This is a genomic window from Acinetobacter sp. SH024, from assembly GCF_000163635.1.
Lineage (GTDB): Bacteria > Pseudomonadota > Gammaproteobacteria > Pseudomonadales > Moraxellaceae > Acinetobacter > Acinetobacter pittii.
In genome coordinates, this window is the sequence record NZ_GG753601.1 from 356,752 (window position 1) to 411,555 (window position 54,804).

Sequence of the window (54,804 nt, forward strand, 5' to 3'; positions counted from 1 at the left end):
GGGATTTTTTTATTAGCAATAACCATCTAATCTGGTCAGTGGTAATTTTTTACCAATTGCTTTTTCAATTTCAGGTAAATAAAAGGCATCATCTTCAGATAAGAAACTAATACTTACCCCCTGTGAGCCAGCACGACCTGTACGACCAATACGGTGTACATAGTCATCAGATTGTTCAGGCAATGTAAAGTTGATGACATGCGACACGCCATCCACATGAATACCACGACCAGCAACATCTGTCGCAATCATAATATTATGTTTACCTTGCTTAAATTGCTCTAACATTTTTAAACGTTTATCTTGAGCAATTTCACCTGAAAGCATACCTACTCTGTATCCATCTTTCTTTAAATGGTCATAAAGACGGCGCACCTGATCACGTCGATTAGCAAAAATCATAACCTTATCGATTGGCTCTTCACGCAAGATATCTTGCAGTAAACGATATTTGTCTTGTTTAGCAACAACATAAACACGTTGCTCTACATCGTTATTGGTCTTTTGTTCTGGCTCAATTTCAACAGTTACAGGTTCAAATAACCATTGTCTTGCCAAATTAAGAACATCATAACTAAACGTCGCTGAGAACATGAGGGTCTGACGTTGTTCCTTACGGGGTGAATAACGAACAATACGTTTTACCGAAGGAATAAAGCCCATGTCTAATAAACGGTCAGCTTCATCAATAACTAGAAATTCAATTTGATCGAGCCAGACTTCTTTTTGTTCTACAAAATCGATTAATCGCCCAGGTGTGGCTACCATGATATCGACAAAATTAGCATCAAGTTGCTTCTTCTGCTTATCGAAATCAACACCACCCAATAGGGTCACTAAATGTAAATTAGAGAATTTTGTGAGAAATTTCGCATCACTTTCAATTTGCAATGCCAACTCACGAGTAGGCGCCAAGATTAAAGCACGAGGCTCGCCACGGAAGCGTTGCTCTTGAATCGGATTATTGAGTAAATCATTAATTACACTAATCAGAAAGGCAGCTGTCTTACCTGTTCCTGTTTGTGCTCGCCCAATTGCATCATGCCCGGCTAATGTATATTTTAAAACCTTTTGCTGAATTGGGGTCATTTGAGTAAACCCTAAAGCATCAATCGCCTTTTTAAGTTGCGGATGTAAATTCAAGGTTTCAAAACCAGATGTCATAAATACGCGCTCTAACAAACAATCTCTCGAATGAGAAGATCATTATAAACAAAAACGCCCCAATTCAAAAATTGGAGCGTCCATCATTCATCAAAAAGATGAATTAGTCTTAGTCTAAAGGCTGAACGTTTTCAGCTTGAAAACCTTTTTGACCTTGTACAACGCTAAACTCTACGCGTTGACCATCACGTAGAGAACGGTGACCGTCACCTACGATTGCACGGAAGTGAACGAATACATCGTCGCCACCGTTACGTTGAATAAAACCAAAGCCTTTAGTGTCATTAAACCACTTTACTACGCCTTGTTCACGAGCTGTCATAAGTCAATCCTCAGATGTTGAAAAAAGGACCTTCCGGTGTTGCAAACAGCAGAGCAAACAAGGTTTTAAAATATTTATAATCTTAAAGCTTGTAATCATTCTGTAAAACTATCAACAATTTCCGGTTACATCCATTTGTTATAGGGTTATTAAATCAATTTGATTGTGTGGTAAATCCTAAAACGGTTCGAGCTTAACACGGGTTTATGACAATTAATAGAATTTTTTTCAAATATTTCCCCTATTTTTAGTTCTTTTTTTAAACAGCTTATTACAATATTTTTTATAGAAATTCCGGCATCTCCTTTCATAAAATATGCTGTATTTATTAAAAATTTGTTAGAATATTTTTTTCAGTTGTTTTGATGATGAATGAGCAATACTTCTTCTAATACAGCACCCATTGAAATTAATGCCCTTGGGCAGCCCTGCCCAATGCCATTGTTAATGTTAAAGCGTGAACTTAAAAAAGCGTCAGGCAAACAACAATTTTTATTAAAATCTTCAGATCCTCATAGTGAAATTGATGTAACTCGTTACTGTGGTTTACATCATTTTACGTGTCAAACTACACACATATCAGAAAGAGAATTTCACTATTTAATTGAAACTCAATAATTCTTTGCTAAACTAAAAGATTAGAAATTGCATAAAATTTTACATTTCTCTACCCAATTTTCCTTAATTATGAAGCTGATTCAAATTAAGATGAATTTATTGGTTATCCCATTCGATCCTATAAGGAGAACTCATGAGTGACAGCAGCAATCAATTGATGCCCCTGTCATTGTCTGCGCCCGGTGTAAACCTTGGTGCATATATCAGTACTGTCAATCAGATTCCTATTTTAACGGCCGAGCAAGAAAAAGAACTTGCTGAACGTTATTATTATGACCAAGATCTTGATGCCGCAAAAATGCTGGTAATGTCGCATTTACGTTTTGTCGTTCATATTGCGCGCAGCTATGCAGGTTATGGCCTACCACAAGGCGACCTTATTCAAGAAGGTAATTTAGGCTTAATGAAAGCCGTGAAACGTTTCGACCCAAATATGGGCGTGCGTCTAGTATCTTTTGCCGTCCATTGGATTAAGGCAGAAATCCATGAATACGTTATTCGCAACTGGCGTATCGTCAAGATTGCAACGACAAAAGCTCAGCGTAAATTATTTTTCAATTTACGTAGTTTAAAAAAATCGAGTAAAAAATTAACGCTCGAAGAAGCTCAATCGATTGCTAATGACTTAAATGTAACTCCAGAACAAGTTCTGGAAATGGAAGGTCGTTTAACTGCTTATGATGCTGCTTTTGAAGCACAAGGTGATGATGACGATGATACTCCACACACAGCGCCTGCGTTGTATCTTGAAGATAACCGCTACGACCCTGCCCGTTTAGTCGAGAACGAAGACTGGGAAGAGCAAAGTACTTCAGCCTTGCATGATGCAATGGACCAGTTAGATGACCGTTCGCGTAATATTTTACAACGCCGCTGGTTAGATGATGACAAATCTACTCTTCACGAGTTAGCAGCTGAATATAATGTTTCGGCAGAACGTATTCGTCAGCTTGAAAAAAATGCGATGGAAAAAATCAAAACTGCCATGTCAGCAAGCTAAAATAAATGAAAAAAATAAAAGGGCGAATCGCCCTTTTGTTTTATCTGGCTATGTTTAGCCAACCCAATCTATGTTAACGTTGCCTTTCATTATTCAGTTGCGTTTTTTGTTATGTGGATCGCCATTTCAGCCCTTAATCTTGCTTTTGCAGTCATGTTGGGTGCTTTTGGAGCACATGGTCTTAAAGCTCACGCGGGTCCTGAGCAACTTGCTTGGTGGCAGACTGCAACCGACTACTTTTTTTATCATGCGCTTGGCCTATTAGCTCTTGGTATTTTAAGTAAGGTTCTTCCTCATTTCCCAATCAAGTTATCTTTCTTGCTTATCCAAATTGGTATTCTATTTTTTTGTGGTTCGCTTTACATCATGGCGCTAGGTTTACCACGAATATTAGGTGCAATTACGCCAATCGGTGGAGCCTTAATGATTGCGGGATGGCTAGTCTTGGCTTGGAATGCTTTCAAATACGCAAAATAATCGGAATGTGATCATGCAAATTTATTTAAATGGCGAATTAACGGACACGCCTAGCCAAAACCTGTTGCAACTCATTCAGGAGTTGGCACTTGAAGGAAAACGTTTTGCTGTTGAGCACAATCAGCAAATCGTTTCTAAAAGCAAATTAGAGCAAATTTCTATTGCTCAACATGACCGTATCGAAATTATTCACGCTGTTGGCGGCGGCTAAGTCGGAGTTATCCATGCAAGACACCCCTCTCATTATTGGTTCACGTTCTTTTCAATCTCGCTTATTGGTCGGAACTGGCAAATATAAAGACTTAAATGAAACGGATTTAGCTATTCAAGCCAGTGGTGCAGAAATCGTAACTGTCGCAATCCGCCGTGTGAATATTGGACAAAATCCAGATCAACCGAATTTACTGTCTGTCATTCCACCAGAAAAATATACAATTTTGCCAAATACCGCAGGTTGTTTTGATGCTGATAGCGCAGTACGTACCTGCATGTTAGCGCGTGAGTTACTTGATGGTCATAACCTAGTAAAACTTGAAGTATTGGGTGATGAAAAAACCTTATATCCAAATGTAACCGAGACTTTAAAAGCCGCGCGCACTTTGATTGATGACGGTTTTGAGATTATGGTCTATACCTCTGATGATCCGATCATTGCACAAGAACTTGAAAGTATGGGCTGTGTTGCGATTATGCCTTTAGGTAGTCTAATTGGTTCAGGTTTAGGTATTTTAAATCCACATACCATTTCAATTATTAAAGAAAATGCGAAAGTTCCAGTTTTAGTCGATGCAGGCGTTGGTACAGCAAGTGATGCTGCTATTGCGATGGAACTTGGTTGTGATGGTGTATTGATGAATACAGCGATTGCAGCTGCTCAAAACCCTATTTTGATGGCTTCCGCAATGAAAAAAGCTGTTGAAGCAGGACGTGAAGCATTTTTAGCAGGTCGTATGCCACGTAAACGTATGGCAAATGCAAGCTCACCTGAAACAGGTTATTTCTTTAAATAATTTATTTCTAAGGAATCACTGCTTTTTCAGTGGTTCCTCTCTCCTACCATATAACCATTTTACCTTTTAAAAATATATCGCTTTATTCTAATGGTAGATCTAAATTCTTATACCTAACTTAGGCTATTCCAATATTTGTCTTAAATTATCCTTGGCGTTTAACTCAAAATTCTTTTGGAAATATACAGTTTGATAAAGTGGCTCAGACTGATAAAAATGCATTAAAACTTCTTTTCGCTTAATCGCATATACTTCAGGATCAACCCAAGAATACTCCTGCTGAATTTGCTGTTCATACTGGATAAAACGTTCAGGTGTTGCTGCCAAAATAGCTAAATCAATATCCAACAAAAATTGCAAATCTGTTTCATCAGTTAATGCATGCTTTTGAGTCGCAAGAATCCAACGCTTTATTTTCTCTAGAGTATCGGATGATAAATCTTGCGCCATCAATTGTTCAAATAACTCAGCACTTTTAAGCTCATTATCTGGTGCTTGAGGATCATAGATAACATCATGAAACCAGAGAGCCAATGCAACAGCATACGGATCATTTAATTCGTATTGAACCGCCTCCATTAAACTCAAACATTCACATAAATGTTGGACGGTATGGTAGGCTCGCTGTTTTTCACTATAAGCCGCAATAAGTTCATCATAGATTTTCTGCGGTTCAGAAAAATCATAATGCTGATGCAGCTCAAACCAAACATGCTTTAGTTTTGATAAATAAAGCTGCATCATCATCTATTAACCACGCTTAAAATTATTGCTCATCACGTTTAAATACCAACTCTTTTGCCGATGAGTTATCAGCATCAAAGTAATAACCCTCGGTATTAAACGCTTTGATGTCTTCAGCTTTATTTAATTGGTTTTCAACAATAAAACGAGCCATTAAACCGCGTGCTTTTTTCGCATAGAAACTAATGACTTTATATTTGCCATTTTTCTGGTCAAGAAAAACAGGCTTCACAATTTCAGCCTTAATTTTCTTTTCATTGACAGACTTGTAATATTCATCTGAAGCTAGATTTACCAGCAATTCAGATTTAATTGCGGCCAAGTCTTCATTAATTTGGTTAGTGATGATATCACCCCAGAATTCATACAAATTATGACCTCTAGTATTTTTTAATTTAGTACCCATCTCTAAACGATAAGGCATCATTAAATCTAAAGGACGCAATAAACCATATAGACCAGAGAGCATACGCAAGTGCTGCTGTGCAAAGTCAATATCTTTATCTTTTAAATGGTACGCATCTAAACCGGTATACACATCCCCTTTAAATGCATAAATTGCTTGGCGAGCATTTGAGAAATTAAATTCGGGATTCCAGTCTCTAAATCGATCTGCATTTAGTGTGGCAATTTTTTCACTTACACTCATTAAACTCGCAATTTCCGAAGCAGAAAGTTTGCGGCAAACATCAATTAATTGTGCTGAGTTTTCTAACAAGCGAGGCTGAGTAAACTCATCTGTAGGTAACGCTGTTTCATAATCTAAAGTTTTTGCAGGAGAAATTAAAGCAAGCATAGACAACCTGAAAAAATTATTCTTAATACCAACTATAACAGTAGATATTTTTTAATGCTAACTCGTGTTTTCAATGACGACTATCGGTAAAATAGCACTACGTATTGTTATTTAGCGGTTCTTATATGTCTGAGCAAACTTTCATCCAGGGTCCAGTAGGTAAAATTGAACTTTTCGTTGACCGCCCTGAAGGTGAAATCAAAGGCTTTGCGGTTGTTTGCCATCCGCACCCATTGCAAGGTGGAACCCCTCAGCATAAAGTCCCTGCCCTTTTAACCCAAATTTTTAATGAATATGGTTGTATTGTTTACCGTCCTAGTTTCCGTGGTTTAGGCGGCAGTGAAGGCATTCATGATGAAGGCCATGGTGAAACTGAAGATATCTTAGCTGTAATTGAGCACGTTCGTAAGCTTCATGAAGGCCTACCCTTTTATGCAGGCGGTTTTAGCTTTGGCTCACATGTTTTAGCAAAATGCTTTGCACAGCTTGAACCTGAATTACGACCTGTACAGTTAATTTTATGTGGTTTACCAACAGCTACTGTAGTAGGTTTACGCCACTATAAAACTCCTGAAATTCAAGGTGATATTCTACTCATTCATGGTGAGCAAGATGATATTACTTTACTTTCAGATGCAATTGAGTGGGCAAAACCACAAAAACATCCAATCACAATTTTACCGGGTGCTAACCACTTCTTTACAGGCTATTTAAAGCAGCTTCGCCAAATCATTACACGTTTTATTATCATGAAATAAACGGTAACTTGATGGGCATAACTCGAGAGTATGCCCATCATTTTATAAGCCGTGTCATTATTGAAAATTATTCCAACTTAACCCAAAACGTGCCAAATATTTTTTCACTCGGTCACTATCGTTCGTTGTATTACGCTGTTGACGAGATACTGAAAAGAGTTGTCTTCCCGCCTCTGCCATGGATTTTGAATTTTCGCAGATTTTGAGCACACCTCGTAATTGAATCTGATCAAATTCATCTATTTGTTCTAGCTGCTCAGGACTTAAATAGTTCAACAAAATATCTGTATTTTTATCATTGTAAGATTCATCCTGAATAAGCCAAAGCTGCTTTAGACGTTGAATTTCTTTTTCTACAGCTTCACGGCGAATTAACTCACCTTGCGATAAAGTTGCCAAACGAGTTACGCTCGCTGCTAAATCTCTAAAATTTCCTTGCCATGATGCATCTACTGATTTAGCAAACTTTAAATATGTTTCTAAAGCATCACGTTGAAAACGTAATTGTCTTTGATGAATTGCAGCAAAACGCTGTAGCTCAAAATCAATATTGGGTGCAATATCTTCTACACGGTCTTTTAAATTTGGTAAGAAGAACGTCCACGTATTCAAACGAGCCCATAAATCTTCACGAAAACGACCAGCTTGAACCTCATTGCGTAAATCACGGTTAGTACCTGCGATTAGCTGAAAATCGGCCTGAATTTCCTTATCACTTCCAACAGGAAAAAAACTTTTGTCTTCTAGCGCTTTTAGCAGCATAGCTTGTTCATCAAGTCCTAATTCACCAATTTCATCTAAAAATAAAATGCCTTGGTCAGCACTTTTTAATAAACCAGCACGAGAAGCTGCTGCTCCTGTAAATGCACCTTTTATATGACCAAATAAAGTTGACATGGCACTATCACCACGCAAGGTTGCACAGTTAACATCAATAAAACGACCGCTTAATTGAAATTTATCTTTCTTTAACTGAAAAATTTGTTTTGCTAAATGAGACTTACCAACCCCTGTTGCCCCCATAATCAAAATAGGTGCACTAGAGCGGGTTGCAACTAATTCAACTTCCTCAATAAGCTGATTAAACGCTTTATTATGAGTAGAAATATTTGCTTTAAGTTGTTGCCAATTTTGTTTTTGTTCATCATCGAAGCGCTGTTTTAAAACATCGTATCGAGATAAGTCCAGATCAATAATTCTATATTCACCTTCTGAGGTCTTTTGCTGATTAGGTGAACTTTGGATAAGTTGAGCTGGTAAATAATGTGCATCTACCAATAAATACCAACAAATTTGAGCAACATGCGTTCCGGTTGTGATATGCAATAAATAGTTATTTTTTTCAACATCAAACGGATAGGTTTTTACAAAATCATAAAGTGCACCATAAACTTCAGCAAAATCCCAAGGATCTTTAATACTTACCTTATGTCCAGAAACCTGTGTTTGGGGAGAGATCTCTTTAGCATCTGCTGCTATAGATTTAACTAAATTATGATGTTGTCGATCATGTAACAGTACCAATTCATCTACAAGCAAATTTTCATGCATTAACAAGCTAATCGTAGGACGCCAACGTTGCCATCGATCTGGCTTTCTCCCCTGATCAAGTGTAGAACCGACAAAGCCAATAACGACTGTTTTCTTTGCATCCGCCATAATTTCTATAAAATTTTATAACTGTCTATAATATACAATACGCATTTGACCAAAAAATTCCAAGAATATGCTTCATTTTACTTTTTTAGGCACATCTTCGGGTGTACCTACCCTGACACGTAATGTTTCAGGATTAGCAGTTCGTAACACCAAAAATAAGGACTGGATTTTAATTGATGCCGGCGAAGGGACACAGCATCGCATTCAACAAGCCAAACTTTCACTACAAAACCTAGTTGCCATTTGTATTACACATGTTCACGGCGACCATTGTTATGGTCTAGTTGGTTTATTGGCAAGTGCAGGCATGAATGCCCGTAGCAAACCCTTAATCGTGATTGCACCGAAAGAAATTCAGCAATGGTTTGAAATCACTGCCCAGCTTACAGATTTATATTTGCCCTATTCCCTTCAATTTATTGATGTAAATGAAGCAACGCAGCCACAACAGATCACTGACGAATTCATTGTTCAAGCACATCAACTAAGCCATCGTGTTCCAAGTTTTGCTTTTAGCATTTATATCAAATCTATTCAGAAGAAGTTAGATACCAAAGCTCTAACTCAGCTTGGCGTACCTCAAGGAGACATGTGGGGCCATTTGAAACAAGGTTACAATATCGAATTTGACGGACAAACTTTAAAAGCTCAAGACTTTATCAAAATACAAAATCAACAAGTTCATGCAATTATAGGTGGCGATAATGACCAACCTGAACTGTTAGCAAACGCTTGCAAAGATGCGCAACTCCTTATTCACGAATCAACATACTTGCAAACGGTTTTAGATAAAGTTGGCAAAGGTCCAATGCATAGCTCAGCAAAAATGGTGGCTGAATTTGCAGAACATCAATCTTTAAGTAATTTAATTCTGACGCACTTTAGCCCCCGACATCAAGATAAAGCTGGGCAGCAAGCTATAATCGAAGAAGTTCGCCAGTTTTATAAAGGTCATTTTTATTTAGCAAATGATTTTGATGAGTTTACTTTAAATGAAGTTGGACAGCTTTTAAAAGTCGATAAAATCGTAAAATTTATTAATTAAATATATCCAAAAAGATATTTAAATATATTTTTAGATATATTTTTAATATTAAAAACCGCCAATAAAATTCACACTATATAAAATAAAATTATTTTTATTTATTATTTTCAATAATTTACAATTAAATTAAATGCTTTTTAAAAAAGTTGGCACACTCAGTGCAATAGTACAAAGCACACAACATCATTGGGATCTTGTGAATAACACCTGCCTGCAAACGCTTGGCAGGCAGGCTTTGAAAGGAAAAGAAAATGTCTGTCATTGAAGAAATTAACCAACAAGCTCAGTTTGAACAAAAACAGCAACAACGTTCTTATGAAGTTCTGCAAAATGAAAAAAGTATGCCAGTCAAAATGTGGACTAAAGGCGTGCTTGTTGATGACAACTCAAAACAACAATTATTGCAAACAGCTCAAATGCCTTTTATTTATAAATGGATGGCTGTTATGCCAGATGTACACTTCGGTTTAGGAGCAACTATTGGTAGCGTGATTCCAACTAAAGGGGCAATTATTCCTGCTGCTGTGGGTGTAGATATTGGTTGTGGAATGATGGCAACCCGTACAAGCTTAACTGCTTCAGATTTACCAGATAACTTACATGCTCTACGTACTGAACTTGAACGTTTAATCCCACACGGAATGACTAAACGCGGACGTGATCGTGGGTCATGGGAAACTCCACCAGAAATGGTAGATCAAGCTTGGACCGATCTGGTTGCAGATTTTGAATATATTTGCGCAAAACACCCACGTTTAAAAAACACCAACAACCGCAAACATTTGGGAACTTTAGGTACTGGAAACCACTTTGTCGAAATCTGTTTAGATGAGCATGATCATGTTTGGATTATGTTGCACTCAGGTTCTCGTGGTGTAGGAAATGCTATAGGCAATCATTTTATTGAACTTGCCCGTAAAGACATGCAGAAGCATTTTATTAATTTACCAAATAAAGATTTAGCATACTTAGTCGAGGGAACTGAACATTTTGATGATTACTGGTTTGCGGTAGGCTGGGCTCAACGCTTTGCGATGAAGAACCGAGAAATCATGATGCAATCTGCGATTAAAGCCTTGGCTACGATTGTACCAAAGCCTTTTCAGGCACGTTTGGAAGCGGTGAACTGTCACCATAACTATGTGGAAAAGGAAGAACACTACGGTGAAGAAGTAATGGTCACCCGTAAAGGTGCTGTCCGTGCGCGCTTAGGTGAATATGGAATTATTCCAGGCTCAATGGGCGCGAAGTCCTTTATTGTCCGTGGACTTGGAAATCAGGAATCTTTCTGTTCATGTTCGCATGGTGCAGGCCGTGTTATGAGCCGTACTGAAGCAAAACGACGCTTTACTGTTGAAGATCAAATTGCACAAACTGAAGGTGTGGAATGCCGTAAAGATGCTGCGGTTATTGATGAAATTCCATCGGCATATAAACCAATTGAAGATGTAATGAAAGCTCAGAGCGATTTGGTTGAAGTGGTTTATACATTAAGACAAGTGGTGTGTGTTAAGGGTTAGATAATTTACCATACCCAGAAGGTGAGCATATGTTTGTCCAATTAGATCATTTGAATACCAAAGAGTTACAATCTGATCTTGATGCCATACAAGCCGTATTTGAAGTATTTTTGTTTAATGTCGTACATAAGACAGAATCTTCGAATACGCTAGCTATTCACCAACAGATGTTATTGAATTGTGAAAGTTTAGCAATAGAAAAAACGTTAGACTTAAATACTTTAACCACTAAAAAATTAGATCGCAGCCTTGTAAGTTTTAATCGTTTGGACAAACCTAATTTATTTTCTAGACATAATTGGTTTTGGGGCTTGTTAGAGGCAATCATTGATCCACCATATGGCACAACCCTTACCCATTTTAATCAGGTAACATTCTTTCAAGCTTTCTTGCGGCTATGCCTTTTCACGGAGAAAGACTGTGAAATATATGATTGGGTTGGCTATCCAGGTAGTGGTCGGGAAGAAAGTTCTGAATGGAATGATTATTTTGAACCGGGCCGAGAATGGTGGGGTAATTGGTGCTTAACCATCTATTCACCAGAGCAAAATAAAGGTTGCTTACTACTTGCCAGCTCAACAGATTAAAGTTGCCAGCTCAACAGATTAAAGAATAAATTTTTAGGAAAATAAAATATGAAACTCGCAGAAGCACTTTTACTTCGAAGCGATCAACAAAAAAAGCTCGCTTCGTTAAAACAACGAATCAATGCGAATGTATTGGTACAAGACGGTGATGAACCTAGTGAAGATCCAAATGAACTCATCAAACAAGTATTTGCTTTAACTCAGGAAAGCAATCAATTGATTTATCGTATCCATTTGACCAATGCACAAGCAAAACTGGAAGATGGCAAAGTATTATTGTCTCTATTAAGCTTGCGCGATAGTTATGCTGAACAGCATAAGATTTTAATCGATGCGATTGCCAATACGCATCGAGAACCTGATCGTTATAGCTCACGTGAAATTAAGTGGAAGAAGGTCATTCCGGTTTCTAGCTTACAAAAACAGGCGGATGATATCAGTGCAAAACTCCGTGACTTAAACGTTAAAATTCAGGCTACTAATTGGCAAATTGATCTAATCGATTAAACAATAGATTTTGTGAAATCCTTTTCACAATCAAAGTTTGGACATACTGGGCGAGTACAAGATCCTGCATTACTCCGATCTGAGGGATTGAAAAATAATTCAGGCGGCTATGGCAGCATGTGAGCCGTGCATCGATATTCACTTATCAGGCTCAGCACTATGCACCTAGTAAACCTTTGTCGAAAACAAAGTCACACATTACTTCGCATTACCATGTACTGACAGTATGTTCATTAAATTAGAAAATAAGGAAAATAGAAGTGAATACAGTTTTGGTAAATATACCAAAAGTCATTCAAATTGATGGCTCACAAGGTGAAGGTGGTGGACAGATTTTAAGAACTGCCCTTGCCCTCTCAATGATTACAGGCCAGCCGTTTGAATTAATTAATATACGTGCTGGGCGTAAAAAACCAGGTTTAATGCGTCAACATTTGGTTTGTGTACAAGCATCTCAACAAATTAGCCAAGCTTATGTAGAGGGTGCTGAATTACATAGCCAACGTTTATATTTCGCACCTCAGCATGTTCAAAGTGGTAAATATCAATTTCAAATCGGTTCTGCGGGTAGTACAACACTGGTTTTACAAACGCTTCTACCTGTTTTGTTATTACAAAATGAAGCTACCGAACTCACCATTTCAGGGGGTACACATAACCCACTTGCACCAACAGCAGATTTTATTGAACACTGCTTTTTACCTGCTCTAGCTCAAATTGGAATTAACGTAGATTTTAAATTAAGTAAAGCTGGCTTCTTTCCAATTGGTGCAGGTGAAATTCAGGTTACCGTTCAACCATGGCAACATCGAAACAAGCTAAATTTATTAGATCGCGGTGCTTTGCAAAGTAATGAGGCCTTTGCAGCTGTATTAAATCTTTCAGAAGAAGCACAGATAGCACAACGTGAATTAACCACATTAAGTAAAAAACTAAACTTAAGCTCTCAGCAGCAATTTCATTTAAATGGAATTAGCCAAGGCAATACAGTCTATGTGAAAGTTACTCATCAATATCACACTCAACTGTTTACGGCTTTAGGTGAGATGCGCAAAAGTGCAGAGCAAATAGCTGATCATTTAGCAAAAGATGTAAATCTATATTTATCTTCGCAGGCTGTTGTAGATGAGTATTTGGCAGATCAGTTACTTCTACCTTTAGCTCTAGGTCAAGGTGGTGAATTCACCGCACAATGTATTAGCGAACACACTCGTACTCAAGCAGCCATGATTGAAAAATTTATTGATTGTGAAATCGAGTTTATCAAGTTAAATCCACATCATTTTCATGTAAAGGTTAAAGTTTAAGAAGCTCATGATTGAGCTTCTTATTTATAAAAAACTACTCTACAGATGCCAAAGCTGTCACCAACAGCTTCCAGCATTTCTCTACAGTATCAACTTTGACTCGTTCACCCGGTGCATGCGCACCTTGAATATCCGGTCCAAAAGAAACCATTTGTAAATGTGGATAATGCTCGGCAATAATCCCACACTCTAAGCCTGCATGAATTACTTTTAGATTTGGCTCAATATTAAATGCATTTTGATAGGCCTGCTGTAAGCACTTTAGAGCAGCCGAATCTGGATTTGGTGTCCAACCCGACACTAACGGCGTAAGTGTAGAGCCGATATTAAATTGACTGAAATGTTTTTGAATTTTTTCTGCAAAATCTTGAGCCTCTTGATTCACCATTGAGCGAACCATTAAAACAGCTTTTCCACCTTCTCTATTTAGTCTCACCACTCCAATATTATTTGAAGTCTCAACTACATCTGATAGAACCTGACTCATACTTGCAACGCCATAAGGACTTGTTGCTAAAGCTTGCAACCATTCATTTTGCTGTTGTTGAGCAATCACTTCGGTCACTTCAGCACTATTAGGCTGAATAGTTAATTGCAGATTGTCATCAATACCTTGTAGCTGTTCTTTCGATATCGTTTGATATTCAGCGAGTAATTTTTCTAATTCAGGCAATTGGTTAGATGAAATGGCAATGGTTGCTACAGCTTCGCGAGGTAAAGCATTACGAGCTGTACCACCTATAAACTCAACAAGTCGTCCACCAAGCTTCGCTAAATGCTGATTTAAAAAACGGGCCAGAATAACGTTGGCATTACCACGTCCTAAATGGATATCTACGCCAGAGTGGCCACCTTTAAGACCAGCCACCTGAATATTAACAATATTCAAATTTTCAGGAATTGGTTCATAATTAAGCGGTTGCTCAACTTCAACATCAATACTACCAGCACATCCGAGATACAACTCGCCCCACTCTTCTGTATCAATATTAAATAACCACTTCCCTTTTAGTACACCTGCCTGTAAAAGTCGCGCACCACTCATCCCTGCTTCTTCATCAACTGTTAAAAGAACTTCAATTGGCCCATGAGCAATATCATTTGAGTCTAAAACTGCCAAAGCTAATGCTACCCCAATGCCATTATCAGCACCTAAAGTAGTATCTTTAGCAATTAACCAGCCATCTTCGAGGACTGGCTGGATCGGGTCTTTAAAGAAGTCGTGTACTGTGCCAGTATTGGCTTGAGTGACCATATCTAAATGGCCTTGCAGAATAACGCCAGACACATGCTCTTTACCCAGAGTCGCATTCTTACGAATAATCAAATTCCCCACTTCATCTACGTAAGTTTCTAAATTTCGACTTTCGGCCCAGTTTCTTAAAAACTCACGAAGTTGCTGTTCATGCTTCGATGGGCGAGGAATAGTGCAAAGTGTTTGAAAATGCTGCCAAACCACTTGAGGAGATAAGTTCGAAAAATCAAATGGCACCATATATTTATACTCTCACAAATATTCTTAATAAACGTAGGTTTATTGAAAGATAAGAATTTATCAGCGCAGTTTTAGCTTTTTATTAAAATCGACGCTGATAAATTAAAAAATGACTTTAAATGTAGAATATATTAGGTATAAAAATCAAAGCTAAATTTCGCGAACCAAACGGAATCCCCACATAATTGAACGAGCTTGTGAAGTTACATACGCATTACGATAAGCAGTTCGCACGTTATAAGTGTTATATATCCATGCCCCTCCACGTAAAACTGGGAAATTACACTGTCCATTATTTTCTTCACCCCAGCGACGATTCACACTAGGAGCATTTTCATAATTTGAATGCCAGCAGTCATCCACCCATTCTCGTGCGTTGGCACTCATATCATATAAACCAAAATTGTTTGGTAAAAACTTCCCGACTGGTGATGTAAATGCATAACCATCCGTGCATTTAAATAGACTCCAACCACTGGTTTGGGGTAATGCTGCCGCTGTAGATGGATCTAATACATTTGCGTATTTACAAGCTTGGTCAAGATTAAGGTCATCTCCCCAATAATACGCTGTTGTCGTTCCGGCACGCGCCGCATATTCCCACTCAACTTCTGTTGGTAAACGGTAGGTCTGACCTGTTTTTTTAGATAACCATTTCGCAAATTCTCTTCCATCTTCACGACGTACACATACAACAGGATCCTGAGGTGTTTGATTCATACCAGAATTATTCGGATTTAAATCATCTCGATACCACATATTGAAGACACCATTGCGTGTTTCCCAATTACGACACCCCTCGACTTCCCATCCAGTTTCCTTTTGGAAAGCCTGGAACTCAGCAATTGTTGTTTCATAAGTTGACATTGCAAATGGTTTTTCGACTTGTACTAAGTGCTGAGGTAATTCGTATGGTCGAGATTGAGCTGGTACATTTTGTTGTTCTTGCTCATTTATATTTCCGCCCATTAAAAAGCTGCCAGCTGGAATAACCGTCATTTCTGGACAAAAACTATCTGAACAATCTTTGAATTTAGACTTTGCTAGTGTTGATTGATTAATATTGGTGTCGGTTAATGAGGCTAATTTAATTTCAGGATTCATATTTGGCGGGTTATTGATTTGATGAATTAATAAATTAATTGTTCCTTGCCATTCACTTAACATTTCTCTTAGCATGGCAGGTCGTTCAATACTTACGCCTGTTCCATCATAGTCTGGAGCATTACACCTCGCCCTTAATACAGTTGACTCATCGGTAAGCTGAGCTAGTTTCGGGATAATTTGATTATCAAGAAAAACTCCCAAATTATTTGAACTAGCGATATTAGCTCTTAGTTCTGCCGCTGATTTTTGAGCAATTGCTGCCTCACTGATAACTTTAGAATAGACACTATCACACTGATTTTCTTGCCATACTAGATTTTGCTTAAGACTCTCTAAGGAAGTAATTGTTCCTTCTAACAACTTCTGGTTCGTTGAATTTATGGTTGTATCTTTATCATCACTATTACACGCTGATAATAAGGAGATAATCAATATACCAAAGCCTTTTAAATAATTACTGGAAATTATGTTCATGTTAATTCTCTGTAAAATAATATAAATAAGAAGAGGAAATTGAGTTGTTCTTTGTTAAAAAGTATTTTTAAATTAATAGAAAATTAGTTCAAAATTCAAACAATATTATTTTTTCGTTTGTTAACTTTTATTAAATAATGTCGCTACAAAAATAAATAACTCTTATCAATATTAATAAATCAAAAGAGTGAACAAATATGTTCACTCTTACTTAATAAAATATAATTAATTGATTAAGACTTCCAAACAAATTGAGAAAAGCTATGATCAGCTTTCAAACTATTTTCAACGGCCTGCGCAAGCTGACGAATAATGCTTTGTGTTTCGATTTTCTCAAACCAATCTTGTTCTTCATCAGGATTGGCAGAGATTTCACACATCAAATGCCCTTCATGGTCTGTTTTCTGGCAAGTAATAGACAAAGGTAAAAGATGATTATCAATACTCACTTCTACCTTTTCATGCTCATGCACAATATGCTGTGCATCAAAGCCATAATGCCCCAATTGTTTAAACAGTAAAGCCGCTACATATTCTTGAGTGATATGGCATTCATTTGGTGGATGATCAAGCACTCCATGTTGTGGGCAACTGGCAATAAATTGTAATTTTTTCATCCTTTGTCCTAACACTTTTATCATTATCTGCGCTTAGCATAAGCAATAAACAAACAGCAGCCAAGCCTTTAGCCTGCTGCTGCCGTTGCTATTGTGTTAGCAATTATAAAATGTGTTAGGTCAAAAGTTATTGGCTAACTTCGATTGTTAAGCCTGCACGATTCGCCAACTCCGTGAAAGTCGGGAAGCTTGTCGCCACAGTTTCAGTACCATGAATGGTAATCGGACCAGAATTACGAAGACCTGCCATACTAAAACTCATAGCGATACGGTGATCATGATGTGACTCGATTTCACCGCCAGCAAAGATTGGTGACCAATCGCCAGATTTGCCTTTACCTTCGATAATGATGCCATCATCAGTTGGCGTACAGTCAATACCCATGATTTTTAAGCCATCAGCCATGACCTGAATGCGGTCAGACTCTTTCACACGAAGTTCTGCAGCACCAGTTAATACTGTTTGGCCTTCGGCACAAGCTGCTGCAATAAATAAAGCAGGGAATTCATCAATTGCTAAAGGAACTTGGTCTTCCGGCATATGAATGCCTTTAAGAGTACGTGAACCTTTAATATGAATATCAGCAATAGGCTCGCCACCGGCAATACGTTCATTTTCAACAGTCAAGTCAGCACCCATCTGTTTTAAAATTTCAATTACGCCAGTACGTGTTGGGTTAATACCTACAGCTTCCAGAATAACATCAGAACCCTCAGTAATTGCAGCACCCACCATAAAGAAAGCAGCAGATGAAATATCAGATGGAACCTGAATATCAGTACCTACTAATTTTCCGCCACCAACAAGAGAGATCTTATTGCCTTCAGTTTTAACATCATAACCAAATGCACGAAGCATGCGCTCTGTGTGGTCACGAGTTGGTTCTGGCTCAGTTACCGAAGTTTCACCTTCAGCCCATAGACCCGCAAGTAAAATACCCGACTTCACCTGAGCAGATGCCATTGGCAAGTCGTATTGAATGCCTTTTAATTGCTGGCTACCCGTAATGCTTACAGGTGGTGTACCTTTCTCACCTGTTGTCTGGATTTGCGCACCCATTAAACGTAATGGCTTAGCAATACGCTCCATTGGACGTTTAGAAAGTGATGCATCACCTGTCATCACTGAATCAAATTTTTGTGCTGATAACATGCCTGAAAGCAAACGCATGCTGGTTCCAGAGTTACCCATATACAAGGCACTCGCTGGTGCTTTTAAACCATGCATGCCCACGCCATGAATGGTCACTTCCCCATTCTTAGGGCCTTCAATGCTTACACCCATATCACGGAAAGCTTGCAAAGTTGCCAAAGCATCTTCACCTTCAAGGAAACCAGTGACATGAGTCGTGCCTTCGGCAATAGCACCAAACATAATAGAGCGATGTGACACAGATTTGTCACCCGGTACGGTAAATTTACCTTTAAATGCCTTATTTCCCGGTAAGATACTGAATTGCTGTGTCACCTTATTTTTCTCCATTAAAGGTTTTTTGGCTAACATATGATTGAAATGCTGACGGGCTGCCTGAGCATGGCCGAGTAAACCCATTAATGCATGAGAGTCTTCGTTTTCAATCAATTTTCTAAGTACGGTAAGTTGCTTTTCGAAGCCATCTACAGCATTTAATATGGCTGTTTTATTGGCAAAGAAAATGTCATGCCACATTTGGGGATCACTAGCCGCAATCCGTGAGAAATCACGGAAACCACCTGCTGCATAACGGAAAATATCAAGATTATCTTCACGGTTTGCAAGTTGCTCAACCAAATTAAATGCCATCAAGTGCGGTAAATGACTGGTATGCGCCAAAACTTCATCATGCTTGGCAACAGCCATACATATCACTTCAGCTTTAGCAGCTGACCAAAGTTGAATCAGTTTCTCAACTGCCCATTCTGCACTTGTTGGTAATGGAGTCAAAATCACTTTGTGATTTGCAAAGAGATCGACCTTACCTGCGTGAACACCCGTGTGTTCACTTCCCGCAATAGGATGCCCGGGAACAAAACCTGCTGGTAAATCTTCACCAAATACAGCTTTTGCTGCATCTACGACATTACCCTTTGTACTTCCCACATCAGTTACAATTGTGGTTTCTGACAAATAAGGTTTAATTTGCTCAAGCACTTTTTGTGTTGCACGTACTGGCAAGGCTAAAACAACTAAATCTGCCCCTTTCACGGCTTCAACAGGATCAGAAAATCCTTCTTGTATTAAGCCAAGTGATTTTGCATCTTCTAAAGTTTTTTGTGAGCGTGTAGATGCCACAATAGTTGTCGCCAACTTTTCGGCAACAATAACCCGTGCCAAACTCGACCCGATGAGTCCTAAACCAATAAATGCAACTTTTTTAAATAGGGGTTGTGACATAACTTCAACTTTGCTTTTGCTCAAAGTGATTTAAACCTTTGAGCAATTTGTTTTTAAGCATAATGACATGACCATCTTGATGCATGTCATTATTCCAACATGAGTAATTAGAGAACGGCAGCAGGATATGAACCTAAAATACGAAGCTCTTTCACCATTGGACGAATATCATTGATTGCAGCAGCAACATTTTCTTGATCGATATGGCCTTCTAAATCGATAAAGAATACATATGCCCATTTTTCAGGTAATGCTGGACGGGTCTCAATACTTGTTAAGCTAATATTATGTTTTGCAAACGGCGCTAAAATTTCTAATAAAGCACCAGCACGGTCATGTGCTGAAATTAATAATGAAGTTTTGTCATTGCCACTTTGTGGAATTTTTTCACGGCCAATGACTAAGAAACGAGTGGTATTTTCCGGATTATCTTCAATATTGCTATGTAAAATTTCAAGGTTATACATACCTGCTGCAATATCAGATGCAATTGCTGCTGAGTGCCATTCGTTGCGAATACGGCGTGCAGCTTCCGCATTTGAGTTTAAAGCAACACGTTCAACACCCGGATAATGTGCGTCTAACCACTGACGGCATTGAGCCAAAGTTTGCTGATGAGCATAAATCTGTTTAATACTGTCTTTACGTGTATTTTCAGATACTAGGAATTGATGATGAATACGCAATTCAACTTCACCAATTACATTTAAATTCGATGTTTTAAAGCAGTCTAAAGTATGGTTCACAATACCTTCAGATGAATTTTCAACCGGAACTACACCGTAATGTGCGCTACCCGCTTCCACTTCACGGAACACTTCATCAATTGTTGGTAGTGGACGAACAACTGCATCTTTACCAAAATGCTTAAGCACAGCAGATTGAGTAAAAGTACCTTCTGGTCCTAAAAATGCAATACTTTGTGGCGCTTCTAAAGCAAGGCAAGCAGACATAATTTCACGGAACAAACGCGCCATGGTGACATCAGACAAAGGACCTTGGTTACGCTCCATAACTTTACGTAAGACCTGCGCTTCACGTTCAGGACGATAAAACAAAGGATTCTCTTCGGAAGCAAATTTAGCTTTAGCAACAGCTTCAGCAAGGCTTGCGCGGCGATTTAATAATTCTTGAATCTGTTGATCTACACTATCAATATCTTCACGAATTTGTTCTAAACTAAGAGAAGTCGTTTTGTTTTGATCATCGTTGATCATTAGAATGCAGCCTCAGTAAAATCATCTTTTAAACGAGAGTATAACAATAGTCTGCTTTGATTTGTTAGGCAATATAGCTGTAAGAGCTTTTTTCATTAACCTTTTTACTTCCATTTCTTGATTACTTTATTTGATAATGATTTTCATTTATTATTTGTATAATAAATTTTATTATCGCCCATTATGCAAAGATCATTTTTCCTTTTATCTACTAGTTTTTTATTAAATACTTTAATAAGCTGTTCTGCCCTCGCCCAAACGCCTATACAAAATCAACCAAAAATCTTTTTTCAAAATAATCAGGCACAATTTCAAATTAAATCTAAAAATACAGGCCATGATTATCTTATTCAAATTTATAAACCACCTGTCGCCCCGCCCCAACATGGGTATCCAGTACTTTATATATTAGATGGAAATGCTACATTTCCAAGTGCTGCCAATATTGCTCAGTCGATTGGCGCTGGTTCTACCAAATTAGGACTAGATCCACTCATGATAGTAGCGGTTGGTTACCCTCAGCAAAAAACCTTTGATGTGCAAAAGCGTGCTTATGATTACACTCCAAAACCTTCTGCCCAATTTCAAGCACAAGGTAAATATAAATATGGGGGTGCTGATCAGTTTATTGCTTTTTTAAATAGCGAACTCAAGCCTACAATTGCAAAACAATTTCCGATTAATAGCCAACAGCAAAGTCTTTATGGACATTCTTTTGGAGGTTTATTTGTGCTTTATCATTTTTTTCAAAAGCCAAATGCATTTCAGCGTTACTTTGCTGCAAGCCCTTCTCTCTGGTTTGACCAAGGCATGTTATTTCAGCAGTTAAATCATTGGCAAAGTCAGAAACCAAATCATTCCCCTTTACTCATGACCACAGTCGGTACACATGAGCAAGGTGGCCCTCGCACTCAACTTAACAATAAATTAAATGAAGCAGATTTCTTTAAAGCTTTAGAAAATAAACGTTCAAACCAATTTAGTTATTGGCATTTTTATAACCCTGCTGAACAACACATTACAAATTTGTATGCGAGCTTGCCTAAAGCACTTATGTTTGCTTCATGTCAAAATTTAGAAAGCTGTAAATCTTTATTCGATGAACCATCGCAGAAAACAGCTAAATAATAAAAAAGCCTACTCAAAGGTAGGCTTTTTTGAAGCTATTATTAAGCTTTACCGATTAATCCACGCGCCACGATTTCTTTCATAATTTCATTTGTACCACCGTAAATACGTTGAATACGAGCATCTACAAAGAAACGTGAAATTGGATATTCAGTCATATAACCATAACCGCCAAAGAGTTGCAGCAAGTTATCTGCGACTTTCATTTGCATGTCAGTGCTGAAGCTTTTAAGCGCTGCCGCAGTTTCCACATCTAGCTTGCCTTCTTGATATAGAGCAACATTTCTCTCATAGAAAGCAGCTGTAGCAAGCTCATCAATTTTTGCTTGTGCTAAAACAAAACGCGTATTTTGGAACTGTGAAATGGGTTGACCAAATGCATGACGCTCTTTTACATAAGCAGTTGCCAAATCAATTGCACCACGAATAGCGCCAATTGCGGTAGATGCAATAGCTGTACGTTCTCGCGGTAACTCTTGCATTAAATAAGCAAAGCCTTGTCCAGCTTGACCGAGTAACTGGTTTTTAGGAACTTTAACATTGTCAAAAAATAGCTCAGATGTGTCTTGAGAATGCAGACCGATTTTGTCTAAATTTGTGCCTTTTTTAAAGCCTTCTAGATGCGTATCTGCCAATAATAATGACACGCCTTTTGCACGCGCTTGAGGATCAGTTTTTACTGCAAGCACCACAAGATCAGCATGTTGTCCATTTGAAATAAAGGTTTTTGAGCCATTTAATAAATAATGGTCATCTTGCAAAATGGCGCTAGTACGCATTGATTGTAAATCCGAACCCGCTCCAGGTTCAGTCATACCAATTGCACCAACCACTTCACCTGTTACCATTTTCGGCAACCAATATTGTTTTTGCTCTTCTGTCCCGATGTGTAAAATATATGGTGCAGCAATTTCAGAGTGGCAAGAAATCGCTGTTGATAATGCACAAAAACCAGCACGTGCCGATTCTTCAACCAACATTAATGAATAATAGGTTGGTACGCCGTAACCACCGTATTCTTCTGGAACATCCACACACAAAAAGCCATTTTCGCCCAGTTGATTCCAGACAGAGCGAGGCATAATTCCTTCGCGTTCCCATTGGTCGTATTGCGGTGCAATATGCTCATTCATAAAACGTTTAAAATTATCACGGAATAATTCTAAATCTGCATCGTATGCCAACATAATATTTTCCTTCGGCTTTATTGTTTTATCTAATCTGATTGTTGTGCATGCTAATCATTTTTTAAGCTACTGTCATGACATAGCTGCTCATTAAAACTGTACTTTTCAGTCAGCCAATAAAAAAGGAAGCCAAAGCTTCCTCTTTTATATAGGTTTATTTGAATTAATCTAAACCTTCAGCGACTTGAGGAGTTTTTTGCTCCATCATTTTTCTGTCGACTTCATCTGGATTATTTAAAGCATCATTTAGCTTATCTTTATCTAAAGCACCGACCCATTTTGCAACAACAATCGTTGCTAATGAGTTACCAACAAGGTTAGTTAATGCACGGGCTTCTGACATGAAACGGTCAATACCTAAAATCAATGCCAGACCTGCCACTGGAATATGTCCTACAGCAGATAAAGTTGCAGCCATAACAATAAAGCCAGAGCCTGTTACACCCGCAGCACCCTTAGATGAAATTAAGAGTACCAACAACAAAGTAATCTGATGTTGAATATCAAGCTGTGTATTTGTTGCCTGAGCAATAAAGATTGCAGCCATAGTCAAATAAATTGACGTACCATCGAGGTTAAATGAATAACCTGTTGGAATAACCAAACCAACTACAGATTTTTCACAACCTGCAATTTCAAGTTTACGTAACATGCGAGGCAAAACAGATTCAGAAGAAGATGTACCAAGTACAATTAATAACTCTTCACGAATCAGGCGAATCATCTTAAGAATACTGAATCCACTAATACGGCTGATTGTACCCAAAATTAAGAAGATAAAGAGTAAGCACGTAATATAGAAGCAAATAATGAGCTGCCCTAATTGTACGAGTGAACCAACGCCATATTTACCGATAGTGAATGCCATTGCACCGAATGCACCAATCGGAGCCAATTTCATGACCATATTCACAATGTTAAAGAACACATGTGCAACTTGATCAATAAATTTTAAAACTGGACGTCCTGCATCACCTAACTTATGTAAAGCAAAACCAAAGAGAATTGCAAAAAGAAGGACTTGTAAGATTTCACCATTTGCAAATGCACCAACCACCGTATCAGGGATGATGTGCATTAAGAAATCAATGGTAGATTGTGACTCACCAGAACTGACGTATTTTTGAATGCCCGAAGTATCGAGAGTGGTAGGGTCAACATTCATCCCTACACCCGGTTTAGCAATGTTAATTACAACAAGGCCAATTAGAAGTGCAATTGTTGAAACGATTTCAAAGTATAACAACGCAACGCCGCCAGTTTTTCCGACTGACTTCATGCTTTCCATGCCAGCAATACCGCTTACCACGGTACAGAAAATAACTGGAGCAATGATCATCTTGATCAAACGAATAAAGGCATCACCTAATGGCTTGAGTTTTTCACCTAACCCCGGAATATGCTGTTCGACACCATTGACAATTTGCGTTGAGCTTGGGGAAAAATGCCCTACCAAGATACCCGCAATAATCGCAATAATCACCTGAAAATAAAGTGATTTATAAATCGGTTTTTTAGCCATAACTTTACTTCAATCTATATTTCCAAGTCCGTTGGAAATACCAAAATGAAACGTCTATTCTTTACGAATACACAGCCCTAACCTTTCACATTAACACCGCAAAAGGGAAATGGTTTTTTGTGAACAAAAAACCTTCCTACTACCTCAATGAAAACAAAATCAATGTTTTCTAAAACAGGAGAATACCTGAAGTTTCTAACCACTTTGAGTAGCTAGAAATAACCTCTTACTTTTTCAATAAAAAGCTGAAGATATAGGAGAATCACATAAAATTATGATATGAGTGCTCAAAAAAGCACGGGAAAGTGTACTCGAATTAAATAACGATTCGGTTAATTTTTTAGCTAATACGCATAAAAAACACTCAGGTAGCCTTAAGACTTTAGTATAAGAAACACTTTTGATATTTTTTCAGCAGCTTTTTATGTCATATTGATTAAATACTTGTGGACATTTCATTTTGAGCTGCCTACATCCCATCATTTTTATTGTTTTGAACTACGATGAATACTAAACGTAATATCTATAAAGATGCTGAACATCCCTTTGCTCAATATGTCCGTATTTTAGGTAAGGGGAAAACCGGATCTCGCTCTTTAAGTTATGAAGAAGCCTATCAAGCATTTACCATGATTTTAAAAGGCGAAGTGTTAGATGTGCAGCTAGGTGCATTTCTAATGCTGCTTCGGGTTAAAGAAGAATCGATTGATGAACTTGCAGGGTTTGTGCAAGCGACTAAAGATCAGCTTCATTTTGAACCTTTAGATGTTGATTTAGATTGGTCATCTTATGCAGGTAAGCGAAAACACTATCCATGGTTTTTGTTAGCCGCTCTTACACTTGCTCAGCATGGCCATAAAATTGTTATGCATGGTGCATCAGGTCATACGCTTAACCGTGTTTATACAGAGCAAGTTTTAGAATATCTTGGTTATCAAATTTGCCATTCTGAACAAGAAGTTCGTACGCAATTAGCAGAACAAAATTTTGCTTACTTACCGCTAGACGTGATTTCACCAGTTTTAAGCGAATTGATATCTCTAAGAAATGTCATGGGATTGCGTTCGCCTATTCATACTTTGGCCCGTTTAATTAATCCTTTTAACGCTAAGGCTACCTTACAAGCAATATTCCACCCTGCTTACAGAACTTCCCACCAACATAGCGCATTACGCTTAGGCTATCAAAATAGTGCCGTTATTAAAGGCGAAGGTGGTGAATTTGAAAGAAACCCAGATGCCAAAACACTCATTTGTGGTATTAAAAATGGTGAGCTCTATGAACATGAGTTGCCAAAGCTCACACCTGAACGAAGCCCAATTGAAGAAGAATTAGATTTAGCAACGTTTAAAGCAGTATGGCTTGGTCAACAGCACCATGAATATGGAGAAATGGCCGTAACAGAAACCATTGGAATCGCGCTATATACGATGGGCGTTGTTGCTAATTTTGAAGAAGCGATGCAAAAAGCAAAAGTATTATGGGATACACGAAATTTAAGCAATCTTAATTCGTAGTTAACAAATGCTATAGTGAAGGTCGACATGGATGTCGACCTTATCACTGCGATACAGGAAGTATCGTCAGTGATACAGAGGATTTTTGGTTACTTTTGATCCTTCAAAAGTAATAAAAGCCTATATGCTATAACTTATGAAAAACATGCTATATAAGGCTCTATGGAATAACCAAAAATAATTTTTCTGTCTTATTAAGTTTTAAACAAAACGAATCGGTTTAAACTCTGGTTCATGCTTGTGATGATCATCATCACACTCTTCACCTTCTTCTTTTGTACCACGGTCAATATAACCGCTACGCTGATCTTCTGGTAAGTTCTTCAACTCCCAAGCGATTACAGCTTGCATACAAGTTTCACGCTGCTCTTTCGTTAAAACAACGCCATTTGGCCATTTACCAATTTCTACTGCTGTTTTTAAACGCTCTACAATTTCAGGGTTTAAAACAGATAGCATTTGTTCAATATTCATGATTCATCTCTTTGAAAAGATTCAAAATCTTGGTTCCAACCAAGTTTGGTACGGCAGGCCATATAGAAATCATAACCTGGTGGATGCAATAAACTTAGTTTAAATGGGTGTTTACGGATGTGTAAACTGTCTCCAACATTGAGCGAGACACTATGTTGTCCATCTGCACTCACCATTGGTAACACCCGATTTTCGCGAATAACGATTTTAATTTCGCTTTGACCACCGACTACGATGGGACGTGATGACAATGTATGGGGATGCATTGGAACTAATGCAATAGCATCCATACTTGGATGTAAAATTGGGCCACCACCTGACAATGCATAAGCCGTTGATCCAGTTGGCGTCGAAACAATTAAACCATCACTATGTTGGCGGTAAACATATTGACCATCAATATTAAGTTCAAAGTCAATCATGTGTACCGATTTACCCGAGTGCAAAACCACATCATTTAAGGCAATCGCGTCATAAATGACTTCACCATTTGTTCGTACTTCCATTTCAAGCAAGAAACGACGGTCAAGCTGGAAATGCCCTTGAAGTACTTGGTCAAGTTTGAAAATGGCTTCTGAAGGTTTGATATCAGTTAAAAAACCTAACCGCCCGCGGTTAATACCAATAACAGGCGTATTGTAGCGAACTAAAGCTCTAGCAGCGTGGAGTAAAGAACCGTCGCCTCCAACAACTATGACTAAATCAGCAACTTCACCCAATAAATGACGACTTACAATTTGTGCATGATCATAAGGCACTAATTCAGCAGTTTCCTGATCAAAAATGGGGTTTAAGCCTAGGTTCAACAAATGATCATGAATTAAACATAGCGTTTCTACAACTGATGATTTATCTGGTCGACCGATTAACCCGACGTTTCTGAAGGACTTATGTGAAATTTGCACGAATGAGTAAGCTCCGCTGCGATACTTGGCTATAATAACATTAACCTGATTAATTTAAAAAAACATAACAACAAGATGCTGTAAAATTCAATCTAAGTTTTCCAATTATTCACAGTTTTATCATTGCAAATTGATGACAAGCTATCGCATCATTACAGGCATTGTTAGGGTTTTATCTCATTTTTATGAAGTTTGAACGTGGTATCGGTTTCTTTGCACTAATCTTTTCCATTTTGGTCATTGGTGCTTTTATTGCTCTTAGTATCTATCTGATTCGTTTAGATAATATTATCCGTGAAAAATTTGAAGGACAACGGTGGGATATTCCCGCCAAAGTGTTTGCACGTCCTTTGGAAATTTATAATAACGCACCTATTACCCAAGCAAATTTCACTCAAGAATTAAAACTCTTGGGTTACAAAACTTCAAGTAATTATGACAAGTCTGGAACCTATGTTGCTCAGGGTAGCAATATGTATATCCACACGCGTGGTTTTGATTACGGCGACAGTGTTGAACCTGAACAAGTACTAGAGTTAAGTTTTGCAAATGACCAAGTTGCTGAAGTTCGAAGTACAAAACCTTCTTCAACGGGTGTTGCGCGACTAGAGCCACTTCTGATTGGAGGGATCTACCCTCAACATAATGAAGACCGTGTTCTGATTAAACTGAATAATGTCCCTAAACCACTTATTGAAGCTTTAATTTCAACAGAAGACCGTAATTTCTATCATCATCACGGTATTTCAATTCGTGGTACTGCCCGTGCATTAGTGAGTAATATCACAGGTGGTAAACGTCAAGGTGGTTCAACCCTGACTCAGCAATTGGTTAAAAACTTCTATCTCACACCTGAACGCACATTAAAACGTAAAGTTAATGAAGCATTAATGGCTTTACTCATTGAGCTGCATTACAGCAAAGATGAAATTTTAGAAGCCTACTTAAATGAAGTGAATCTAGGCCAAAATGGTAGCTACTCAATTAATGGCTATGGTTTGGCTTCTCAATTTTATTTTGGTTTACCGTTACGTGAACTTAGCGTTGCACAGCAAGCTTATTTAGTTGGTTTAGTGCAAGGCCCTTCTTTATATAATCCTTGGAAAAATCCTGAAGGTGCAAAAAAACGCCGCGATACCGTGTTAAATAACATGCGTGTAATGGGTTATTTAACTCAAGCAGAATATGAAGATGAAATTGCACGTCCTTTAAATGTATTAAGTAAACCAAGTTTAGGGCCTGCAAAATTCCCAGACTTTTTAGATATTGTGCGTCGTCAATTGCGTACAGAATATCAAGAAAGTGATTTAACGAATCAGGGCTTACGTATTTTTACGACCTTAGATCCAATTACTCAAACTCAAGTTCAAAATGCGTTTAAAGCTTCAGTAGACCGCTTAGCAAACAGCAACCCAGCACGTTTGAAAAACCTACAAGGTGCTGTACTGATTGCACATCCTGAAAATGGTGAGCTTGTTGCAGCAGTTGGCTCTACACAAGACTTTACTGGTTTTAACCGTGCTTTAGATGCAAAACGCCAAGTCGGTTCTTTATTGAAACCTGTCATTTATTTAAGTGCGATTGAATCTGGACGTTATAACTGGGCAAGCCAAATTGAAGATGCTCCAATCAGTGTTCCTGTAGATGGCGGTAAAAGCTGGACACCTAAAAACTATAGTGGTGGTGGACATGGTGTAGTAAGTCTGAGCGAAGCATTAGCAAACTCATATAACCTTTCTGCTGTACGTTTAGGTCAAGAGTTTGGTTTATCAACATTTACCAATAATCTAAGAAAGTTTGGTGTTGAATCAACGATTCCTGCCTACCCTTCTATTTTCCTTGGGGCAGTCAATATGTCACCAATGGAAGTGCTCGGAATCTATGAAAACTTTGCTACAGGTGGTTTTAAATATCCAACTCGTGCGATCCGATCTGTCGTAGATGCGAATGGTCGCCTACTTGACCGTTATGGCCTGAATGTTCAACAAACGATTGATCCATCTGTTGGCTATATTATGAATTATGGTCTACAACAGGTCATGTCTTCGGGTACTGGTCGCGCAGCTTATAATAGCTTGTCTCCAGCTTTAAAATTGGCGGGTAAATCAGGTACGACTAACGATACACGTGACTCATGGTTTGCGGGTTACTCAGGTAACCACGTTGCTGTAGTGTGGTTAGGTTTAGATGACAACAAAGTGACTGGATTAACAGGTTCATCTGGTGCATTACCAGTATGGATTAATGTGATGAAACAATTACGTCAAACGCCTGTAAATCTACGTCAACCAGACACTGTACAGTGGCAGTGGATTGACCGTGCAACGGGTGATTTATCTGCTCAGGCATGTGATGGTGCAATGTATATTCCGATGCTAACGCATACGGTTCCGCACCGTGCTACGCCATGTGGAGCACCTTATTATCAAGTTGATCCAACATATACGCCACAAAGTGATAACACAATTCCTGACTCTCAGGATGATAATACCGACAGTTATATTCGTGAAAGTGAAAACCAGATGGAACAAGATCTGTCAAACAACTCACGAGTAATTTCAAGTGGTAGTTATAACAACTAAGCGTTAACAGGAAATTAGGATATGTTAAAGAAAGGTGTTTTTTATATTGGTGCTGTTCTTATGGTCGGCTGTACAACTCTGCCCGATCATTCTGACTCCAAAGAGAAAACACCTACTCCTCCAGTCAAAAAGACGGAAACTCCATCAGGTGTAAAAATTACGCCTTATGATCACCCAGAAATTCAACGTAAAAATTTACAGGTGATTGTTCCTCAACAGAAAAAACCACAACATTTTAGTGATGATGGTAGCCAGTTACCTGCATTTAAAGTTTTAATGCAAAAAACACAGCAGGCTTATAAAAATCAGCAATGGTCAGAGGCAGAGCGCTATGCACTTCAAGCACAGCGTTTAGCACCACAGGCCGCTGAGACTTATTTATTTCTTGCACTTACGGCAAATCATAAACAGCAATATTCTAATGCTGAGTCTTTAGCAAGACGTGGTTTGAGTTTTGCCCAAAGTCAGCCAATGAAAAAGCAGCTTTGGTTGGTTATCTTAAAAGCTGGGCAACAACGCAACAATCAAAAAACTGTTCAAGAAGCACAACAAGCATTAAAAGCCCTTTAGCTTTTAACGCTTTTTTATTTTCTCATTAGAAATTACGAATACCTGCTAAGCCATATGCACCATGCTGCTGTGCAGTGGCTAAATCATCCGGGTGCACTCCTCCTAATGCGAAAACTGGAATCTGGCTATTTTGAGCCAGATCACTAAAACGTTCCCAACCCAATGCCACAGCTTCTGGATGAGTCGTTGTTGATTTTACAGGACTAATAAAAACAGCATCGCAACCAATCTGCTGAGCTTGCTTTAAAGAAACAGCATCATGACAAGCAGCAATATAACGAACGCCCACTGTTAAATCACCTTTATGCAAATTCATGAGCTGGGATTGTTTTAAATGAACGGCCTTTATTTGTTTTTGTAATTCAGGACTTAATTGCCGCCAAATATCTACATTTATAATTAAATTTGATCGTTGCCCTTCATCTAAAGCAGTTAGTTGCTCTATATACTGCGGCTCAAATTCTTCGATACGCCAATACAATAAAGCATCATTACTTTCTACCGTTGAGAGCGTATTGCTAATTTTGATGAGATGAGGCCAATAGAGTCGTTTTATGATGTTTTTATTGGCTTTAGGGAAGTTTAAATGAAGTAGCTGATCACGTGTGTACCATGCCCATGGCTGGTGAATAAGATTTAATAACTCATCAGGTACATAACTATGGAACAAATGAAGGTTGACAATAATGTCATCATATTCATGGTGAATATAATCAAACTGATGCCAATCTTTTAAACCAATACCCACTTCTTCATAGATTTCACGGCGGCAGGCTTCTTCTGGTGTTTCACCCTGCTCAACCTTTCCACCAGGGAACTCATGCTTTCCACCTTGATGTTGCTGCTCTTCGCGCCATCCAACTAATATTTTTCCACGATGGATCAAGATTGCTATAGCGACATCGACTATTGGTTTGGGCATCTTTTTACTCTCTAAAACTTTTCTCAAGTGTAAGCAAATTTTATCATTTTATAAAATCTTAAAAATCTCATTGACAGATCTATTCGATAATGATTATCATTTAAATCGTTCAAGAACATACCACGGAGCACAACAAATGAACGCACCTTTTAGCTTATTTACCCGTAACAATGACACAGCTCACGCCTTACCAATGTTACATTCTAATAACCTCTTTGCATTAGGCCGTGAAATTCGCATTATGCATGCTGGCGAGGAATATCGTTTACGCCTTACTCGCAACAATCGCCTAATTTTAACTAAATAAAAAACATACTCGCGTTTCAATAATATTCGTGGGAAAACAAAAAATGGATAGCATGGGTAACCATGCTATTTTTTATGAAGGAAGAATAATCTCTGCCCTCAGACCACCTTGGTCAGCATGCATAAAACGTAATTTGCCATTATGCAATTCAATAATTTTTCGAGTAATTGAAATTCCTAACCCAGAACCTTGCTGCTGAGTACCAAGCACCCGAAAAAAACGCTGCCCTAACCGTAATAGCACTTCATCATCTACTCCATTTCCCGTGTCTTCAATAGACACCTTAATTTGCTGTTCATGCTGACTAATCTCAACATGAATAGAGCCTAGTGTCGGGCTATAACGAATGGCGTTATCAAATAAATTTCTAAAAGCAATAAACAGTAATTCTTCATTCGCATATGTTTTAGTTTCTGTCGATAAAGTATTGGTCTCTATCAACATCTGTTTAGCTTTCGCATCTAAATCTACAGTTTCAATCACTCTAGCCAGTAAGTAATTTAAATCGATAACTGTCTTAGGAAGTTCGGGCTGTTCAGCTTCATTAGGTTCTAAGCGGGCCAGAAGTAGTAAATTCTCAAGGATTTTTGTACTTCTAGAAACGTCTTCTTGTATGCGTTCAAAATCTTGATGAAGTTCTGGAAGATGTTGGTATTTACGCTGTAAAACCTGAAGACGCATTTGTATGGCAGACAAGGGAGAACGTAGCTCATGCGAAGCATCCGCGGTAAAACGCTGTTCAGCAACAAGAGCCCTTTGCAATCTTGCAAGCAATTGATTTAATGCATCTATAACAGGTTGAATTTCTGTAATGACATCTGGTTCTTGAATTGGCTCTAAATTTGATGCAGTTTTTTGAGCAATCCGTCTAGAGAGTAGATTTAACGCGGCCAATTCATGTTCGGTACGCCAACTTATAATCACCCATTGTAATAGCCAGAACAACACCATAAGACCGCTATATCCAGCAAGTGCTTTAAGTACCTCTTCAACACGCGTACTCATTGGTTGAAAAACTTCAACTTGTAGTTGAGAGTCTTCTTGTTGTGCAGCTAGACTACGCCATAATTGTCCATCAAACCAAAAATACGAAAAACCTTCTGATAAGTTACCGTGTTCAAAAAGTTCATGCTGATAGGTATGAGAATGAGTAAGTACTTGGCCTGTGTTTAATAACTCATACTGAATATCAAATTCATCACTTAGCTCATCAAACTGTTTCATGGAATGTTCGGAAAGATCGGAAACCAGCAAAGTATCTGAAATTTCATCCATGATCTCGTCTTGCACTGACATGTTGTGATAGATAGAAAATATGGTGAGTAAACTTAATGCCAATAACCCCACCACCACACTGCTCCACATCGTGGTTTTAACCAGTTGCGACTGCAAGGATGAGCGATTCGATTTCATTTTAAATCTCCCATACGGTAGCCTAGCCCCCGTATGGTTTTAATACTGCTGCTTCCGATTTTTTTTCGAAGTTGATAAATAAATACTTCGATCGCGTTACTTTCAATTTCTTCACCCCATGCATAGAGTGCTTCTTCTAATTGATCACGGGTAATAATATGCTCGGGATGCACCATAAGCTTACGCAGTATTTGGAATTCTTTTGCAGTTAAATCGATAGACTTGCCTGCGCTTAATACAACTTTCGCTTGTGTATCAAGTTGTAAGTCACCCCATGTTAAAACCGATTGCTGACTCAAAGTTTGTTTGCGTAATTGAGCGCGGATGCGAGCCGATAACTCTTCTAAACTAAAAGGCTTAACCAAATAATCATTTGCGCCTAAATCTAGCCCCTCTACCCGATCATGAATGCTGTCACGTGCAGTAATAAAAATAACAGGAACATTTTTTTGTTTATGGCGGATCGTTGTTAAAACCTTTTCACCAGCCAGTTGAGGTAGTCCCCGATCAAGCAAAATACAGTCATAATCATGCTGTTCGATTGCCGTAAGTGCATAATCACCTCTTTCGACCCAATCTACCTGATAACCGTCTAACTCTAACCATGATTGAATGCTTTCAGCTTGAGAGCGATCATCTTCTGCAAGCAAAATTCTCATCTATTTTTCCTGTTATATCCTGATTTGATCTTGCCAAGCCTTTATAAAAAAAGCAAAGCCGCATGATTTAAATGCGGCTAAAAGTAGTAGATCTACAGACCTTATTCATTAGAACTGAACTTGATCCACATCAATTTCTACGCGTTTTAAAGGTTTATAGTCAATGTCTACTTCACCAATTAAAGTCACATTTGTATTGGCTGAAATAGGGCGACCTTGCCAAAGTTCATCATCTACATCAATTGTAATGCTACCTGTCTTATCACGGAATTGATATTTTTCATCACCTAAAGACTTTACAACCTGACCATGTAATTTGATCGGTGTATTATCTTTTGAGGTTAATGCCTGTTTTACTGTGGTGACAGTTGCCGGAGCAATTGCAGCTTGATTCACTGGTGTATTCGCGACAACTACGCCAGCAGCAGTCATACCAGCAGTCATCAACATTACTTTAAGCATATTCATATTATTACCCTCTGTTTATGGTTCCCTCTTGGGATAAAGCAATTAAATCAACCATAAATGAGGTGAATCTTAAGAAAAACTTAATTTAATGGCACAACCCTCAAGACCTCTTCTAATGTCGTAAGTCCTTCAATCACTTTACGGGCTCCTGCAATTCTTAAAGGTTCTATACCTTCTTTTTTAGTTTGAGTTCTTAAATCATTTAATGTCACATGACTACTAATAAGGTGTTTAAGCTCAAGACTGACTGGCATAAATTCGTAAATACCGACTCGCCCTTTATAGCCTGTATGACGACATTCTTCACAGCCTACTGCCTGATAAACCGTTTCAGGCATTTCCATAATGTAGTCAAAGGTTAGGTGTTCCCACTCATCCTCATTAATATGAGTTTTTTGCTTACAGTGTGGGCAAAGCTGCCGTACTAAACGCTGTGCGAGCACACCTAAAATGGTTGCGGCTGTCAGAAAAGACTGTACCCCTAAATCATGTAAACGAGTCAAACTAGACGGTGCATCATTTGTATGTAAAGTTGATAAAACCAAATGACCTGTTAATGCTGCCTGAATGGCCATATTCGCTGTATCTTGATCACGAATTTCCCCAATCATAATAATGTCAGGGTCTTGGCGCATAAGCGCACGCACACCGTCTGCAAAGCCTAATTCAATTGTATTATTGACCTGCATTTGGTTAAAACTAGGCTCTAGCATTTCAATCGGATCTTCAATGGTACATACATTGACCTGCTCGGTTGCAAGCTGCTTTAAAGATGAATATAGCGTGGTCGTTTTACCGGAGCCTGTGGGACCCGTGACTAAAATAATACCGTGGCTATTTTTTGTTAATTGTTGCCACTGTTGTAATAAACGCTCCTCAAAACCCAATTGCTGAAAAGAACGTACCAACACATCAGGATCGAAAATACGCATAACCAGTTTTTCACCAAATGCGGTTGGTAAGGTTGATAAACGTAATTCGGTTTCTTGCCCTTTAGGTGTCCGTGTTTTTAATCGACCATCTTGCGGTTTACGCTTTTCCGCTACATTTAAACGTCCTAAAATTTTAATCCGAGAAATCACGGCGGTCAGTGTATTTGAAGGCATGTTATAAATAGTGTGTAAAACGCCATCAATCCTAAACCTGACTTTACCATTATCTTTACGCGGTTCCATGTGAATGTCACTGGCACTCTGCTCAAATGCAAACTGTAAAATCCAGTCGACTAATTTCACAATATGCTGATCATTAGCATCTGGGTTTTGGCTATCGCCAAGCTGCAAAAGCGCTTCAACATTTTTACTGTCACGGTCATGAGCTGCATCTTTTTGAGCAGAGTTTACCGCGCGACTCACCTGATAATATTCGCGCAAATAGCGTTGTAACTGTTCGGGATTAAGCAGTACCCGTTCAATCTTTTTAGGCGCTAGACTACGTTCAAGATTATTAAGCCAATCTGTTTGAAATGGTTGATCTGTTCCAATCACGATTCGGTCAGCATGAATTTCAACAGCTAAAATATGGTTACGAATGGCAAACTCTTGTGACATCACCTGCGTTAAAGCACTGACATCTGCCTTTAAAGGATCGATCACAAATAGAGGTAGCTGAACCCGATCTGCAAACCATAAACATAAGCGGTTTAAACTCAAATGGGCATGCGTGTGTTGCTGATCTTTTAAATTAAAATGTGCAATCCACTGTAATGGATGCCACTTTAACTGGTCTTTTTGGCGGTGACTTGTCTGTACCAGTAATTTATCTCGTTCTGTTATACGGCCTTCTTGTAATAGTTGTTCTAGACACCAATACGTATCTATTTCTACATGTGCATTCATGCGTTATCCCCAATATATTTTTATAATATAGCAGAGATGTTTCACATTTAAATATCCTTTAACATCAGTTAATTAAACCAATTCTCATCTTAATATTTTTTTGTGTCACAGGTCATATTTATAGAAATATTTTCTACCTAGTTTTGTCTAAAAAAGAAACTATGCTCACTATAATAAAAAGAATAAACTGAACATGAATACATGATTTTAAAATGATTCAAATCTACATATAACAATAAGCAAAGAGGAAGTAATATGGAACTTCCAATGACAATGTCATTACAAACAGCATCATTTGAAGAATTCATTACAGTGATTGCTGCGGCGCTTGGTTGTGGCTTATTAATTGGTTTAGAACGAGAACGAAGCAAGCTTAAACATGAATATAAAACCTTTGCGGGGTTCCGTTCTTTTGCAATTAGTGCTTTATTAGGAGCGGTCTGTTTTTTATTTGGCATTGAAATTGGAATTGTGGGTGCTTTACTCATTGGTGCCATTAGTATTGTTTCCCTCAAAAATCAACCCAATGACCCGGGCGTGACCACCGAACTCGCCTTTATTATGACTTATTTCATTGGGGCACTTTGTATTTGGAATATTTCGCTCGCTGCTGGCCTAGCTGTGATCATGACAACTATCTTAATAGCTAAGCAGTCTATGCATGGTATTGCCAGTCAGTGGATTACTGAATCTGAATTACGTGATGGTATTTTTCTACTTGCCTTACTATTAATTGCTCAGCCTTTAGTACCTAATAAGCCTTTTTGGGGGCCGGTTTTAAATCCACATGTGATTTTAAAATTACTGACTTTAATCTTATTTGTACAAGCTCTCGCCCATATAGCAAAGCGACTTTTGTCATCTAAAAATGCTTTATTGCTTTCTTCTTTAGCTTCCGGATTTGTGTCTAGTACAGCAACTATTGCCAGTTTAGGTTTAGAAGTACGCTCTGGCAAAGCCAACGCAACAACAAATGCAGGTGCTGCATTGATGTCTTGCGTTTCAACACTGATTCAAACCTTAATTATTGTGATCGGTATTAGCTTTGCTTGGTTCAAGCTGATTATATTTCCTACACTTATTGCCTTAGTAGTTTTAGCAGTATGGGCCTTTATTTTATTACGTAAAGCCGAGCCTAGTACGGCTTCGCCCGAGCTTGACTCAAGAATGTTCAGCTTAAAAGAAGCCATTATTATTGCAGGCACACTCACCCTCATTCAGGCAGGTGTTTATGGTTTAAGTCTATCTTTAGGCGATGCGGGATTAATCGCGGGGACTTTACTTGCTTCATTATTTGAAATACATGCAGCTATAGCGGCGGTCATTGTGCAAGGTGAACCTGATAGCGCACATATGACACCTTTATTAATTGCCTTTTTAGGAGGTTTTGCAGTTCATGCTCTTGCTAAAAGTGTGAACTCTGCAATTTCGGGCGGACTACGCTATGCCCTTGCTTTCGTTCCCGCCCAGCTCATTCATATGGCTATTTTTATTACTTTACTTTGGCTTAACATCCACTGGTTTTAAAATATCTATTGTGTAAGCGAAGAAGTCTTAGTCTTAACCACATCAATGACGGTAACTACAAATTGATCGACCTTAAAATGAATATCAAAGTCTGAAAATTTCATTTTATAAATTCTTTCAGGGTCTTCTTGATAGGCAGGCCGAGGATCTAAAGCCAATACTTGCTCAAGCTCATCAATGTATTGCGAATCTATTTCTTTATTTTGCAGAAAATATTTTTGAGCTGTTAACGCAGTTTCATTCCAAATAACTGCCTTTCGTTCTGGTTCTGCATGCGCATAACCACTTTGAGCCTCCGCAATTGCATCAGAATATTGAATATAGGGTTTGATATCTAAAATTGGGGTGCCATTTAATAAATCACTTCCAGTGACATAGACACGCACAGACTTCCCCACTTTTTCGACTTTATTAAGTTTTACGACTGAAAGCCCGATTGGAGAAGGTCTATACATACTTCGTGTAGCAAATACTCCAATTTTTTCATTACCACCTAAACGTGGCGGACGAACCTGCGGACGGAACTTATCTGCACTGCCTTGATTTTTATTGTCATGAAACTGCCAAACTAACCAGAGATGACTAAATTGCTCAATTCCCTCAAATGCTAACAAGTCGTTATATGGTTCTACCATGTCAATATAAGACTCAATATTGACCAAATTAGGCTGGCGTGGAATACCAAATTTTTCACGATAGGGAGAACACATGTGGCCAATGATGGGGAAGGTGACAGAATTGATCATCACTTTTTCTTATAAACACAATTAAATATATTCAGTTTATCGGGAATGAAATTAGATTAGAATAGCAATCTGTTTTCTTTTAATCGTGATCGAGACCTTTAATGGCTGCTTTTAACGTTGAACGCATTACTCATGTTCACCACTGGAATGACACTCTTTTCAGTTTTAAAACTACACGCGATACCAGCTTACGTTTTAAAAATGGTCAGTTCGTAATGATCGGACTTGAAGTGAATGGCAAACCGTTAATGCGTGCGTATTCGATTGCAAGTGCAAACTACGAAGAAGAGTTAGAATTCTTCTCAATTAAAGTACAAGACGGTCCTTTAACTTCGATTTTGCAAAAAGTACAAGTTGGTGATGAAATCTTAGTTTCTAAAAAACCAACAGGTACTTTGGTTCATGATGACCTTTTACCAGGTAAAAACTTATACCTTTTATCTTCTGGTACTGGTCTTGCTCCATTCTTATCAATTATTCGTGATCCAGAAACTTACGAACGTTTTGAAAAAGTAATCGTTGTTCACGGTACACGCTATATTTCTGAATTAGCTTATCAAGACCTTATCTTGAACGAATTACCAAACCATGAATTCTTTGAAGAGTTAGGTATTAAAGACAAGCTTGTTTACTACCCTACTGTTACTCGTGAACCTTTCCACACTCAAGGCCGTGTAACAACTGCAATTGAAACTGGCGCTTTATTTGAAAAAATCGGTTTACCACGCTTCAACCGTGAAACTGACCGTGCAATGCTTTGCGGTAGCCCTGCATTCTTAAAAGATGTGGCTGCATTACTTGACCAACACGGTTTAGTTGAATCACCTCGTATGGGTGAAATGGGCGACTACGTCATTGAACGTGCGTTCGTAGAAAAATAATTTTTTCTAGAAATAAAAAAACCGAGGCAAAGTCCTCGGTTTTTTATTTCTGTTTTTATAACTTAATTGTGCCATCGATACAGGTGACAGCGGTTCCACCCACCAAAATTTTATCTTGATACAATTCAAGTTGAAGTTGTCCGTCTCGACCTACCGCCCCACCTTGTGAAGAAAGTACGACATCATTTTGTGCAGGAAGAATCCCATAATAACGAATAAATGAAGCTACGCTACCATTACCACTACCACAAACAGGATCTTCATTTATTCCACATGAAGGGGCAAATGAACGAACTTCTATGTGTTTTTGTTCATCATTATTTTCATGAAAACCAAAAACTGTCGCACCCGTAACTTTCATTTCTAAATCATGTTCTTTTAAAGCGGCAAAGTCTGGTTGGCTATCTAGAACAGCCTCAGCATTAACAGCTTGTAATACAATCCAGCGCGCCCCTACATCAACCAATGCAGCGTTCCATTGAGTATTAATTTCACATTTTAAAATTTCTGCTAATTTCTCAGTATGCATAGCATCTAGTGGAGTAATTTTAGGCTTAGGGAGTTCAAATGAAATATGACTTGACTCACTCACGGTCAGAGTCACTAAACCAGCACCGCACTGCTGTACCAGCTTACCTTCTTTCGCTTTAATTAGACCCGCCTCAAGCAAAGCATAGGCAGTACCAATTGTAGGATGGCCTGCAAATGGCAACTCACTTTGCGGAGTAAAAATTCGAACCTGATAATCAGCTTGAGAATCGGTCGCAGGGAGTACAAATGTGGTTTCAGAAAGATTGGTCCAGTTCGCAATGGCTTGCATCTGCTCAGACGTTAAAGTGCTGGCGTCCATAATGACCGCAACAGGATTTCCTTTAAATGCTTGTGAAGTAAAAACATCAACTTGTTTAAATGCAACAACAGACATAGACCCACTCCTACTGATTTTGTAATTAAAAAATTATGGCTATTAAGTCCTCACCATTTCTTGATCTTACTGATTTATTTTTAATGGTCACAGTATCAGTTAATATTAAAAATAATAGACACAGTTGTTAAAAATAGATTCAGATTAAATGGATAAATCTATAAAACTAACAATATTTGAGATAATTAAGAGATCACTATAAAGTGTATCCATTGCTTTGGCTTTTTAATGAATTGACATGTACAAATATAAAAAAGTGAGTGATGACCTCACCCTGCAAATTCAAAATGGCAGGCAACCTGTGGGTTCTCGGTTGCCATCAATTCGAGATTGTGCCCAGCATTATCAGGTTAGTATTAATACCGTAAAAGAAGCTTATCGCCAGCTTGAAGATCAAGGTTTAATTTCAGTTCGTCCACAGTCTGGCTACTATGTTTGTCATGCCCCTTCAAACTTATTAGAACTCGAAGAGCGTTATGTCAGTGAAGAAAAAGTATCTCTTTCAGGAATTAGCTGTTTTCTCGCACAAATTGTTAAAAAACAAATGGACCCCGACTATGTCAATTTGGCCCTAGCTTGCCCTTCTGGGGAAAATTTTTATCCAATTGAACGCTTAAAACGCTTAACTGCTCAGGTGTTGCGCTCTCAATCAGATATTTTTAAAAGCTATACCTTGCCGCCCGGTTCTATACGTTTACGCACTCAAATTGCTAGGCGAAGCTTACAGCTAGGTATGTTTCTTTCAGCAGATGATATTGTGCTGACTCATGGCACGATGGAGGCTTTAAGTCTCGCGATTATGGCAACAACTCAAGCGGGTGACAGCATAGCGCTTGAGATTCCTACATTTCACAACCTCTATCCACTCCTTCATAATTTAGGTCGAAAAATTGTAGAAGTACCGACCTCGCCACATACAGGTATGTGTCTGGATGCACTTGAAGAACTCTTAAAATCTCAAAGTGTACAAGCCATTTTAACCATTCCGACAGGACACAATCCTCTCGGTTTTAGCATGCCTGAGAGCAGCCGCCGTCGCTTGGCAGAGTTAGCTAATCAGTTTCAAGTTCCTGTTATTGAAGATGCGATGTATGCTGAATTGCAACTCACCGAACCCCTCTTACCCAACATCAAAACGTTTGACCAGAACGGATGGGTTTTGGTGTGTGGTAGCTATACCAAAACTGTAGCACCTGATTATCGGATTGGTTGGTTAGAAGCTGGGCGCTTTCGTAATATTGTGCAGCAACTTAAATTTACAACCACTGTTGCCGAGCCAGCGTTACTCACAGAAACGTTAGGCCTTTTCTTAGAGAATGGTGGTTATGACCTGCATTTACGTCAACTCAAAAAACGCTATCAACAGCAAATTGACACCATCAAATCTTATATTTGTCGCTTTTTCCCAATCGGTACCCGTGTGAGTCGTCCACAAGCGGGATTTATTTTATGGTTAGAGCTACCCGAATCAATTGACACCCTAGAACTGTTTCATCAGGCCATGGATGAAAAAATCTTATGTATGCCGGGAATTTTGTGTTCGGCTGATAAACGATTTAGTCATTGTTTACGTATTGCAGCTTGTTTTGAGTTAAACCCCAAAATGTTAAATGCTTTGATGCGCTTAGGAGAGCTAGCAAAAAATATGCTGCCCGTACAAAAGGATAATGATCAAATCCCTACTAATTCAGTAGGTTGAATCCCAAATCCGGAGTTAATAAAATAAAACCATATATTTTTTATGCCTTTTATTTTATGAAAACTGAGCTCCTCTCTCCCGCAGGTTCACTTAAAAACATGCGCTATGCATTTGCCTATGGTGCAGATGCTGTATATGCCGGCCAACCACGTTACAGTTTACGTGTTCGTAATAATGCTTTTGATCATGACAACCTAAAAATCGGAATTGATGAAGCCCACGCTTTGGGCAAAAAGTTTTATGTTGTGGTGAACATTCAACCGCATAACAGCAAATTAAAAAACTTTATTCGTGATCTTGAACCAATTGTAGCTATGCAACCAGATGCACTCATTATGTCTGATCCGGGCTTAATCATGATGGTGAGAGAGCATTTTCCTGATGTGCAAATTCATCTATCTGTTCAAGCCAACGCTATTAATTGGGCCACTGTTAAGTTTTGGAAAGATTACGGTTTAAGCCGAGTCATTTTATCTCGTGAGTTATCATTAGAAGAAATAGAAGAAATCCAGCAACACGTACCAGATATTGAACTTGAGGTTTTTGTACATGGCGCACTATGCATGGCTTACTCAGGTCGCTGCTTACTTTCTGGATATATGAATAAACGTGATGCCAACCAAGGTGCTTGTACCAATGCTTGCCGTTGGGACTATAAGTTGCATGAAGCCCAAGAAGATGCAAACGGTGATGTAATTCCAGTTACTCAGCTCAACGCGTCAGAAAAGTCTTGCTGCTCATCAGCACAATTAGAAACAACCTCGGCTCAAACGCTGCTGGTACAACGCAATGATGAAGAAATGTTTGCTGCCGAAGAAGATGAACACGGCACCTATTTTATGAACTCTAAAGATTTACGTGCGGTACAACATGTAGATCGTTTAACCAAAATGGGGATTGCCTCACTGAAAATTGAAGGCCGTACTAAATCCTATTTTTACTGTGCCCGTACCGCCCAAATTTATCGAAAAGCTATTGATGATGCTTTAGCAGGCAAACCATTTGACCCAAGCTTAATGAACCAACTCGAAGGTTTGGCAAACCGTGGTTATACCGAAGGCTTTTTAAGACGTCATGTGCATAGCGAATATCAAAACTATGCTGATGGTTCATCGCATTTCGACTACCAACAATTTTGTGGAGAGGTTTTAGAACGTCACGGCGATTATCTTCGCATTGAAGTTAAAAACCGTTTTGTGGTTGGCGACTCACTTGAGCTGATGACGCCTCAAGGTAATATCACCTTTACCTTAACCGAAATGCGCGATTTAAAAGGTAACCCAATTACCGATGCTAAAGGTTCGGGGCATTTTGTTGAGATTCCACTTTCACAAGATGTTGATGTTAGTTATGCCCTACTCATACGCAATTTGCCGCATGCTAAGGAAAACATTACTGCCTCAACATTAGCTTATTCAGCGAGTTAAACATGGCACTTTTGATTACGAATGACTGTATCAATTGTGATATGTGCTTACCAGAATGCCCCAATACAGCTATTTTTGAAGGCAACAAAGTTTATGAAATTGATCCACTTCGTTGTACAGAATGTGTAGGCTTTTATGATGCCCCCACATGTAAGGCGGTTTGTCCAATCGATTGCATAAAACCAGACCCTGCACATATTGAAAATAAAGAGCAACTGCTAGAGAAATTTAAGGATTTAAATATACTCGGCGAATCTATCTCTTAAAAGTCTATCGAGGATCAGGCTAAGATTGCTGATCCTCTTAAATGACTATACAGATCAATGATTAAATAAATAAATGAATAAATAGCTTAAGCCACTTTGCTAATGATAAAATCAAATGATCAGTTCAGTTTGTTTTACTGGTATTTTTGTACCCCAAAAATTGCACAATCGTTAAAACTGGTCTAACCATTTCAACATTTCATATAGATTGATTAAAACTCTTTCTGGCGTAGCTCCCCATGTCTTATCTTTATTTAGCAATTGCGATTGCTTGTGAAGTCGTTGCAACTTCAGCCTTAAAAGCATCTCAAGGTTTTACTGTTCCCATTCCGTCCATCGTTACTGTTGTGGGCTATGCAATTGCTTTTTATTTATTATCCCTGACGCTAAAAACAATTCCGATCGGGATTGCATATGCCATTTGGTCGGGTGCGGGTATTATTTTAATTTCTGCAATTGGCTGGATATTTTACAAACAGCATTTAGACTTGGCGGCCTGTATTGGTCTTACTTTAATGATTGCAGGTATTATCATTATTAATGTGTTTTCTAAAAATACCCATTTATAAAAATATAATTAAAAAGCAACCGAGTAAGATGCAAATTCTTGTTTAAAAAATTTCACCTTACTCGGTATGAATAGCTTATTTCAAACTGCCCGTCAAAAATTGCTTTAAACGCTCACTTTTCGGGTTATTGAGTACTTCATTAGGATGGCCCTGCTCCTCAATTTTTCCTTGATGCAAAAAAATCACTTGATTAGATACATGACGTGCAAAGCCCATTTCATGTGTCACCACAATCATGGTACGTCCTTCTTCAGCCAAGCCCTGCATTACTTTTAGTACTTCACCCACCAGCTCTGGATCAAGCGCGCTGGTTGGCTCATCGAACAACATAACTTCTGGTTCCATAGCCAAAGCACGAGCAATCGCTACACGTTGCTGCTGACCACCAGATAAAAATGCAGGATATTTACTCTCAACACTTTCAGGTAGCCCAACTTTGCGCAGATATTTGCGTGCACGCTCTTCTGCTTCAGCACGTTTTACCCCAAGTACGTGAATCGGCCCTTCAATGACATTTTCTAGCACTGTCATGTGAGACCACAAATTAAAATGCTGAAACACCATCATGAGCTGCGTACGCATTTTTTGTAGTTGCTTTGGTTCAACTACTTTTAAATTGCCTTTTTTATCAAAGACTGTGCGTAGTTTTTCACCATTGAGCTTAATGGTGCCATTGCTCGGTTGTTCCAAAAAGTTAATGCAACGCAGTAAGGTACTTTTACCTGAACCCGATGAACCAATAATACTAATCACATCACCGGCATTTGCATCAAGTGATATCCCTTTAAGCACTTCATGATCGCCGAATTTCTTATGTAAATCGCGAATCACTAGTTTTGCAACTTGTTCCATTTATGTCTCCTAATGATTCGATGGCTTTAAAAATGCCAACCAACGTTTTTCAAGCTTACGAAATAGCCCAATCAAAATAAATGCCAGCATTGCATACAACACCGCGGCAATTCCAAAAGCATTGAAGGTGTCATAGGTTGCCGCATTCACATCACGCGCAATTTTTAAAATGTCAGGAACAGTTGCTGTAAATGCAATGGTTGTCGCGTGCAACATTAAAATGACTTCATTGCCGTAAAACGGTAAAGCACGGCGTAACATCGATGGAATGATAATGCGAGTGTACCGTTTCCATTTTGACATACCGAAAGCTTGTGCAGCTTCAATCTCGCCATGGGGAATAGAACGAATCGCCCCAGCGAAGATTTCAGTTGTATATGCACCAGTATTGAGCGCGAATGCCAAAATGGTGCAATTTATGCCCTCTCGAAAAAAAGCATCAAGAGTCTGGTGTTCATGGATATAATCAAAGCTGTAAATACCTGAGTAAATAATCAGCAATTGAATGTAAAGTGGAGTGCCACGAAAAACATAGGTATATAACCAAACTGGGCCACGCAACCAAAGATTTTCTGATACTCGTGCAAGTGATAAAGGCACAGCAAGCACAAATCCAATACCAATAGAAAGCACCAATAACCAAGTCGTCATCGCTACGCCAGTCATTTGCAAACCATCGGTCCAAAGGTATGCCTGCCAATATTGTTGAAGGATTTCAATCATAATTGTCCCTTCCTTACACCAGCAGAATAACGACGTTCAAGCCACATTAAAATCAGGTTCGACACGGTGGTAATCGCTAAATAAATGGCAGCAGCCACGATGCTGAAAAAGAACAAATGCATGGTACTTCTACCCGCATCTTGTGTAATTTTTACAATGTCAGTCAGACCAATAATAGAAACTAGTGCGGTCGCCTTAATCAAAACTTGCCAGTTATTACCAATACCAGGCAAAGCGAAACGCATCATTTGAGGGAATAATACACGGTGAAAAACCTGCCAAGGCGACATACCATAGGCCATTGCTGCTTCAATTTGGCCTTTTGGAACCGATTGAAATGCACCACGAAAGGTCTCGGTAAAATATGCACCATAAATGAACGCTAAAGTAATCACACCCGCCACAAATGGGTTGATATCAATTTGGTCCATTTGCAGTGCTTCAGTAATTTGGTTGAGACCCAACTGCAAGCTATAAAATAACAGCAGCATAATGACCAAATCAGGCACACTTCGAATGAGCGTAGTGTAAGCGGTTGCTATATAACGTAAAATTTTAATACTAGAGAGTTTTGAGCTCGCACCAATTAAGCCAATAATCACAGAAAGTAAAAGTGACAACAACGCAAGCTGTATGGTCATCCATGTCCCGCTGAGCAGGAGTGGCCCAAAGCCAGAAAAAAACATGACTCATCTTCTCCTTAAAAACAATATCTAATATTGATGAGATGAGAATAGATCTAAAAATGTCGGCTTAAAGCCGACATTTTTCACATCATTAGTAAATGCTAAAGGAGAAATATTTTTTCTCGAGTTTTTTGTATGTACCATCTGCAATGATTGCAGCGAGTGCTTTATTAATATTGGCTTTTAAATCCGCATCTTCTTTGCGTAAACCAATAGCTGCGCCTACACCTAGTGTTTTTGCATCAACCACATTACCACCAGCAAAACTGAAGTTTTTACCTTTTGGTTGTTTTAAGAAAGCGCCATCAACCATAATTGCATCTTGTAAAGTTGCATCCAAGCGACCTGACATCATGTCTTGATAAATCAAATCTTGGACTGGATAAGGTACAACCGTTACACCTTTTGGCGCCCAATAGGTTTTAGCATAAGTTTCTTGAATTGTGCCCTGTTGTACACCGACACGTTTACCTTTCAAAGAGGCAGCGGTAGACAATAACGGCGAGCCTTTTTTTGCAACCATACGGGTTGGTGTATTGTAGATTTTGCTACTAAATGCAATTTGTTTTGCACGTTCATCAGTAACGGTCATTGATGAAAGAATGCCATCAAATTTTTTCGCTTTAAGTGCTGGAATCATCCCATCAAAAGAGTTTTCAACCCAAACACATTTGGCTTTGAGTTTTGCACAAATTGCATTACCCAAATCAACATCAAAACCAGTTAACTTGCCATCTGGTGTTTTATATTCAAACGGCGCATAAGACGACTCAGTACCAAAACGAATCACCTTCCAATCCTTTGCTTGAACATTCGTCGCAACAGCAGCCAAAACTAGGGTTGTTGAAACGAACATTTTTTTCATAAAGCTTGCCATCTTGAAGCTTCTCCTTAAAATCCTAATAAGGTGATAAAAACTTGAGCAATTTCTAAATTACTCTTCTGCCGAAAGAATTGCAATTTCTATACCAGTAAATTAAGGATTTATGAAGGTGTCTGAATAATGGATTGTATTAACTGTTTAAATGTTGAAAAATCACTCAAATTTTAAGTTAGTTTTTGAGCGTGTAAGCTTCAGCAATATTATGCTGCTCGACCAAAGTCCGAATTGTATATTCATGACCAGTTTCTTTATCACAGGCAAATTCACATTTTTGATCTAAGGACATTGAGCAACCACTCAGCAATGGACAACCTGCAAACAATTCGGCGACCCAATCTACAAACACTTTTACTTTAAGCGATAAATGACGATTTTGAAGATAAACTGCTGAAATCGGCATTGGCGCCGGCGTCCACTGAGGCAATACCTCTTTTAACAAACCCGATTCCAAATGGTTGGTGAGCATATAACGTGGGCCCTGAATTATACCGAAACCCTGCAAAGCTAAGTCGATATAAGCATCACCGTCATTTACAGAAACACGTCCACGTACTGACACACTTTTAATTAAATCATCAACCACAAAGTCCCAATCAAAGTTGCGTCCGGTACGGCTTGAAAAGAAGTGAATCGCTTTATGATTTTTCTGTAAATCTTCAATTGAAGTGGGCTCGCCATATTTTTCTAAATAAATCGGTGAAGCAGCTGTTGCACACTGGAAAGTTCCAATACGACGCGCAATTAAGCTTGAATCTTTTAGTTCACCGACCCGAATTGCACAATCGACGGCCTCTCCCACCAAATCTACAGGTCGGTCATTCAGGCCAATTACTAAATCAATATCTGGATAGCGTGCATGGAAATCGCGCAGCCTTGGAATTAAGATTAAACGCCCAATCGATACAGGCACATCAATACGAAGCTGACCTCTTGGTCCCCGCTCTGCATCATGAAAGGAAGATTCAATATCAGAGACATCCGCTAAAATGCGGGCTGTCCGATCATAATATACGGCACCATCCGGTGTGAGACTGATTTTTCGTGTCGTACGATTCAACAGACGAACTTGTAAATGTCTCTCTAAAGCCTGAATGGTTGTCGTCACAGAAGCACGCGGTAGACCTAAACTGTCAGCAGCTAAACTGAAACTATTTGTTTCGACAACTTTGTTAAATACTTTCATCGCATGAAATAGATCCACACGCACACTCCTATCAATCAATGCATTTTTTAATAAAACACATCAATTGTTATAAAAATACGAATAGTGTTATCGAATTTAATATATTTATTCGTGATTGACAAACTTTTATGCTCCGTCCATCCCATAAACCCTGTTTCTCCCATACGGACCAAAACTAAAAGTCTGAAAACAGGTATCCAAATAACTAGGAGCACCTCATGTCATTTTCCCGCAAACAGTTCGCACTGTCTGCCATCTTTGTTGCCCTCTTAGCAACAGGAGGCAGTTTTATGTTTTTACATGAAAATGCCGATGCAAAAGCTGCACCGACCTCTGCCCAACAAGCTGCAACTGTTGATATTTCTAATGTCATCAGCAAAACCATTACTGACTGGCAAGAATACTCCGGTCGTTTAGAAGCCATTGATCAAGTCGATATTCGACCCCAAGTTTCCGGCAAACTCATTGCCGTTCACTTCAAAGATGGCAGTCTCGTAAAAAAAGGCGACTTACTTTTTACCATTGATCCACGGCCTTTCGAGGCAGAACTGAATCGTGCCCAAGCTCAACTCGCTTCAGCTGAAGCTCAAGTCACTTATACGGGTTCTAATCTTTCTCGTATTCAACGTTTAATTCAAAGTAATGCTGTCTCACGTCAAGAGCTAGATTTAGCTCAAAATGATGCACGCTCAGCCAGTGCCAACCTACAAGCCGCTAGAGCAGCAGTTCAATCTGCCCGCTTAAATCTAGAGTACACCCGCATTACTGCGCCTGTCAGCGGTCGAATTTCCCGTGCCGAGGTGACCGTCGGCAATGTAGTTTCTGCAGGTAACGGCGCACAGGTTTTAACAAGTTTAGTATCTGTATCTCGCCTTTATGCATCTTTCGATGTTGATGAACAAACCTACCTGAAATACATCAGTAACCAGCGTAATTCTGCACAAGTTCCTGTTTATATGGGACTTGCCAACGAAACTGGTTTCTCTCGTGAAGGTACCATCAACTCAATTGATAATAACCTAGATGCAACCTCAGGTACGATTCGTGTTCGCGCGACTTTTGATAATCCAAACGGTGTTTTATTACCAGGCTTATATGCACGAATCCGTTTAGGCGGAGGTCAGCCTCGTTCAGCAATTCTGATTAGCCCAACCGCAGTTGGGGTCGATCAAGATAAACGCTTTGTCGTAGTAGTTGATGCTAAAAATCAGACGGCCTACCGTGAAGTAAAACTCGGTGCACAACAAGATGGCTTGCAAATCGTGAATAGCGGATTACAAGCGGGTGATCGTATTGTGGTGAACGGTTTACAGCGAATTCGTCCGGGTGACCCTGTGACCCCGCACCTCGTTCCGATGCCAAATGCACAAATCACTGCTAACGCTACTACTCCTCAACCTCAGCCAACAGATAAAACATCAACTCCGGCAAAAGGTTAATCACATATGAATATTTCTAAATTTTTTATTGATCGGCCGATCTTTGCTGGTGTGTTATCAGTACTGATTTTACTCGCCGGTCTGCTTTCGGTATTCCAGTTACCGATTTCTGAATATCCAGAAGTTGTTCCGCCATCTGTGGTGGTACGTGCTCAATATCCGGGTGCAAACCCGAAAGTAATTGCTGAAACTGTTGCCTCTCCGCTTGAAGAATCAATCAACGGTGTAGAAGACATGCTGTATATGCAATCTCAAGCAAACAGCGACGGTAATTTAACCATTACAGTGAACTTTAAGCTCGGTATTGATCCAGACAAAGCGCAACAACTGGTTCAAAACCGTGTGTCTCAGGCTATGCCTCGTTTACCTGAAGACGTACAGCGTTTAGGTGTTACTACCTTAAAAAGCTCACCGACTTTAACCATGGTAGTGCATCTGACCTCACCAGATAGTCGCTATGACATGACCTACTTACGTAACTATGCGGTACTCAACGTGAAAGACCGTTTGGCACGTTTACAAGGAGTTGGTGAAGTCGGATTATTTGGTTCTGGTGACTACGCGATGCGCGTATGGCTCGACCCGCAAAAAGTAGCACAGCGTAACCTCACCGCGACTGAAATTGTGAATGCAATTCGTGAACAAAATATTCAGGTTGCAGCGGGTACAATCGGTGCATCACCAAGTAATTCCCCTTTACAGCTTTCAGTCAATGCTCAAGGACGTTTAACGACTGAGCAAGAATTCGCAGATATCATTTTAAAAACTGCACCCGAAGGCGCGGTTACCCGATTGGGTGATGTTGCTCGTATTGAACTCGCAGCTTCACAATATGGCTTACGTTCATTACTCGATAATAAACAAGCAGTCGCGATTCCAATTTTCCAAGCTCCGGGTGCTAATGCTTTGCAAGTTTCTGATCAAGTGCGTAGCACGATGAAAGAACTTTCAAAAGATTTCCCATCTTCGATTAAATACGACATTGTTTATGACCCGACTCAATTCGTACGTGCAAGTATTAAAGCGGTCGTTCATACCTTACTTGAAGCAATTGCACTGGTTGTTGTGGTTGTTATTTTATTCTTGCAAACATGGCGTGCCTCAATCATTCCATTGCTTGCTGTACCGGTTTCAATTATTGGTACATTTGCACTGATGCTCGCTTTTGGTTACTCAATCAATGCGCTATCACTATTCGGGATGGTACTTGCCATCGGCATTGTGGTCGATGATGCCATTGTGGTCGTCGAAAATGTCGAGAGGAATATTGAAGCAGGCTTAAGCCCAAGAGATGCAACTTATCGCGCCATGCGGGAAGTGAGCGGACCGATTATTGCTATTGCCTTAACGCTGGTTGCCGTGTTCGTACCTCTTGCCTTTATGACAGGCTTAACAGGGCAGTTTTATAAACAATTTGCCATGACCATCGCCATTTCAACGGTTATTTCGGCATTTAACTCCCTTACCCTATCTCCTGCTTTGGCTGCCATGTTACTTAAAGGACATGATGCTAAACCTGATGCATTAACACGCCTGATGAATCGTGTATTTGGACGTTTCTTTGCGCTGTTTAACCGCGTGTTTACACGTGCATCAGACAACTATGGTAAAGGCGTAAGTCGTGTTATTTCCCATAAAGCATCAGCAATGGGTGTGTATGCAGCACTTTTAGGCTTAACCGTTGGGATTTCTTATATTGTTCCGGGTGGCTTCGTACCTGCCCAAGACAAACAATATTTGATTAGCTTTGCTCAATTACCAAACGGCGCTTCATTAGATCGTACTGAAGCGGTGATTCGTAAAATGAGTGACACTGCACTTAAACAGCCTGGTGTGGAAAGTGCTGTTGCCTTCCCTGGCCTCTCAATTAACGGTTTTACCAACAGTTCGAGTGCCGGTATTGTCTTTGTAACCTTAAAGCCATTCGATGAACGTAAGGCTAAAGACTTATCTGCCAATGCAATTGCTGGTGCTCTCAACCAGAAATATTCAGCTATTCAAGATGCCTATATTGCGGTTTTCCCACCACCACCCGTTATGGGCTTAGGCACCATGGGCGGCTTTAAACTCCAACTTGAAGACCGAGGTGCCTTAGGCTATTCAGCCTTGAATGATGCTGCCCAAAACTTTATGAAAGCAGCACAATCAGCCCCTGAACTGGGTCCAATGTTCTCAAGTTATCAAATTAACGTACCTCAACTCAATGTAGATTTGGACCGCGTGAAAGCTAAACAGCAAGGTGTTGCCGTGACAGATGTTTTCAACACCATGCAGATTTATTTAGGTTCTCAATACGTTAACGACTTTAACCGCTTTGGACGTGTTTATCAGGTTCGTGCACAAGCCGATGCGCCTTTCCGTGCAAATCCTGAAGATATTTTGCAGCTTAAAACCCGAAACAGTGCCGGACAAATGGTGCCGTTATCTTCATTGGTAAATGTAACTCAAACATATGGTCCTGAAATGGTCGTTCGTTATAACGGCTATACCTCAGCAGATATTAACGGTGGCCCTGCCCCAGGTTATTCATCTAGCCAAGCTGAAGCTGCGGTTGAACGTATTGCTGCACAAACTCTACCTCGTGGTATCAAGTTTGAATGGACAGATTTAACTTACCAAAAAATCTTGGCTGGTAATGCAGGACTCTGGGTATTCCCAATTAGCGTATTACTGGTGTTCTTGGTTTTAGCTGCTCAATATGAAAGTCTGACTTTGCCTTTAGCTGTAATTTTAATTGTACCGATGGGAATCTTGGCGGCTCTGACAGGTGTTTGGCTGACAGGTGGAGATAACAACATCTTTACCCAAATTGGTCTGATGGTACTAGTCGGGCTGGCTTGTAAAAATGCCATCTTAATTGTTGAGTTTGCACGAGAACTTGAAATGCAAGGTGCAACTGCCTTTAAAGCAGCTGTTGAAGCAAGTCGTCTACGTTTACGCCCAATTTTAATGACTTCTATTGCATTCATTATGGGTGTCGTACCACTGGTTACCTCAACAGGTGCAGGTTCTGAAATGCGTCATGCGATGGGTATTGCAGTGTTCTTCGGCATGATCGGTGTAACGCTGTTTGGTTTGTTCCTGACCCCTGCCTTTTATGTCCTGATTCGTACACTAAACAGTAAACATAAATTGCATTCGGCAGCAGTTCATGAAGCACCTTTATCTACCCCACATGATCATTAAGGAGGATATTTGATGGCTACAGCAAAACAAAGCTTATTATTGTCCTCACTCATGGGAAGCCTGCTGCTTGCAGGCTGCTCTTTAGCTCCTGAATATCAACCTGCAAAAGTGATAGTTCCAGTCAAATTTAAAGAGTCTGACCCAAAACTTGAGGATAATAACTGGAAAATTGCCCAACCTGCCGATCAGCAGGTTCGAGGTGAATGGTGGCGTGTTTTTAATGATGCTCAATTGAATGAGCTCGAACAACAAGCCATTTCTGGAAACCAGAGCCTTAAAGCGGCAGCGGCTAATATTCAAGCTTCACGTGCGTTACGTTCAGCAGCACAAGCTGAACGCTTGCCAAGTATTGGTGCTGGCTTTGGACCGACTCGTCAAAAACCTTCTCCCGCTTCATTGGGTCTAGATGACAATGCTCATACGTCTGCACAGACCTTATGGCGTGCTCAAGCCAATGTTTCATATGAGCTCGATTTATTTGGCCGCATTGCCAGTAGTGTCAATGCAGCAACAGCTGATGTACAGCAACAAGAAGCTTTATACCAGTCGGCACTTTTAGCCTTACAAGCAGATGTTGCCCAAGGCTACTTTCTCATTCGTCAGTTAGATGCTGAACAAGCAATTTATAATCGCACTATTAAACTGCTTGGTGAGACAAGAGACTTAGTTCAAACACGTTTTAGAAATGGTTTAGTCAGTGAATTAGATGTTTCTCGCGCACAGACTGAACTGGCTACCGCCCAGACCAATGCACTGAACATTGCTCGTAACCGAGCCAATGCAGAACATGCACTTGCAGTATTGTTAGGCAAAACACCTGCTGAGTTTAGCTTGGCAGTTCAACCTTTAACTGCAAACAGCATTCGTCTTCCAGCAGGTTTGCCTTCGGCTTTACTGGAAAGACGACCTGACATTGCGGCTGCCGAGCGTGCTATGGCAGCAGATAATGCGCGTATTGGAATTGCACGTGCTGCTTTCTTCCCAAAACTGGACCTAACAGGTGCACTCGGTTATGAATCATCAAGTTTAGGTGAGTTGGGTAAATGGTCGAGCCGTACATTCTTACTTGGTCCAGTGGCAGGCACTATTTTGTCTTTGCCATTATTTGACGGCGGACAACATAAGGCTGGAGTTGCTCAAGCACGAGCTGCCTATGAAGAAAGCGTTGCAAACTATCGCCAAACTGTATTGAATGCATTTCGCGAAGTTGAAAATGGTTTATCAGATCAAAGAATACTTGATCAGCAAATTCAAGCTCAAAATCAAGCACTCTCCTCTTCTCGTCATGCAAATCAACTGTCTCATTTACGTTATCGAGAAGGTGCTATCAGTTATCTTGATGTGATTGACTCAGATCGGACTATTTTGCAACAAGAACAACTTTCTGCACAGCTTAACGGCACTAGAATGATGGCTAGTGTAAATTTAATCCGTGCATTAGGTGGTGGCTGGCATAATGCCGAGTCATCGGTAAAATCTAAAAGTTAATTCTTATCTAATTAACTTGATATAAAAAAAGNGC

51 protein-coding genes are annotated in these 54,804 nt (G+C 39.2%); 25 read left to right on the top strand and 26 right to left on the bottom strand.

The window, feature by feature from the left end:
* Positions 1 to 12: 12 nt before the first annotated feature.
* Positions 13 to 1,164, bottom strand: a complete 1,152-nt coding sequence (gene rhlB / locus HMPREF0013_RS14320) for an ATP-dependent RNA helicase RhlB (protein WP_002115257.1) — start codon at positions 1,162 to 1,164, stop codon at positions 13 to 15.
* A gap of 109 nt (positions 1,165 to 1,273) precedes the next feature.
* The gene (locus tag HMPREF0013_RS14325; RefSeq protein ID WP_000126912.1) at positions 1,274 to 1,486 is read right to left on the bottom strand and encodes a cold-shock protein; all 213 of its coding nucleotides are present in this window, start codon (positions 1,484 to 1,486) and stop codon (positions 1,274 to 1,276) included.
* Between the two features lie 372 nt (positions 1,487 to 1,858).
* Here HMPREF0013_RS14325 and HMPREF0013_RS14330 point away from each other — a divergent pair, with 372 nt between their 5' ends.
* From HMPREF0013_RS14330 to HMPREF0013_RS14350, 5 genes are all read left to right on the top strand, one after another.
* Entirely contained in the window at positions 1,859 to 2,104 is a 246-nt protein-coding gene (locus tag HMPREF0013_RS14330) for a sulfurtransferase TusA family protein (protein WP_005068314.1), read from the top strand.
* Positions 2,105 to 2,237: 133 nt separating this feature from the next.
* Complete coding sequence (rpoH, locus tag HMPREF0013_RS14335) at positions 2,238 to 3,104, top strand: RNA polymerase sigma factor RpoH (protein WP_002115267.1); 867 nt, start codon at positions 2,238 to 2,240, stop codon at positions 3,102 to 3,104.
* Positions 3,105 to 3,215: 111 nt separating this feature from the next.
* Complete coding sequence (locus HMPREF0013_RS14340) at positions 3,216 to 3,581, top strand: DUF423 domain-containing protein (RefSeq protein ID WP_002115263.1); 366 nt, start codon at positions 3,216 to 3,218, stop codon at positions 3,579 to 3,581.
* 13 nt (positions 3,582 to 3,594) lie between these two features.
* Entirely contained in the window at positions 3,595 to 3,792 is a 198-nt protein-coding gene (thiS, locus tag HMPREF0013_RS14345) for a sulfur carrier protein ThiS (RefSeq protein WP_002115323.1), read from the top strand.
* 13 nt (positions 3,793 to 3,805) lie between these two features.
* A complete protein-coding gene (locus HMPREF0013_RS14350; protein WP_001154366.1) occupies positions 3,806 to 4,591 on the top strand; it encodes a thiazole synthase in 786 nt (261 codons plus the stop codon).
* A 123-nt stretch (positions 4,592 to 4,714) separates the two neighbouring features.
* On the opposite strand, the gene HMPREF0013_RS14355 is transcribed toward HMPREF0013_RS14350, so the two are convergent.
* On the bottom strand, positions 4,715 to 5,338 hold the full coding sequence (locus HMPREF0013_RS14355; RefSeq protein ID WP_002115314.1) for a hypothetical protein: 624 nt from the start codon (positions 5,336 to 5,338) through the stop codon (positions 4,715 to 4,717).
* Between the two features lie 19 nt (positions 5,339 to 5,357).
* Positions 5,358 to 6,131, bottom strand: coding sequence for a peroxide stress protein YaaA (gene yaaA / locus HMPREF0013_RS14360; protein WP_002115321.1), 774 nt, complete (start codon positions 6,129 to 6,131; stop codon positions 5,358 to 5,360).
* A 125-nt stretch (positions 6,132 to 6,256) separates the two neighbouring features.
* Between yaaA and HMPREF0013_RS14365 the strand changes: the two genes are divergently transcribed.
* The gene (locus tag HMPREF0013_RS14365; RefSeq protein WP_002115250.1) at positions 6,257 to 6,889 is read left to right on the top strand and encodes an alpha/beta hydrolase; all 633 of its coding nucleotides are present in this window, start codon (positions 6,257 to 6,259) and stop codon (positions 6,887 to 6,889) included.
* 57 nt (positions 6,890 to 6,946) lie between these two features.
* Here HMPREF0013_RS14365 and rtcR read toward each other — a convergent pair whose 3' ends face one another.
* On the bottom strand, positions 6,947 to 8,548 hold the full coding sequence (gene rtcR / locus HMPREF0013_RS14370; protein ID WP_002115293.1) for an RNA repair transcriptional activator RtcR: 1,602 nt from the start codon (positions 8,546 to 8,548) through the stop codon (positions 6,947 to 6,949).
* 67 nt (positions 8,549 to 8,615) lie between these two features.
* Here rtcR and HMPREF0013_RS14375 point away from each other — a divergent pair, with 67 nt between their 5' ends.
* The 5 genes from HMPREF0013_RS14375 (at position 8,616) to rtcA (ending at position 13,514) form a co-directional block, all read left to right on the top strand.
* Entirely contained in the window at positions 8,616 to 9,593 is a 978-nt protein-coding gene (locus HMPREF0013_RS14375; protein ID WP_002115325.1) for a ribonuclease Z, read from the top strand.
* A gap of 251 nt (positions 9,594 to 9,844) precedes the next feature.
* Positions 9,845 to 11,113: an RtcB family protein gene (locus HMPREF0013_RS14380; protein WP_002115268.1), complete on the top strand. Its 1,269-nt coding sequence runs from the start codon at positions 9,845 to 9,847 to the stop codon at positions 11,111 to 11,113.
* 29 nt (positions 11,114 to 11,142) lie between these two features.
* Positions 11,143 to 11,700, top strand: coding sequence for a hypothetical protein (locus HMPREF0013_RS14385; RefSeq protein ID WP_002115261.1), 558 nt, complete (start codon positions 11,143 to 11,145; stop codon positions 11,698 to 11,700).
* Positions 11,701 to 11,748: 48 nt separating this feature from the next.
* Positions 11,749 to 12,207 (top strand): DIP1984 family protein, encoded by a 459-nt coding sequence (locus HMPREF0013_RS14390; RefSeq protein ID WP_002115303.1) that lies wholly within the window; start codon positions 11,749 to 11,751, stop codon positions 12,205 to 12,207.
* A 260-nt stretch (positions 12,208 to 12,467) separates the two neighbouring features.
* Positions 12,468 to 13,514, top strand: a complete 1,047-nt coding sequence (gene rtcA / locus HMPREF0013_RS14395; protein WP_002115320.1) for an RNA 3'-terminal phosphate cyclase — start codon at positions 12,468 to 12,470, stop codon at positions 13,512 to 13,514.
* 34 nt (positions 13,515 to 13,548) lie between these two features.
* Here rtcA and HMPREF0013_RS14400 read toward each other — a convergent pair whose 3' ends face one another.
* The 5 genes from HMPREF0013_RS14400 to pheA all read right to left on the bottom strand — a co-directional run bounded on the left by HMPREF0013_RS14400 (position 13,549) and on the right by pheA (position 20,798).
* Positions 13,549 to 15,009 (bottom strand): aminoacyl-histidine dipeptidase, encoded by a 1,461-nt coding sequence (locus HMPREF0013_RS14400; protein WP_002115300.1) that lies wholly within the window; start codon positions 15,007 to 15,009, stop codon positions 13,549 to 13,551.
* 150 nt (positions 15,010 to 15,159) lie between these two features.
* Positions 15,160 to 16,590, bottom strand: coding sequence for a formylglycine-generating enzyme family protein (locus tag HMPREF0013_RS14405; protein ID WP_016802601.1), 1,431 nt, complete (start codon positions 16,588 to 16,590; stop codon positions 15,160 to 15,162).
* 233 nt (positions 16,591 to 16,823) lie between these two features.
* Positions 16,824 to 17,207, bottom strand: coding sequence for a hypothetical protein (locus HMPREF0013_RS14410; RefSeq protein WP_002118252.1), 384 nt, complete (start codon positions 17,205 to 17,207; stop codon positions 16,824 to 16,826).
* 127 nt (positions 17,208 to 17,334) lie between these two features.
* Positions 17,335 to 19,581, bottom strand: a complete 2,247-nt coding sequence (locus HMPREF0013_RS14415) for a bifunctional prephenate dehydrogenase/3-phosphoshikimate 1-carboxyvinyltransferase (protein ID WP_016802602.1) — start codon at positions 19,579 to 19,581, stop codon at positions 17,335 to 17,337.
* 107 nt (positions 19,582 to 19,688) lie between these two features.
* A complete protein-coding gene (pheA, locus tag HMPREF0013_RS14420; protein WP_002049199.1) occupies positions 19,689 to 20,798 on the bottom strand; it encodes a prephenate dehydratase in 1,110 nt (369 codons plus the stop codon).
* Between the two features lie 183 nt (positions 20,799 to 20,981).
* On the opposite strand from pheA, the gene HMPREF0013_RS14425 reads away from it, so the two are divergent.
* The gene (locus HMPREF0013_RS14425; protein WP_005803643.1) at positions 20,982 to 21,926 is read left to right on the top strand and encodes an alpha/beta hydrolase; all 945 of its coding nucleotides are present in this window, start codon (positions 20,982 to 20,984) and stop codon (positions 21,924 to 21,926) included.
* A gap of 41 nt (positions 21,927 to 21,967) precedes the next feature.
* Here HMPREF0013_RS14425 and HMPREF0013_RS14430 read toward each other — a convergent pair whose 3' ends face one another.
* Together HMPREF0013_RS14430 and HMPREF0013_RS14435 are read right to left on the bottom strand one after the other, a co-directional pair.
* Entirely contained in the window at positions 21,968 to 23,113 is a 1,146-nt protein-coding gene (locus HMPREF0013_RS14430) for an acyl-CoA dehydrogenase family protein (protein ID WP_002118240.1), read from the bottom strand.
* Positions 23,114 to 23,276: 163 nt separating this feature from the next.
* On the bottom strand, positions 23,277 to 24,635 hold the full coding sequence (locus HMPREF0013_RS14435) for a dicarboxylate/amino acid:cation symporter (RefSeq protein ID WP_002118145.1): 1,359 nt from the start codon (positions 24,633 to 24,635) through the stop codon (positions 23,277 to 23,279).
* 503 nt (positions 24,636 to 25,138) lie between these two features.
* Between HMPREF0013_RS14435 and HMPREF0013_RS14440 the strand changes: the two genes are divergently transcribed.
* On the top strand, positions 25,139 to 26,152 hold the full coding sequence (locus HMPREF0013_RS14440) for a glycosyl transferase family protein (protein WP_002118138.1): 1,014 nt from the start codon (positions 25,139 to 25,141) through the stop codon (positions 26,150 to 26,152).
* Positions 26,153 to 26,353: 201 nt separating this feature from the next.
* On the opposite strand, the gene HMPREF0013_RS14445 is transcribed toward HMPREF0013_RS14440, so the two are convergent.
* Positions 26,354 to 26,626, bottom strand: a complete 273-nt coding sequence (locus HMPREF0013_RS14445) for a YeaC family protein (RefSeq protein WP_002118245.1) — start codon at positions 26,624 to 26,626, stop codon at positions 26,354 to 26,356.
* A complete protein-coding gene (locus HMPREF0013_RS14450; protein ID WP_005073476.1) occupies positions 26,623 to 27,531 on the bottom strand; it encodes an NAD(+) kinase in 909 nt (302 codons plus the stop codon). The genes HMPREF0013_RS14445 and HMPREF0013_RS14450 overlap by 4 nt, the downstream gene beginning before the upstream one ends.
* A gap of 185 nt (positions 27,532 to 27,716) precedes the next feature.
* Here HMPREF0013_RS14450 and mrcB point away from each other — a divergent pair, with 185 nt between their 5' ends.
* Both mrcB and HMPREF0013_RS14460 read left to right on the top strand, forming a co-directional pair.
* Complete coding sequence (mrcB, locus tag HMPREF0013_RS14455) at positions 27,717 to 30,113, top strand: penicillin-binding protein 1B (RefSeq protein ID WP_005803647.1); 2,397 nt, start codon at positions 27,717 to 27,719, stop codon at positions 30,111 to 30,113.
* A gap of 21 nt (positions 30,114 to 30,134) precedes the next feature.
* Positions 30,135 to 30,683 carry a tetratricopeptide repeat protein gene (locus HMPREF0013_RS14460; protein WP_002118198.1) on the top strand — a complete coding sequence of 183 codons (549 nt, stop codon included), beginning with the start codon at positions 30,135 to 30,137 and terminating at the stop codon, positions 30,681 to 30,683.
* Positions 30,684 to 30,708: 25 nt separating this feature from the next.
* Here HMPREF0013_RS14460 and HMPREF0013_RS14465 read toward each other — a convergent pair whose 3' ends face one another.
* Positions 30,709 to 31,605, bottom strand: a complete 897-nt coding sequence (locus HMPREF0013_RS14465; protein ID WP_002118224.1) for an NUDIX domain-containing protein — start codon at positions 31,603 to 31,605, stop codon at positions 30,709 to 30,711.
* Between the two features lie 136 nt (positions 31,606 to 31,741).
* On the opposite strand from HMPREF0013_RS14465, the gene hemP reads away from it, so the two are divergent.
* Positions 31,742 to 31,912 (top strand): hemin uptake protein HemP, encoded by a 171-nt coding sequence (gene hemP, locus HMPREF0013_RS14470; RefSeq protein ID WP_002118129.1) that lies wholly within the window; start codon positions 31,742 to 31,744, stop codon positions 31,910 to 31,912.
* A 72-nt stretch (positions 31,913 to 31,984) separates the two neighbouring features.
* On the opposite strand, the gene HMPREF0013_RS14475 is transcribed toward hemP, so the two are convergent.
* From HMPREF0013_RS14475 to HMPREF0013_RS14490, 4 genes are all read right to left on the bottom strand, one after another.
* Entirely contained in the window at positions 31,985 to 33,325 is a 1,341-nt protein-coding gene (locus HMPREF0013_RS14475; protein WP_002118140.1) for a sensor histidine kinase, read from the bottom strand.
* Positions 33,322 to 33,984: a response regulator transcription factor gene (locus HMPREF0013_RS14480; RefSeq protein ID WP_002118246.1), complete on the bottom strand. Its 663-nt coding sequence runs from the start codon at positions 33,982 to 33,984 to the stop codon at positions 33,322 to 33,324. Before HMPREF0013_RS14480 ends, HMPREF0013_RS14475 begins: the two co-directional genes overlap by 4 nt.
* A gap of 108 nt (positions 33,985 to 34,092) precedes the next feature.
* The gene (locus tag HMPREF0013_RS14485) at positions 34,093 to 34,452 is read right to left on the bottom strand and encodes a NirD/YgiW/YdeI family stress tolerance protein (RefSeq protein WP_002118236.1); all 360 of its coding nucleotides are present in this window, start codon (positions 34,450 to 34,452) and stop codon (positions 34,093 to 34,095) included.
* An 80-nt stretch (positions 34,453 to 34,532) separates the two neighbouring features.
* Positions 34,533 to 36,290: a GspE/PulE family protein gene (locus HMPREF0013_RS14490; protein ID WP_002118159.1), complete on the bottom strand. Its 1,758-nt coding sequence runs from the start codon at positions 36,288 to 36,290 to the stop codon at positions 34,533 to 34,535.
* 255 nt (positions 36,291 to 36,545) lie between these two features.
* Here HMPREF0013_RS14490 and HMPREF0013_RS14495 point away from each other — a divergent pair, with 255 nt between their 5' ends.
* Positions 36,546 to 37,817 carry an MgtC/SapB family protein gene (locus HMPREF0013_RS14495; protein WP_002118218.1) on the top strand — a complete coding sequence of 424 codons (1,272 nt, stop codon included), beginning with the start codon at positions 36,546 to 36,548 and terminating at the stop codon, positions 37,815 to 37,817.
* 5 nt (positions 37,818 to 37,822) lie between these two features.
* Here the strand turns inward: HMPREF0013_RS14495 and tsaA are convergent, their stop codons facing one another.
* A complete protein-coding gene (tsaA, locus tag HMPREF0013_RS14500; RefSeq protein WP_005803649.1) occupies positions 37,823 to 38,563 on the bottom strand; it encodes a tRNA (N6-threonylcarbamoyladenosine(37)-N6)-methyltransferase TrmO in 741 nt (246 codons plus the stop codon).
* A 101-nt stretch (positions 38,564 to 38,664) separates the two neighbouring features.
* On the opposite strand from tsaA, the gene HMPREF0013_RS14505 reads away from it, so the two are divergent.
* A complete protein-coding gene (locus tag HMPREF0013_RS14505) occupies positions 38,665 to 39,444 on the top strand; it encodes a ferredoxin--NADP reductase (RefSeq protein WP_002118187.1) in 780 nt (259 codons plus the stop codon).
* A gap of 55 nt (positions 39,445 to 39,499) precedes the next feature.
* On the opposite strand, the gene HMPREF0013_RS14510 is transcribed toward HMPREF0013_RS14505, so the two are convergent.
* Positions 39,500 to 40,369, bottom strand: coding sequence for a PhzF family phenazine biosynthesis protein (locus HMPREF0013_RS14510; RefSeq protein ID WP_002118248.1), 870 nt, complete (start codon positions 40,367 to 40,369; stop codon positions 39,500 to 39,502).
* A 232-nt stretch (positions 40,370 to 40,601) separates the two neighbouring features.
* Here HMPREF0013_RS14510 and HMPREF0013_RS14515 point away from each other — a divergent pair, with 232 nt between their 5' ends.
* From HMPREF0013_RS14515 to abeS, 4 genes are all read left to right on the top strand, one after another.
* Entirely contained in the window at positions 40,602 to 42,068 is a 1,467-nt protein-coding gene (locus tag HMPREF0013_RS14515; protein WP_078210468.1) for a PLP-dependent aminotransferase family protein, read from the top strand.
* 56 nt (positions 42,069 to 42,124) lie between these two features.
* Positions 42,125 to 43,495, top strand: coding sequence for a tRNA 5-hydroxyuridine modification protein YegQ (gene yegQ / locus HMPREF0013_RS14520; RefSeq protein WP_005803651.1), 1,371 nt, complete (start codon positions 42,125 to 42,127; stop codon positions 43,493 to 43,495).
* Between the two features lie 2 nt (positions 43,496 to 43,497).
* Positions 43,498 to 43,761 (top strand): YfhL family 4Fe-4S dicluster ferredoxin, encoded by a 264-nt coding sequence (locus HMPREF0013_RS14525; protein ID WP_002118193.1) that lies wholly within the window; start codon positions 43,498 to 43,500, stop codon positions 43,759 to 43,761.
* A gap of 239 nt (positions 43,762 to 44,000) precedes the next feature.
* A complete protein-coding gene (gene abeS / locus HMPREF0013_RS14530; protein WP_002118134.1) occupies positions 44,001 to 44,330 on the top strand; it encodes a multidrug efflux SMR transporter AbeS in 330 nt (109 codons plus the stop codon).
* A gap of 75 nt (positions 44,331 to 44,405) precedes the next feature.
* Here abeS and HMPREF0013_RS0105415 read toward each other — a convergent pair whose 3' ends face one another.
* From HMPREF0013_RS0105415 to adeL, 5 genes are all read right to left on the bottom strand, one after another.
* Positions 44,406 to 45,182 carry an ABC transporter ATP-binding protein gene (locus tag HMPREF0013_RS0105415; RefSeq protein ID WP_002118209.1) on the bottom strand — a complete coding sequence of 259 codons (777 nt, stop codon included), beginning with the start codon at positions 45,180 to 45,182 and terminating at the stop codon, positions 44,406 to 44,408.
* A gap of 9 nt (positions 45,183 to 45,191) precedes the next feature.
* Positions 45,192 to 45,905, bottom strand: coding sequence for an ABC transporter permease (locus tag HMPREF0013_RS0105420; RefSeq protein WP_002118190.1), 714 nt, complete (start codon positions 45,903 to 45,905; stop codon positions 45,192 to 45,194).
* The gene (locus HMPREF0013_RS14535) at positions 45,902 to 46,591 is read right to left on the bottom strand and encodes an ABC transporter permease (protein ID WP_002118234.1); all 690 of its coding nucleotides are present in this window, start codon (positions 46,589 to 46,591) and stop codon (positions 45,902 to 45,904) included. Before HMPREF0013_RS14535 ends, HMPREF0013_RS0105420 begins: the two co-directional genes overlap by 4 nt.
* A 91-nt stretch (positions 46,592 to 46,682) precedes the next feature.
* Complete coding sequence (locus HMPREF0013_RS14540) at positions 46,683 to 47,468, bottom strand: ABC transporter substrate-binding protein (protein WP_002118216.1); 786 nt, start codon at positions 47,466 to 47,468, stop codon at positions 46,683 to 46,685.
* Between the two features lie 175 nt (positions 47,469 to 47,643).
* Complete coding sequence (gene adeL, locus HMPREF0013_RS14545; protein WP_002118242.1) at positions 47,644 to 48,675, bottom strand: multidrug efflux transcriptional repressor AdeL; 1,032 nt, start codon at positions 48,673 to 48,675, stop codon at positions 47,644 to 47,646.
* A 200-nt stretch (positions 48,676 to 48,875) separates the two neighbouring features.
* On the opposite strand from adeL, the gene adeF reads away from it, so the two are divergent.
* Genes adeF through HMPREF0013_RS14560 form a run of 3 tightly spaced genes read left to right on the top strand, consistent with a single transcriptional unit; the run spans position 48,876 to position 54,770 of the window.
* Entirely contained in the window at positions 48,876 to 50,096 is a 1,221-nt protein-coding gene (adeF, locus tag HMPREF0013_RS14550) for a multidrug efflux RND transporter periplasmic adaptor subunit AdeF (RefSeq protein WP_002118221.1), read from the top strand.
* 6 nt (positions 50,097 to 50,102) lie between these two features.
* Positions 50,103 to 53,282: a multidrug efflux RND transporter permease subunit AdeG gene (gene adeG / locus HMPREF0013_RS14555; protein ID WP_002118118.1), complete on the top strand. Its 3,180-nt coding sequence runs from the start codon at positions 50,103 to 50,105 to the stop codon at positions 53,280 to 53,282.
* A gap of 12 nt (positions 53,283 to 53,294) precedes the next feature.
* Positions 53,295 to 54,770, top strand: coding sequence for an efflux transporter outer membrane subunit (locus HMPREF0013_RS14560; RefSeq protein WP_002118226.1), 1,476 nt, complete (start codon positions 53,295 to 53,297; stop codon positions 54,768 to 54,770).
* Positions 54,771 to 54,804: the final 34 nt, after the last annotated feature.

Coding starts and splice junctions, on each gene's coding strand:
- HMPREF0013_RS14355 (WP_002115314.1), bottom strand. CDS start 5,338: ATGATGATGCAGCTTTATTTATCAAAACTAAAGCATGTTTGGTTTGAG.
- HMPREF0013_RS14525 (WP_002118193.1), top strand. CDS start 43,498: ATGGCACTTTTGATTACGAATGACTGTATCAATTGTGATATGTGCTTA.
- HMPREF0013_RS14350 (WP_001154366.1), top strand. CDS start 3,806: ATGCAAGACACCCCTCTCATTATTGGTTCACGTTCTTTTCAATCTCGC.
- HMPREF0013_RS14505 (WP_002118187.1), top strand. CDS start 38,665: ATGGCTGCTTTTAACGTTGAACGCATTACTCATGTTCACCACTGGAAT.
- HMPREF0013_RS14410 (WP_002118252.1), bottom strand. CDS start 17,207: ATGAAAAAATTACAATTTATTGCCAGTTGCCCACAACATGGAGTGCTT.
- abeS (WP_002118134.1), top strand. CDS start 44,001: ATGTCTTATCTTTATTTAGCAATTGCGATTGCTTGTGAAGTCGTTGCA.
- adeG (WP_002118118.1), top strand. CDS start 50,103: ATGAATATTTCTAAATTTTTTATTGATCGGCCGATCTTTGCTGGTGTG.
- hemP (WP_002118129.1), top strand. CDS start 31,742: ATGAACGCACCTTTTAGCTTATTTACCCGTAACAATGACACAGCTCAC.
- HMPREF0013_RS14465 (WP_002118224.1), bottom strand. CDS start 31,605: ATGCCCAAACCAATAGTCGATGTCGCTATAGCAATCTTGATCCATCGT.
- HMPREF0013_RS14415 (WP_016802602.1), bottom strand. CDS start 19,581: ATGTCACAACCCCTATTTAAAAAAGTTGCATTTATTGGTTTAGGACTC.
- yegQ (WP_005803651.1), top strand. CDS start 42,125: ATGAAAACTGAGCTCCTCTCTCCCGCAGGTTCACTTAAAAACATGCGC.
- HMPREF0013_RS14425 (WP_005803643.1), top strand. CDS start 20,982: ATGCAAAGATCATTTTTCCTTTTATCTACTAGTTTTTTATTAAATACT.
- HMPREF0013_RS14325 (WP_000126912.1), bottom strand. CDS start 1,486: ATGACAGCTCGTGAACAAGGCGTAGTAAAGTGGTTTAATGACACTAAA.
- HMPREF0013_RS14540 (WP_002118216.1), bottom strand. CDS start 47,468: ATGGCAAGCTTTATGAAAAAAATGTTCGTTTCAACAACCCTAGTTTTG.
- HMPREF0013_RS14485 (WP_002118236.1), bottom strand. CDS start 34,452: ATGAATATGCTTAAAGTAATGTTGATGACTGCTGGTATGACTGCTGCT.
- HMPREF0013_RS0105415 (WP_002118209.1), bottom strand. CDS start 45,182: ATGGAACAAGTTGCAAAACTAGTGATTCGCGATTTACATAAGAAATTC.
- HMPREF0013_RS14490 (WP_002118159.1), bottom strand. CDS start 36,290: ATGAATGCACATGTAGAAATAGATACGTATTGGTGTCTAGAACAACTA.
- tsaA (WP_005803649.1), bottom strand. CDS start 38,563: ATGATCAATTCTGTCACCTTCCCCATCATTGGCCACATGTGTTCTCCC.
- HMPREF0013_RS14380 (WP_002115268.1), top strand. CDS start 9,845: ATGTCTGTCATTGAAGAAATTAACCAACAAGCTCAGTTTGAACAAAAA.
- HMPREF0013_RS14430 (WP_002118240.1), bottom strand. CDS start 23,113: ATGTTGGCATACGATGCAGATTTAGAATTATTCCGTGATAATTTTAAA.
- yaaA (WP_002115321.1), bottom strand. CDS start 6,131: ATGCTTGCTTTAATTTCTCCTGCAAAAACTTTAGATTATGAAACAGCG.
- HMPREF0013_RS14385 (WP_002115261.1), top strand. CDS start 11,143: ATGTTTGTCCAATTAGATCATTTGAATACCAAAGAGTTACAATCTGAT.
- rpoH (WP_002115267.1), top strand. CDS start 2,238: ATGAGTGACAGCAGCAATCAATTGATGCCCCTGTCATTGTCTGCGCCC.
- HMPREF0013_RS14375 (WP_002115325.1), top strand. CDS start 8,616: ATGCTTCATTTTACTTTTTTAGGCACATCTTCGGGTGTACCTACCCTG.
- HMPREF0013_RS14560 (WP_002118226.1), top strand. CDS start 53,295: ATGGCTACAGCAAAACAAAGCTTATTATTGTCCTCACTCATGGGAAGC.
- rtcR (WP_002115293.1), bottom strand. CDS start 8,548: ATGGCGGATGCAAAGAAAACAGTCGTTATTGGCTTTGTCGGTTCTACA.
- HMPREF0013_RS14340 (WP_002115263.1), top strand. CDS start 3,216: ATGTGGATCGCCATTTCAGCCCTTAATCTTGCTTTTGCAGTCATGTTG.
- HMPREF0013_RS0105420 (WP_002118190.1), bottom strand. CDS start 45,905: ATGATTGAAATCCTTCAACAATATTGGCAGGCATACCTTTGGACCGAT.
- HMPREF0013_RS14475 (WP_002118140.1), bottom strand. CDS start 33,325: ATGAAATCGAATCGCTCATCCTTGCAGTCGCAACTGGTTAAAACCACG.
- HMPREF0013_RS14445 (WP_002118245.1), bottom strand. CDS start 26,626: ATGAATATTGAACAAATGCTATCTGTTTTAAACCCTGAAATTGTAGAG.
- adeF (WP_002118221.1), top strand. CDS start 48,876: ATGTCATTTTCCCGCAAACAGTTCGCACTGTCTGCCATCTTTGTTGCC.
- rhlB (WP_002115257.1), bottom strand. CDS start 1,164: ATGACATCTGGTTTTGAAACCTTGAATTTACATCCGCAACTTAAAAAG.
- HMPREF0013_RS14495 (WP_002118218.1), top strand. CDS start 36,546: ATGGAACTTCCAATGACAATGTCATTACAAACAGCATCATTTGAAGAA.
- HMPREF0013_RS14460 (WP_002118198.1), top strand. CDS start 30,135: ATGTTAAAGAAAGGTGTTTTTTATATTGGTGCTGTTCTTATGGTCGGC.
- HMPREF0013_RS14435 (WP_002118145.1), bottom strand. CDS start 24,635: ATGGCTAAAAAACCGATTTATAAATCACTTTATTTTCAGGTGATTATT.
- HMPREF0013_RS14400 (WP_002115300.1), bottom strand. CDS start 15,009: ATGGTGCCATTTGATTTTTCGAACTTATCTCCTCAAGTGGTTTGGCAG.
- HMPREF0013_RS14535 (WP_002118234.1), bottom strand. CDS start 46,591: ATGTTTTTTTCTGGCTTTGGGCCACTCCTGCTCAGCGGGACATGGATG.
- thiS (WP_002115323.1), top strand. CDS start 3,595: ATGCAAATTTATTTAAATGGCGAATTAACGGACACGCCTAGCCAAAAC.
- mrcB (WP_005803647.1), top strand. CDS start 27,717: ATGAAGTTTGAACGTGGTATCGGTTTCTTTGCACTAATCTTTTCCATT.
- HMPREF0013_RS14330 (WP_005068314.1), top strand. CDS start 1,859: ATGAGCAATACTTCTTCTAATACAGCACCCATTGAAATTAATGCCCTT.
- HMPREF0013_RS14480 (WP_002118246.1), bottom strand. CDS start 33,984: ATGAGAATTTTGCTTGCAGAAGATGATCGCTCTCAAGCTGAAAGCATT.
- HMPREF0013_RS14440 (WP_002118138.1), top strand. CDS start 25,139: ATGAATACTAAACGTAATATCTATAAAGATGCTGAACATCCCTTTGCT.
- HMPREF0013_RS14510 (WP_002118248.1), bottom strand. CDS start 40,369: ATGTCTGTTGTTGCATTTAAACAAGTTGATGTTTTTACTTCACAAGCA.
- pheA (WP_002049199.1), bottom strand. CDS start 20,798: ATGATCAACGATGATCAAAACAAAACGACTTCTCTTAGTTTAGAACAA.
- HMPREF0013_RS14390 (WP_002115303.1), top strand. CDS start 11,749: ATGAAACTCGCAGAAGCACTTTTACTTCGAAGCGATCAACAAAAAAAG.
- HMPREF0013_RS14405 (WP_016802601.1), bottom strand. CDS start 16,590: ATGAACATAATTTCCAGTAATTATTTAAAAGGCTTTGGTATATTGATT.
- HMPREF0013_RS14365 (WP_002115250.1), top strand. CDS start 6,257: ATGTCTGAGCAAACTTTCATCCAGGGTCCAGTAGGTAAAATTGAACTT.